Here is a 57,671-nt window from a genome sequence, read left to right on the forward strand (position 1 = left end):
GTCACATCGCGTCCGAAATCGACCATCAGCCGCTCGATCTCAGCTTCGCTTGTGTTGACCATCGGAACGGCGACATGGCACCCCAGTGTAACGCGCGAGAGGTCCGCGGAATGCTCGGACCAGCTGGTCTTGCAGCTGGCGTCAGAGATCGGCGGGTTCGGGATCTTTTCGGCACCGTAGCCGTCCCGCTCGCGTTCGGCCGAACCGATCCCGCCGTAGCGCGCCCCACTCTCACTCAGCCAGTAGTGACGGGTCAGGAAGGTAACGCTGCTCAGAAGCTCGCCAAACCGGCGGCATTGCAGCTTGACGGTGCGGGACGGGATGTATTCGTCGACGAACCTGTCGCGCTGTCTGGTCGTGTCGCATTCTTTCCGGATCGAACCCATGTAGGACATCTCGTCGATCTCGCGGTCGAAATATTCCGGCGTGAAGCGCCGCAGCGCGAAGTCGTAGGCCGCGACCCGCTTGGCGAGCTCGTCCGGCAGGTATCCGTCGACGGGCTCGGCAGCGCGGAACAAGGCTTTGAACCGGTCGTAGGCGGTAATCAACTTTTTGTCGTCATTGTTCTCCGTCGCGATGATCCCGGTCAGAAGCGTGCCGTAGGTCAGTTCGCAGACGGCAGCGACCTTCTCGACCACCTCGGGGCTCATGTTCTTACGAAATTGGATCAGGGTTTCTCTCGAGTTTCGGGTCAGCGCGTCTCGCAGCACCGCGTGGTCAACGAACGCGGCCGGAGCGTAGCCGTAGAAGAAGTTGTCCAGAATCTGGAGCGTGGCGAAGAGGTTGAGTCGGTCGCTTTCCCGAAAGACATACTTGAGAAGCTCCGCGCTCCGGGCATCGGCGCGCGCGCCGGCGAGCGTGTCGAGGTCATGGCAGACGCGAGCCGTCAGCATCAGCGTGGCCAGCTCGGAGTCCCCGTCCAGAAGCCCGGCAACCGTGTCGAAGGGCGCCTGCGAGTCCGCCGCTTCGAGCGCGGTGCAGAAGGCGCGTTGCTGCTGCGCCGCCGCCCCCGTCGGAAGCGCCACCAAGGCCAGCGTGATGAGGGCGTGTTTCAGAACCATAACACATCTCTAACCAGACACGGTCCGAGTGTCACGCTGATCGCCCCGCCACGCAAGCAGAGACGGTCCCGGTCCGGTGAGTCAACACGACCGCCATCAGTTGAGCGATAGGTTCTGGCACAGGGAAGGGCGGTGAACTTGTCTGGATATTTATTCGAGTGCGCTCCTCCGACCTCCCAGTCCAAGGCCTCACACACCTAAAGCGTCAAAACGGTCGTTTTTGCCCTTGACAGAAACGTATGGGTTTTGGCCGGTGCCTGGGATGCCTAGTATATTTTGTCTTCGCCCATTTCCCGTAGAACGTTTGCGAGCTCGCGAGCAAGATTATCGAACATTTCTGGTATTTGTCGGAACACAGGGGCGTGGCGGAGGTACACTTCGCGCTGATTAGGGGCATCCTTTAGAAGTTTATAGGCGGCTTCAGCTTCTTGAGCGAGGTTTGCGATCTGGGTACCAAGCTTAGGGGCAACGCTCAGTATTTTTTCAGACCGTGCTGTGCTTTGCACGATGGACAGCGTCTCGATTGTGTCTTCAAGTAAGCGACCACACAAGGACGCTGCAAAATCAACATCTCGCCTCTGGTCTTCTTCTTGAAGCAATCTATCAAGATTATAGCTGAGGTCTCCCCTCATACCAGAGGTATAGTTTACCTTTCGAAGCAAGGATTGGACTTCACGATAGTGTGCCCGATGGTCTTGTTTATCGCGGAATTCCTGAAGCTCAGATATTGAGTCAAGAGCAGCGCCGAAGATGGAAAAAATTTGCTTTCCTATGAGCAGAAATGGGTTGTCTCCCACAAAAAACCTCCTTCGCAAAGAACATCAAAAAAACTAAGTATAGGGTTACACGCAGGCATGTTCTAAACAAGAGGTCGCAACTGCCAAAAACCCCTCGCCAAAAACTAGTGGCCAAAAACGGTCGTTTTTGTCCAAGCCCCATGCACCACCCAGGATCAATCGCTTAGCTATGACAAAAACCCCCGGGCAAAAATTTTGCAGTTTTGGCAGGTTTTTGTCTGGGTTGAGGAGGGGCGTCCGCCACCATCTGTCAATGTCTGCTCACGGGAACGCTGCGATGCAGCATTGACCCGCACACTCAGCATCCGGTTGGGGCCGTCCTCATCGTCGTGATCTAGGCCTTCCAATGAGATGCTGCGGTTGTTCCGATGACGGCAACGAGCCCACTTTGACCGATGCTGCGCGATGCCCCAATTACAGCAAAGCGCAGTAAACAGACACTGCAAATCTGCAAAGTCTACCCGCAATCCACAGAGGGCGCGGCCTAGACCCGACCTTTATCATCGCACTTGAAACTGAAGCGCAATTTCAATTGATCAGACACTCGCGCTGCGCACCAAAGATTTACTCTGGCAATGACCTCTCTTAGTGTCGCGAGAAAAGTTGCCGCATACGGTATATGCGGATTTTTGACAGAAATTCTTGTGAGCATGAGCAGCTGCAATGACTAAAAACATTGATATTGAACGTCGATTTGCCCCGACAGAAGAAAATCAACTTAGTGATCCAGACTACCTTTCGTATTTAGGAGATCAGCCTCACGGCGTCAAAACGTGGCTAGACTTGCTACAGGCGAGCCCCATCGTAGTGCTTGGCGAGGGACGGATCGGAAAGACCTTCGAGTTTGTGTCACAAGTTGAGAGTTTAAAGTCTCAAACTGAATTTGCGTTCTTTGTTCCTCTGGAACGGTTGCACGATGAGAATTTGGACGAGGCGCTAGATCCAAAAGAAGTCCAACTTTTCCATGCGTGGAAAAACTCGGCAAATTCAGTTGGTTACTTTTTCCTGGATGCATTGGACGAGTTGAAACTCCGTGAAGGCACTCTGCGCAAGGCGCTCAAGAAGCTACAAGATGCAGTTGAACCTCATTTTGGGCGCGTCAATGTCATCCTATCTTGTCGCCCCGCCGATTGGAAAACCACCATAGATCAACAGTCGTTGAAAGCCTTCTGCGTTTCAGGGAATGAAAGCCGCCCAGAAGTCATTGCGGACCCAGAAGCAGCTTTTCTTGCCGTTGTTTCAAGAGAGGAAGCAAATGCTGAAGAAAAAGACCCGGCGGAAACGGAATTCGGTGGTGTTGATCGAAGTCAAGTCAATATCGTTTCCATATTACCGCTGAGTAAGAACGAAGTACGTGATTTTGCAAAGCTCTACTCCACAGAATGTGCGGAGGAATTTTGCAATCACCTTGAATCCAATGATATTTGGCATCTTCATCGTCTGCCCGCAGAGATTATGGACACTCTTGATCAGTTACAGGCGGGCCAGCCGCTGGGACAGCTAGAAGAGCAAGTTCGGTTCGGCATTCAAGAAAAGCTAGGGGAGACCGAAGAAAATAAGCGTCGGTCCTTAAGCTTAGACAAAGCCGTAGCTGGGGCCGAGCGGATCGCACTTGCATTGTTCCTCCTCAAACGTCGCAGCCTAAAGACTGAGAAAAACAATGATCCTGAGACCTTGGACGTAAACGACGTTCTCACTGATTGGCAACCCCACGAGCAGGAGGAACTGATTGGGAAGGCATTGTTTGACCCAAGCGGAGTTGGGGCAGTTCGCTTTCACCATAGGTCGTCTCAAGAGTACTTAGCCGCCAGAAGGTTGCTCCATCTACGTGAGCAAGGCATGCCAATCCGTGAGTTTTTCGAGCTACTATTCAGCAACATCGGCGGGGAGCAGGTTGTTAAGCCTAGTATGGCGCCGATAACGGCTTGGTTATCACTGTGGCTTCCCGATGTTCGTCAACAGGTGTTGGATCTCGAGCCAACTCTTCTTTTTCGACAAGGTTTACCCAGTGCTTTGCCACTTGATTTGAAGGCTGAGATTTTAAGAGCATACGTCAAACAGTATTCGAATAAGGACTGGTGCCGCACAGGAGTTGATGCAGAAAACCTGCGGCGAATTGCAGATAGCAACCTAGCTCCGGTGGTGCGGGAGCTTTGGGTGGAGGGCTACACCGGGCACGACAGCCGAGAGATTTTGCTGGATTTCATTTATGCGGCTCCAATTTCGGAGTGTGCTGATCTCGCACTTGATGCCGCCTTGGATTCAGAAATCGGGCCCGTTCACCAAACCTACGGAGCTTGGGGCGTTCTGGATGGCGGTACGGACGAACAAAAGCAGGTGCTAGCTAACGCGTTGCTGCAAGGCCATATGTCAGAGCGGATTACAAGGAACATACTGCCGCGATTGGTCCCGCAGCACATCAGCATAGATGAAGCATTTGCTCATATTGAGAGCATGGAGGAGATACCAAATTCAGTTCATGGATTGAATTATACGCTTTATCAAATTTCGAAGAACGCAGAGGTTTCACGTTCGGATCAGATTTCATTGCGTAGTCACTTAGCCGATGCCATTTGGCAAACACGCCGCGCCGATTGCAGAATGTATCAGGCCCATTCGGAGAAAGATCACTATCAAGATGGTCTCATTGCTGCGTGCGCTGCATCAATACCTACAACAGGTGAGAATTCCCAAGTCTGGGCGCGTGCGGTTGCAATAGCGATGCACTTCGGTGAACGACGTGAGAGCATCATCGCAAAAGAGGAGACAAAGGCAGTTTGGGTTGCTCTTGGTGAGAACCCCGTACTTCGCGCGAGCTTGTTTTGGGCATGCCTTGAAATGGCGGACGAACTTGAAGGGCATGAGGATGACTGGCCGAGGTTCATTCGATCAATTTCAGAAAGCAGAAGATCAACTCGACTGGACGACAGCGACTTAGAATGGCTTCTTCCAACTCTCGAAAACGATGCACCCGAAAACCAGCGAGGCGTCGCATTTGAGGCCGTTAAGTACTTCTTTGATCTGAGAAATAATGCGGATTTGGCGCGATCAGTATCGCAGAGGATTCAAGATAAGCCAGCATGGTGTGAAACCTTGCATCAGATTTTGAACCCGCAGCCGCGCGAACCCGATGAATTCGAGCTGGAGATGCAGGCTCGGGAAGCAGAACATGAGCAGGAAGAAACAAAGCGAGTAAAGGACTGGGTTGAATGGCGCTCCGAAGTGCTTGCTGATCCAGACTTCCTGATGGACGGTGACAGGCGGATCGGAGTTCTTTTTGATGCTCACAAGGTGATCGAACAAGGCATGGAACGTGACAGCCACTGGGGGCTCTGGGATAGTCATCTCATTGCCAGCACCTTTAGCGAACAATTCCTTGAACGATACCGAGCGGAATTGTCCAAATACTGGCGCGAAACAGAGGTTTTATTACCAAGTGAACGCGAGGCTAGCGAGCGCAATGCCATTTATGACAAGTACCTCCTAGCCCTGGCAGCAGTTAAGGCAGAGACAGAAGTTTCAGGTTGGGAATACCGGCTTACACACGAGGAGGCTATTCAGGCTTCGCGAATTGCTTGCTTGGAACTCAACGGATTTGGCAGCTACTATTTTGAACTCGACAGAGCACATCCGGATGCGATGGCACAAGTCATCGCCCAAGAGAGTCTGGCGCAACTGAATCAGCTGAATGAAACAGGTCGCGCGGACATGTTTCATGACATTTTTTATCACGGAACGGACAACATGAAATCTGCCTTTGCAGCTCATGTTGCTCCGCAACTGGGTGCTAGGCCGCTTGGCGACATTCAGGGCTTGCGCGATGCCATAGACTACGCCGTCCGAATTATTTCTACGCATGGCTCAGAGGAAGAAAGGCAGATCGTAACAAATACGTTGCAGTCCGGATTGCCTGGTGAGGAAGACTGGCCAAGTGGCTTCAAAATTTCCCTACTTGCAACCCTGAATCCTGAAATTGGATGCCAGGCACTTTTGGATGAGACATGCAATCTAGACGACAACTCTCAGCGTTCTGAAGCTGTGGCAATTTTTGCATCCGTATTTGGTGACAGGCATGACCGGCGAATGCCAAATCTGAACTCTATACCCGTTGAACGCCGGGTGCCGGTGCTTCGTGACCTCATATTGCGAGCATACCAAGCTGTTCGCCGCGACGAAGACGTTAGACACGATGGTGTCTATTCACCAGGCGTACGAGACAACGCTCAAGATGCGCGATCTTTTTTGTTTGATACCTTGTTAGAAGTAAAACACCCGGCTGTTCTATCGGTGCTTCATGAACTCGCGGAAAGGCCAGAGTTCTCCCATATGCCTGACCGGCTTCGCCAGATGTCCTATGAAATCGCTACGCAAATCAGCGACGATACACCTTATCCGCTGGTTTCGTTTCAAGCACTAGACCGTGAGAGCGCGTTTATTCCCTACGACAACAGGTCATTGTTTACAGCAATGATGGGGCGGCTCGATGCATTTGAACACGACATACTGCATGCAGAGGATCGGCCGATTGAAGCGCTACGCTTGCTGGATCAAGAAACAGGTTTGCGCTCATTCATTTCAAATTGGCTTCGGGGACGAGACCGGGGTGTGTTTGACTTTACACAAGAAGCAGTGGTCGCTGATGAAAATCGCACGGACTTAAGACTCCATCCAAAATCCCTGCAAGGATATGCAACGGTGGAGCTAAAGCGCGAGACTTGGAGTATTTCTGAGTTTGAAACCGCCCTTCACGATCAGCTTGTCGGTCAATATCTTCAACATGAAAGATGTCAGGTCGGATGCCTCCTTATTTGTCAGCGAGCCCAAAAGCAGTGGCGGAACCCTGAAGGTGGACAGATGTGGGGACTAGAAGAAGTTGTCATTCATCTTCAAACACAGGCTAATGAATTGATGTCGCAATACCCGGAATTACACCTTTCGGTAAAAGGCATCGATTACTCCTAGTTCTCCGTAACAAACCGACAAGCTCGAAGGTCCGTTTTACATGTTGGGTTCCAGACCGTGCGTCGGCGCATCCAATGGCCACTTCCCGCCCGCTCTTCGGGACAAGCCAGTTTAACCACCCGCAAAATCTATGTCCGCTTTGGGCTGAGACCGGTCCTCAACAACCATTGAGCCTATGGCAACTTTGTCCGCGCTTCAGACCTCGACCATGACCCAATTGGAGCAGGTGCAGCGAACGGCGGCTATGCGGGTTGTGACCGCAGCATCAAGAGTGTCTGCTGGATGTCGGCTAAGGGCCGTCTTTGAAGCCAGGTAGCATCGCACGCGATAAACCATTCTTGGGTTTGGCTGTTCCCATGCGCAAGGTTTTGAGTTGTTCTGTTAGCTGCCAACAAGCACCTCGCCGACCAAGTGAAGCATGGCTTCAGTATAGGTCTTCTGATCACCGCCATAGGCGATCTCAAGTGCCGCGCGATCAAATGCCGCTGAAAGTAGGTTGGTAAGCGCATCGATGTGCTGCGGCGACTGTCCGGGAAGGGCGCGCGTAAGTCCGTCGCGAAGTTCTTCGCTGCCATTTGCGCGTGTCAAGGCAACGGCATCGCTATGCCCCAGTACGGCAGGGGCTTCTTCCAGCAAGAGACGGACCCGACCGGGCACTAGCATTGCTTCGAAGAAGGCGTTCGATCCAATAATCATGGCCTGCTCCGGTTCGGCCACATCACGGGTTTCCTGGTCGATATGAACGGAAATTGCTTTTGCTTCTTCTTTGGCCAGCGCACGAAACAGGTCAGCCTTATCTGCAAAGTGATGATAGAGCGCGCCGCGCGTGACCCCAGCCCTGCGCACGATTTCCGGCGTTGGCGTTTCAGCAAAGCCCATTTCGATAAACAGATCCCGCGCGGCCTCAAGAAGCTTTGCTCGCGTATCCGCGCGTCTGTCCGCTTGGCTCCGTCGCGCGGGCTTAGTTGTGGTCATGTCAGCGCTTTCCGGCTTTTAGCAAAGTTATCTTACATACATCTTGCATGTTATTGCAAATGCATGTTACATACATATTGCATGTAAATGAAAGGAACTCAAAATGCGTGTCAAACAGTACTATCCTGTCATCCAGTCCGAAGCAGTTGCAGAGACAGCCGATTTCTACAAACGCCACTTCGGATTCCGTGCGGCCTTTGAGGCCGATTGGTATGTGCACCTGCAAAGCGAGGCGGACCCGTCGGTGAATCTGGCGGTCGTCCAGTCTGAACACGAAACCATCCCCGAGGAATCGCGGGGCGCATCAAAGGGCATGATCCTCAACTTCGAAGTCGAGGACGTCGATGCAGTAGACGAAAGGCTGCGCAGCGATGGCGTGCCGTTGGCGAAGGCACTTGTCAGTGAACCCTTTGGGCAGCGCCACGCAATCTATCGTGATCCAAATGGGGTGCTGATTGATGTCATCACGCCCATTCCACCGTCTGAAGAGTTTCTGGCCCAGTACGCGGCTGACGCAGTTCCGGCCTGATTGAGAATGGCAAAGAAGCTAAAGGACTGGTTCGATAGTGATTGCGCGACCTTGCTGGGTCGCGCAATTAAGGCCAACCACAAAACGTTCGATGTCGACAGTTATGCGGCCGAAGTAGACAGGGGCGTCCGGGCCCTTGAACTGAAAGATCGCATTGGCTTGATGTCAGACGCTTTGCGTGCGCGACTGCCAGAAGACTACAAAGAAGCAGCTGCGATCCTCGCCGCCTCTCTAGGGCAGCCACTTGAGGGTGAGACAGGCATGTTTACCACCGGCTACTGGCTCATGCCGGTTGCGCGCCTGATCGAAGATCATGGAGCCGACGAACTCAAAACATCTCTGGACCTGTGCGAAGCAATCACGCAACGCCACACCGCCGAATATGCCATTCGACCCTATCTTGAACGGTATCCATGCGAGACTTTGACACGCATCCATCAATGGGTGCGCCATTCAAACTGTCATGTCAGGCGGCTTGCCTCAGAAGGTGTTCGACCCAGGTTGCCCTGGGCCCGCCGTCTCAATGCCTTCATCGAGAATCCCGAATCCGCAATTGCCGTTGCACATACTCTTCGTTCGGACCCATCCCCCTATGTGCGCAAGTCCGTCGCCAACCTGATCAACGACATCTCTAAAGATCATACGGCATTGGTGATTCAGCTGGTTGAGCGTTGGCAGGAAGATGCATCGCAAAACACAAAATGGATCATCCTCCATGGGACCCGCACCCTCCGCAAGCGGGGGGTGATGGGTTGATCTGCAGCGACTATCTAACTGCATAAATGGCGGCTCTGGGGAGGCGCTGTCGCCGACCCAACTAAGTTGGGATTACTCACGAAGTATATGGCGCAACGCCCCGACGGAATACCAGGTCTGGCGCACACAAATCGGCCCGGCGCAGCCGCGCACCGCGAGCGCGCCTGGGCTGGCTTCCTCCAGCGTTCCTCTGAATCGCCAACCGTTTTCGGGACTTAGCATAGCGCCAGTCCAGGCGGTGCCATCAAAGGTCAATTCTTCCGCCAGGACATCCCCCACTCGCGCGCCTTTCATATCTTCGGGTTCCCAAGCCCAAGCAAGCCTCGCACAAATGATATTGGGATCGTTCGCGCATGTATCGAACGCGATGATTGCGCCTAATCCGGGCGTTGCGTACCGCCCGTTCAACTCAAATGCGTCAGCGCGACCTGCGAGTAGACCTGCCATCACTATGAAACTCAGTGCTGCAATCCGAAACTTGGCAGTTGAAACGCGAGGCGCGACTGCCGCAAACCGTTCGTGATAGTCGGGATGCTCCGTCCCCATCCATCTGTCCCACCACGTGAAGTACAACCCCATGTTCCATCGCCCTTGGGAGTGATGCAGGTCATGATGCGTCACACTTGTGAGCCATCCGATCAGAGGCTTTCCATTCGATCGCACCGGAAAGACTTCGATACCGCAGTGACCAAGGGCATTTCGCAAAATCATATGGGTGACGAAAACGAACAAGGCGACGGGATGAGCGGGCAAAAGCAATAGCGCTAAAGGCAGGAAAACTGCGTTCACAACAGCTTCACCGACGTCGAAACTGTAAGACGTAAATGGCGTCGGGTTGTGGGAGCGGTGATGGAGCTTATGCAGCCTGCGAAACAGTGCGCGGTGGTGCAGCAGGCGATGTGACCAGTAAAACCATGCATCATGTGCGACGATGAGGACAATGATGCTGGCGGCGAAATATGCGAATCCATAGTCCGCGATCTCATCGTAAATCTCGATGACGCCAGCGCGGCTGCCAAGTCCGATCAGTGTGCCGACGGCTGCAAAGATGGCCACGGTGCGCAAACTGGCCATTAACTCGCGGAAAATCTGACCTGATACGGGGCCAGAAGCGCGAATCTTCTGGCGGGCAAGGCGCGCCGCGAGGCCAAGATTGACAACGACATAAACACCGCCTGCACCAACCACGTAGCGCAATAGATCAGCTCCGAAGACTTCTGCATAAAGGCAGAGCAGAGATGTGATGTTGAGGAATTCCATTGGATGCTCCTTGAATGATGTTGAAGGTGCATCCGCATTGCATCGGATAAAGCTATGATGCTGGCTGATCCCGGAAATCAGACTGTTATCTTCGAAATCGGAGTTGATTTTTCGAAATCGATAAGCCTTGTTCGTTGACCGGATGGCCAACACGCGATTGCATGAACGCCATTATGACCGAGCTTGCGAAACTGGAGATTTTCTTACGCGGCGGGGCGATCGCAACGCTGCTGTTTTGCGCCGCCGTCTTTGCGTTGCACGGTCCGCCGAACCGGAAGGATGGCTCCGTCGTCGCGCTGTGCTTGGGTCTATGTGCCTATATGATGGTGTCTTCGCCCAGCATCGGCATTGAGGCCGGGCCTGTGTTCACGGTGCTCGTTGCGATCTCGGCAATCGTTCCTGTTCTCGTCTACTGGGCCGCACTGGAACTGTTTCAGGACAATCCAAATTTCGCACGCTGGCAGTTTGTCATATGCGGGCTCATCATTGCCGCAGCGTGGCTCTCGTTTACGTCGATCTCACTTGGGGTTGTGCGAGGCGCAGGTGCCCTTGTCATCTTTGCCCATCTGGTGGCCGTTATCATCCAGGGGCACGAGGATGATCTGATTGAGACGCGCAGACGCTTCAGGCGATGGTTTCTGCTCGTGGTCGCCGGTGTTGCGATCTTCATCACCGTTTTGGAAGTGACCGGGGCCGATCGCGGGTTATCGGTCGGTTTCTACCTTATGCATGCGTTGGTGTTCTGGGGGCTGGCGGCGGCATTTCTCTTATGGGTCGTGCGGGTTGATCCCACCATCTGGTTGGTCAGCCGGAAGAGCACCTTGCAGAGCGACAACACATCCCCGGCACAACGCGCATTGATCGGACGCATCAATACCGCAATGTCGGAGAAGCTATGGGAGCGCGAAGGACTAACCCTCAGCCAGATGGCTCAAGCGCTCGGCACCCAAGAGCATCGTTTGCGCAGCGCCATCAACCAAGGGATGGGATATCGGAACTTCTCAAGTTTCATCAACGGGTATCGCATCGCGCGTGCGAAGGAGCTCTTGAGCGACCCCAATCTGGCCGAGCGCACCGTGCTGAGCATCGCATACGATATTGGCTTCGCCTCCCTTGGCCCCTTCAACCGCGCGTTTCGTGAAGCGACGGGTCAGACGCCGACAGAGTATCGACAGGCAGCGTTGCGCTCTACCTGACTCATTTGGGTTCGAATGTCGGCACTGCTCCGCGGCCCAAACGTCCGCCGAATTTGATATTCTGCTGTTGCAGCGAATGTCCGGTAAGCGGGCTGCGATCGCAGCATCCATGCCGATGGTCGAGTGACCGGTATGGGCCGAAATTGCCCCGTGTCTTGAACAAGCCGCAGATTCCAAAGCACTCACATGCCCGGCATCCCTTTCACTGCCCTACACCCAACCGGTGTACGTCCAATGCACGCTTGATGCACGGATATCACCCCTCAGAAATTGTGGACATTTCCCTCCTCTGGACGCCCTGAAACAGCTTTCCTATCTAATCACTCAGGCACCCAATTGACCGAGGCGCACATGACCGAGATGACCGACCCCATGGAAGGTGCATCGCAGAATGCGCCGTCATCCGTTGATCAAACTGGTAGCTCCCTGATAGTTAAAGAAAAAAATGCTCCCGACCAGCTCGCCCGTTGAAAAAGAAACCCGAGAAATCAGTGCAAGATCATTGTCGAGCACCTGTGCGCTGTCGGGGTCGATCCAGAGACCGCCAAAGGTGAAGGGTATACCACAGCCGGCTTGATAGGACCCGAACGGGCCTTCGTCGATAGGAATGGCCGAATCGGATTTCGGCACATCCAACAGTTGTGCCGTGGGGCCGTCCCTGACGGTCAGGCAAACGGCATGTTGGTATCGAAGGCGGCGTCGCGGCTGCGGTTCTCGTCCAGCAAGGCTTGCGAATCGACGCCCTTCAATTTTGGCTCCAGGCCCACCAGTGAGAGGCCATCACCTTGGTGACACGTTTAATGCGAAATTCGTAATGTAGAAGAGGCGTGACCTTTGTGTCGACAATTTGCCAGGTGAACTGATCAGTGGTGGAGGTTCTGAAATCGGTGACGGCAATCTGTTCTGCGGGCGAATCCGGGCTGAACGTTCCGATATCTTCGACCCTTGATACGCAATCCTCATCGCCCCTGTTGTCCCGTGCAGCATTACCCGCGCCTGTGATGATCACATCTCAGGTTTCCATCCGGTCACTCCTTATGTGAGGTCTTGAACAGGTCCTTGCGCAGTGTCATCAGCGCGCCCGGGTCTATTCTGGCTTGAATAACGGTTGTTTCGTTAGAGGTGATAGCCTGTTGCAAGGCAGGGCCCATGCCACCGGGACCATCGACCCATATGCCTTTGCCACCACATAGCTCGGCAAACCTGTCATAGCGTGGTGATTGAATTTCCGCGCCCATCAGACGCCCACCGTAAAACTCCTGCTGATAGGCTTTTTCGGCGCCCCAGGCCTGATTATCCAGCACAATAATGGTGATCGGGAGGCCATGCTGAATGGCCGTCTGGATCTCGATCATCGTGTAGCCCACGGCGCCATCACCCATGATCGCTACGACAGGCCGATCGGGCGCAGCGGCCTTGGCGCCGATGGCCGCGGCCAGGCCAAAGCCGACAAGGCCAAAGTCAAGCGGCGTAATCAGGCTCATCGGTGCGTAATGGGCCAGCCGGTCGGCAGCCTGCAAGCAGGTGTTGCCGGTGTCCAGCGTCACGATGGCGTCCTCTGGCAATGTGGCACGTATTTCAGCCAGGGCGCGGCGGGGGTGCATTGGCAGCGTGTCCAGGGCCCCCTCTTCGGCCCGCTCGGCAGCAAGGCTTGCCATGTCAGCGTGGAAGGTGTCGCGCCAAACCTCGCAAGGCGGACGGGTACCAGCCCCGATCAGCGCCTCGGCCGTCAGGCGGGCATCGGCCTGCACAGCAATTTCAGCGGGGAAGTAGCGGCCCACGGCAGAACCGTCGATATCCACATGTGCAATGCGCGTATCGAGGCCGACATAATCATTGCTGTGGAAGGTGGAGTTGAAGCCAAGTCGCGCGCCCAGCACCACCATCACATCGGCCTCTTTGGTGAGGCGGCTGGCCACACGATTGCCGCGTGGACCCGCCTGTCCGGCAAACCACGGGTGCCCATGGCGCATCACGTCTGCATGCCCGGTTGAGGCCACCACCGGCACCTCAAATGTTTCGGCCAGAGCGGCAAGCGCATCACGCCCCTTGCCCCATTTGAAGCCACCGCCCGCAAAGATCACCGGGCGCTCTGCGTTTGAGAGCAAGCTTGCGATGGCACTGATGTCTTCGGGAGCCGCAGGTCCCGGGCGGGCGATGTTCACGGGCTTAGGATCGATGGCCGCGACTTCGGCTGCAAACAGGTCGCGCGGCACATGCAGAACCACCGGACCTCGACGGCCCGAATTGGCCAGCCGGATCGCGTCTTCCAGCATGGGCACCAGACGTGATGGGTCAGTCACCATAAGCGATCGTTTGCTAATCGGTGCGAACAATGCCACCTGATCAACTTCCTGAAACGTATCTTTCGCCTGATCTGCGCGGGTAATGGCACCAGCGATCACCACCAATGGTGAATAGGCCAGATGCGCCTCTGCGACGGCTGTCACGATATTCACGACGCCAGGACCTGCCTGCGCACCCAGCACCACACCGGGCTTGCCGGACATCCGCGCCCAGGCATCGGCCATGTGTCCGGCAGCCCGCTCGTCTCGGGCGCCGACATAGGCGATTTCGCCCCCCTTATACATCGCGTCGAAAAGTTCCAGCATCGAGCCACCCAACAAGCCGAAAACAGTGTCGATGTCGTTGGCCTTTAAAACGCGGTAAACGGCTTCGCCGCCATTTATGGTCGTCATTGGGTCATTCCTCGGATCTTGGGCGCAGGTTTTGTGGGTCAAACAGGGCGTCTGCGTGCACGGTGACGGGAATGGCACGGTTCAGGATCTGCACACTGAGGCCATCGCGTGGCGTGCCCTTGCGCACGAACAGCCAGCCAAGGCTCTTTCCGACCGTGTAGCCGTAGCCGCCCGAAGTGGTCAGGCCCACCGGCTTGCCGTCCAGCAGCACCGGCTCGCCGCCGTGAATGTCGATGTCATCGGCATGCAGTTCTGCATAATACAGCTCCCACCCCGGATCGCGGCTGAGAAGCGCATCGCGCCCCAGAAACTCCCGCCCTTCACTAACAACAAAACGCTCCAGCCCGACATCGAGCGGGCCAACATCGGCGGTCAACTCGCCGCTGGCGCGATAGGCTTTCTCCATGCGCATTCCATTGAAGGCGTAGGAACCGATGTCGATCAGGCCATGGGGGGTGCCTGCCTTAAACAAGGCGTCGTAGAGCGGGCCGATTTGCGCCAACGGTGCGTGCAGCTCCCAGCCCAGCTCGCCGACAAATGACACCCGCAATGCGTAACAAGGAATGCCCCCAACGGTAATCTCCTGACCGGACAGCCAGGGAAAGGCCGTGTTTGACAGATCAACGTCGGTGAGCTCTGCCAGGATGCGCCGCGACGCCGGGCCGGACATGGCCAGCATGCCCCAATCGGCGGACCGGTTGATCATCTTCACGTCTTCACCAGGGCGAATGTGCGCTTTGATCCAGTCGAAATCGGGTGTGGCCCGAGCGATGGGAGAGCCGGTGAAATAGCGGTTTTCGGCAATCCGCCAGACGGTGATTTCAGTCTCGAACCGGCCCTTCGGCGTCAGCAAATGGTTCAGGCTCATCCTGCCGTCTTTCGATGGAACCCGGTTGGCGGATAGCCGATCCAGCAACGCATGTGCATCCTTGCCGGAAATATCGAACTGGGCAAAGGCGCAAAGGTCAATCACACCAGCGGCACGGCGCGCTGCCTTTGCCTCGGCCATGGCGTTATTGTGCCAATTCTGATGCCCCCAGCCGATCTGTTCCACCTCGCCTACCTTGCCAAAATACCGAGGCCGTTCCCATCCGGCGATCTCGCCAAACACGGCGCCTTTGGCAGCCAGCCGATCATAGAGCGGGTGGCGGTTCAGGGGGCGCAGGCTGTCGAATTGCTTGCCCGGGCACGGCGTGTCATGGCGGCGCATGAACTCGTCCTTGGTGCGTTCGACAATGAAGGTATCGCTGGCGAAGTCACCATAGCGGCGCGGGTCAAAGCCACGCGTGTTGATCTCGGCCTCGCCGTGCACCATCCAATCGGCCAGAACCTTGCCCGCACCGCCTCCCCAGGCCAACCCGATGGACGATCCGCAGGACAGCCAGACATTCGGTGCCCCCGACGGCCCAACCAGCATGCCGCCATCTGGCGTGTGCGTGATCGCCCCGCGCACCGTTCGTTTGATGCCAAGCTTAGCCAGGATCGGCATCTTGCCCATGGCCACCATCAGGAAGTCGCTGATTGACTCGTAATCCGGCTGGAACAGCTCGTTCTCGGCAGCCCAGGGCGCGCCCTCGGGCATTGCCCATACGGTGGGGCAGACATGGCCCTCGTAAATGCCGATCAGTCCTGATTTCTGTTCCTGCCGGATATAGCCGCCATAGGCATTGTCCCGCATGACGGGCAGTTCCGGACGATCTTGGAATTCGGGTACGGTATCGGTGACAAGATAATGGTGCAGGCAGGACACGCTGGGAATTTTCAACCCGAACCATTCGCCGACCTGATTGGCATAGGACCCGGCGGCGATGATCACATGTTCTGCCATAACATCGCCGGTTTCCGTGCGCAGCAACCACATGCCGCCTTTGCGCGAGGCCCCCGTGACACGGGTGTTGCGTTCGATCACTGCACCGCGCGCGCGACTTGCTGCGGCCAACGCCATGGTCACACCTGACGGGTCGATATGCCCGTCCTCATAAGTGCGTATGGCTGCCTTTACATCGTCGACCTTGTAAAACGGGTTGAGAGCTGCGACCTCGTCCGGCCCGATCAGATCCATAGGCAGATCTAGCAGCTTGCCCACGCCCATGATCGACTTCATCCAGTCGACCTCGTCGTCGGTGGTGGCAATACGGATACCACCAACCTCGTGCCAGCCAATGCTTTGACCGGTCTCTTGTTCAACACGCTTGTAAACCTCGATCGACGTTTTGTTGATCCAGCCCATCAGGCGGCTGCCCACGGCATGGGCAATCTGTCCCGCCGCATGCCATGTCGAGCCGCTGGTGAGTTCCGCCTTTTCGAACAGGATGCTATCGGTCCAGCCATTTTCGGCCAACTGAAACTGAGCTGCGACACCCATTATTCCACCACCTATTATGGCTACTCGGGTGGTACGGATCGTATCGCTCATGCGAAACACTCCTTGGCGGGTTTGAGAGAGGCTTTGGCCGCATAGCGCGTGCACGCGATTTCAACTTCAAAGCCGTCCACAACAGTTTGCGCCTCAAGCCTGTCCAAAGCTGCGCTGACTATGCCAAGCGCCACAGAGCGTTCAAACCGATAGCTCCACGCTGCCGAGGCGATCTGCCCGACGACACGCCCGTTGAAATAGATTGGTTCATCATGGATCGGGATTGCGTCTGGTGAATCAAACAGGATCGAAACGATCCGTCGTTGGGGTTGGTGGCCTTTCAGCACGTCTTCACCGACAAACCCGGTACCGAACGCACAAAATGCGTCCAAACCGGCTTCGAACGGTGTCGTGCCGGGCGTCAGTTCGTGACCAAAGGCGCGAAAACCGCTCTCGATCCGCAGGCTGCTGCTGGCATAGAGCCCGGCATGGGTCGCCCCAGCCGCGATCAGCGCCTCATACGCGGTCATCGCCATGTCGGCGGGAATATATAGTTCAAAGCCGTCTTCCCCGGTAAAGGAAAGTCGTCCGGCCCAGCCCCGTGCAAGACCGATTTCCACCGGGGCAAAGCAGAACCGCTTCAGATCGGGGACCCTGCTGTTTGTGGTGGCTTGCAGAACAGTGCGCGCCTGCGCCCCGGCCAGCCCGAGGATGGCATAGCCGCTTGTCACGTCGGTAAACTCTACGCGGTGGTTCTTACGGGTGTCGCGCATCCGCTGCATCACACGTACGACCTCACCCGATCCAACGATCAACAGATAGGCGCCCGGCCCGTGGCGTTGAACCGTCAGGTCGCTTTCCACGCCGCCGCGTTCATTGAGGATTTGACTGTAAGCGATACGTCCCACGGGCACACCCATTTGGGCTGCGCAGAGGCGATTGAGAAATCCGCTGGCATCTGGTCCCTGCACCATGATCTTGCCAAAAGCGCTTTGGTCCAAAATGGCAGCCCCCGTGCGGCAAGCGTCAACCTCATGCCCGACCTGTTCGCGCCAAGCAGGCACCCCAAAACTCAATGGCAAATGCGCCGCTTCGCTGCCAAAATGCACCGCGCGCTCCCATCCGCCGCGCGCCTCGAACTGAGCGCCTGCGGCGACCAGTCCGGCATGGATGGGCGAGCGGCGCTGTCCTCGGGCGGTGTCCATCGAACGCCCTGGATAGGGGTTGTCGTAGTGCCGACCCAATACCTCGGGTATCCGGGCCTCGAGCGCTCCCAGCACGTTCATTTCCGGGCTGAAACGTCGGATGTCTGCCTCGTTCAGCTCCATTGTCGGCTCACCGGCGATGATCCATTCGGCCATGGCCTTGCCAGCGCCACCCGCCAGCGCGATGCCAGTCGAATTCATCCCACCCATCAAGAACAGCCCCGGCACCTCTGGGCTTTCGCCCAGCATGAACTGACTGTCGAGCGTAAAGCTTTCCGGGCCGTTCAAAAGCATCCGCACCTCGGCGCGCTCCAATGCCGGAATGCGGCGCAGGGCATTTTCCATCATTGGCATGAAATGATCCCAATCCTCATCCAGCAGGTCGAACGAGAAATCGGCAGGAAGGCGATCCAGCGGCAGCCCCTTGGCGTGGGGCTCGAACGACCCGACCAACAGCCCCTCGACATCATCGCGGGCATAAAGGAAGGCATCCTGATCGTTCAGCGTTGGCAGATGCGTCCCCATGCCAAGGGCCTGAACTTCGGGAAGTGGCTTGGTCAGCATGTAGAAATGCTCGCAGGCATAAAGCGGCATGTGCGCGCCCGCCATTGCCGCCACTTCGCGCGACCACAGCCCGCAGGCGATCACCACCTCGTCGGCCTCGATCACATGATCGCCGATCTCGACACCAGAGATGCGCCCGGCTTTCTTTTGCAGGCCCGTGACGGCGGTTTCCTCAAAGATTTGCACCCCACGCGCGCGGGCACCCTTTGACAGGGCCAGGGCCACGTCGGACGGATTGACCCGGCCATCCGACGGTGACCAGACCGCGCCGATTACGTCATCCACTTCGATCAGCGGCCAGAGTTCTTTAGCCCGGGCCGCGTCGACCACCTCGGCATCGAGCCCGAAGGCGCGGCCCAGCGAGACCTGGCGCTTGATGTTGGTCAGGCGATCCGGGTTGGTTGCTAATGTCAGCGATCCGGTCTGGGTCCAGCCGGTGGCTTGTCCGGTTTCGCGCTCCAGCTCGCCATAGAGGTCGATGGAATAGTTGATCAGCCTGGTCAGCGTGGCTGAAGGCCGCAGGCGACGCACCAAACCCGCCGCATGCCAGGTGGTGCCGCTGGTCAGCTTAGAACGTTCCAGCACGACGATATCCCGCCGCCCCTCGCGGGCAAGGTGATAGGCGATGGAACAGCCGATGACACCACCGCCGATGATAACTGTCCGGGCGTGGGCTGGCAGGGTCATGGCAGCATTCCATCGCGAATCATGTCGGAAAGCGTGGCGCGGAAAGCGTCAATCGCTTCATCGATCAGGCCGGGCGTATGGGCAGCCGAGGTAAGGCCCGATGTATAGGCCATCATGTCCACCCCGCGCGCCAGCATCCCATCGCGGTAGGCTTTGACTTGAGCTTTGGGCAGGCCGCGGATTTCTGCCGGAGACAGACCGGCCAGACTGTCGCGTCCAAAGTGCACATGAAAGATCGAGCTGTCGCCATAAGCCAGCCCGCTCACCCCAAGATCCGTCATCGTCCCCTTCATGCCGTCACGCATCCGCGCCGCCATTTCGTTTGCTTGGGCTTGTGCCTTGCCGGTTGCCAACAGGGGCATTGCCGCGCAAGCGGCGGCGGCGACCAGAGGCGCACCGTTGAAGGTGCCCTTGTGGCTGACCGCCGGGGCCAGCCCGTCGCGCAAAATCGCGTTGTTCATCAATTCCATGATGTCGGCCCGGCCACAAACCGCCCCGCCGGGCAGCCCGCCGGTAACGATTTTCGCCAAAGTGGTCAGATCCGGTACGATGCCATCTCGCGCCTGTCGCCCACCGGGGGACCAGCGGAAGCCGGTTATAATCTCGTCAAAGATCAACACGACACCGGCGTCACGGGCTATGTCATGCAGGGCATGCAATGTCTCGGTTTCCAGCGGCACGCAGCCGTAATTGGCCCCGGACGCCTCGATGATCACCGTGCCGATACGCTCATCCTGAAGAGCAGTCTGCATGGCCTGCGGCTCGGCCGCGCAAACATGAATCAGGTCGTTCACCACGTCAGGAATGCCAAGCGAAGGCGCCCTGACACTGCCAGGTTTTGCACCTTTCAGTGCGTGATCGTGCCAGCCGTGAAAATGCCCATCGATGCGCAGCACGTGTTCTTTGCCCGACCAAGCGCGACCCAAACGCAACGCCAGCATGGTCGCCTCTGTCCCCGAGGCGGTGAAGCGCGTACGATTTGCCGACGGATAAAGCCGGTTGATCCATTCTGCCCAGAAGATCTCGGCCTCATGACAATCCGCCGAGAAAATCGACCGTTCGGCCTGTTTCCGGATCGCTTCGGTAATCACCGGATGACAATGGCCCAGCATCTGACTGGCCGAGCCCATTTTGAAATCAATATACCGCCGTCCGTCCACATCCCACTTTTCCGCCCCTACGGCGCGATCAAAATAGGCCGGATAGGGATCGCGGTATCGCAATTCATGACTTACCCCGCCAGGCAGGGCGGCCCGGGCGCGGGTGCTGAGCTCGCTGCTGTTCATGTCGGCCTGCCGATCTGTTCGCGGGTCAGACGGATGTCGAAACGCGCGCGCAATGCACGGTCAAGATCGTCCGGAATGTGGCGCGGGTAGTGGGTGGCCAAAATGTCCTGAGCACTTTGCCGGGCCAGATCGCCAACCGGATGCGCGCCGTCCTGCTGCCATTCCCGGGGGGTGCGGCGGTCGCCGACGCCGGGGTAGAAATAGTCCGACTTCATTCGGTCGAACGTATGTGTCTCACCCAAATAGTGACCTTCGCCATGACACACCCCGGCGATCACCTCTGCCGCGATGTTTTCAGGCGTGGCTTCTATGCCGCGCAGAGTGCGCAGGATGTTTCCCAAAAGGTCATTGTCGCTGACATAGGCTGCGTGGCTGACGCCCAGAAGGCTCGACATCATCCCGGCCGCCTGAGTAACGATGTTGGATCCAGCATGGGCCGCCATGGCCACGGCCAGCGATTTCTCGGCGCCATATTGCGCATCGAGGCACTTCGCGTCGGTAATGCCCGCGATGGATGAGGTTGGCAGGTCGAAATGCCGCCCCATCTGCGCCGCACCGGCCATCAGGATCGCCTGTTCACCGCCGCCACCGCTCATCGAGCCTGTGCGCAGATCGGCCACCAGCGGCTTCGGGGCAAAGATTGCTTTGACTTCCGGGTCGACAAGCCGGGCAAACACCAGCCCGGCCAGCGTTTCGGCCACGGCCTGCACCAGTGATCCAGCGATGGTCGCGGGGCTGGTCGCCCCGGCTTGGCCCGCGCTGATCAGCTGAACCGGGAAACCCGCATTGATCGCCGCCTCGAGCACCGCGCAGGCCTCTTCGGCAAACCGCATGGGAGGCACCACGTGGCAGACCATTACGGTCAGGAAAGGACGGGCGCGAAACGTGGCTTCGCCACCGGCAATGCGATAACAGAGCTCGGCAATGGCGGGCACATTTTCCGGTTCACTGATCGAAATCGACACATGCTTGGACGTACCCATCAGGCAGGCATAGGCGGTGTTGATATCCATTTCAGCGTTGTCGTCGATATCTCGCGCGACAACCGAGCGGCTGAAATGATGGATGTTGTCCATCTGGTCGACGATCCGCGCCGCATCATAAAGGTCAGCAAGGGTCGAATCCCGATAAGCCCCGGTATCTAGATCAAAAACACCCGGTGCCGCGCCACCGGTCGACATATGCACCCGGGCGCCTTCTATGCATAGGTCATGCATTGGGCTCTGCCCGCACAGCGTGAACCCTCGCTGCGCTTTGCTGATCGCCTCCTGCACAAGGCCGCGGGGAAACAACAATCTGCCGTCATCGGTCAATCGGCCACCTGCTTTGGAGACCCTTTCGATCATCGAAGGGATGGCCTGGCTCAAGCCCAGCGTCTCCAGCAGCGTGAGTGCGGCGTCCTCAACCAATGCAACTTCTTTTGGGGAGAGCGGTTTGAAACGCGCGCCCTCGAGCCCGGGCCAAACCGGCGGGTTGGGATCGGGTTCATCCGTTTGTTTCAGGCGCTCTTTCCGACCACGCCTTCGGGATTCCACGGTCATTTTTGCATGAGTCCAACTTAATATTGTCCTACATTGCTCTTACCTACAGACCTATACAAATGGTCATTTCTCAGCGAGAAATGAGTTTTACTCACCTATGGAGCAAACATGCTACCTTCTCTCTCTGCCCTTCGTGCGTTTGATGCAGCCGCAAGGCGGGGGAGCTTTCGCGCCGCCGCCGAGCATCTGTCGATTACCCCAACCGCGATCAGCCACCATATCCGGGGCCTCGAAGACACTCTTGGGGTCAAGCTGTTCGAGCGTACCGGACGTCAGGTCAGGCTGACCGAAGACGGCATACGACTGGCCGAAACGACCGGGCAGGCATTCGGCATGCTAAACGATACGGTTCGTGCCCTGCGACGGACCTCGCGCAAGGTGGTGCGCCTTGCCGCAGGTCCGATTTTCACTGCCCGTTGGCTGATGCCCCGGATCAGCGACCTCTGGGAGCAGTATCCCCGGATCGAGCTGGAGGTTGTGCCGCATTATCGGCCCCGCATGGGCAATCACACCCAAGCGGATATTGTAATCAGCTGGGAGCGCCTTGCAGATATGCCGAGCAGTGCCATAAAGCTTCTCGAGTTGCGCCCCGTCGCAATTGCCAGCAAGGGGTATATTGACCAACATGGGGCAATCCAAGCGCCCGAGGATTTGTTGACCTTGCCTATTCTACACCAAAGGAACCATTGGGGTTGGCTTGACTGGTTTGCCGCCATGGGCGTGCAACCGGAAACCCCTTTGCGGGGGGCTGTGTTCGAAGATGCCAATGTTCTTTTTCGGGGCGCAGCCGAAGGTCAGGGGGCTATTGTTGGCTGGCTACCTTTGATTGAACAGGACCTGAGGGAAAGACGGGTTGTTCGCTTGTTCGAAGAAGACATTACACCAACTCACGGGTATTTCGTTGAAGCCTGGGAAGGCAACCGAACCCGGAGAGAGACGCAGGACGTTCTGGATTGGCTGAGTTCTCAGAACTGTGCGCTGGACGCCCCTGGAGCCTGAAGGCGAGACTGGTGCCATGTCCAAACCGGCCATTGGGGTTTGTCGCTGTGGTAGCCCAGTTCGAAAAACGCCTGTACGATTTGACAGGTTCAATGGCAGGATTGTCCCTCGATCTGTGAAGCGGAAAAGGTCGGGTATTCGCTCTGGCAGCGAAAGTCCGCAGAGCGAGTTGTGATCAATGCAACTGAGTTGGCTGCTGGATGTCCGTTCAGGGCCGTCCAAGACGGCTACCTTTTGTTGGGTCATATGAAATGCTGCGTTCGATCTTATGGCCGCGAAGAGCCCGTATTTAGTAATGCTGCGCGTCTTCTAGGCGGCAGAAAAGCGTAAAAAACTGCCGTTCTCACTGGCCCGTTGCGGATCAGGTGTGTGGTGAAAACCTAAGGCTTCAATCGGCCCCCTGTTTTCGCCTGAAGCGGTCAAGTTGAGCCTGATAGGCGATTAGCTCATCTTCAATCCTTGAATTTGTCCAGCCCAGATGTGGCGCTGCAGTCTCGGCAATTTTGCGGGCTTGTCCCAGGCCTTGATCCGGTTCCCACCCCAGACCAAGCCTCCGCATGAGCAAATCAGCCAGATTGGCGGGCATTTCGTTGCGCGCGCAACGCGCAATCTCGGAGCTGTAATCCTTTGGCATCTGGTTGCCGTCACATGCAGCGTCGTAGTCGAATATTGTCTGAGCGCTACAGTATTGCAGATCGCGCCGATCTCCGGAGGGCACTAGTCGCTTTTGAATCTCCCGGGTGATTTTTCTTGCGACGCGCCTATGGGTCATGATCGGGCCACCAGTCAGCGCCAGCATGTTGGGCAATCCATCAACCGCCAAATCATGTATCTTGATCTCGCGACTACCCATTGGATCCAGCGGATCACGCGTCAGCGGGTTGACGCCAGCCCAGGTAAACAGCACATCGCTGGGTTCCAAAGACAGCTTTGGAAGACACCGGTTGGTTTCCGAAACCATCCATTCAATTTCCTGGTCCGTCGCCGAGACGCTAGCGGCATCTCCTTGGAATGGTGTTCGCGTCAAACCGACATAATGGATACCGCGAAAGGGTAGGCAATAAAGTGGCTCGCCTATGCTGTTATAGGTGAATACCCCCCAATCAGCGAATTCCTCTGGCAGTTGAACCGCAATATGTATGCCCTTCATCCCCGCACATCTGGGAGCCGTATTTGAACCAGTCCTGGCAGTCACATCATCGACCCAAGCCCCTGCCAGATTGAGGACAAAGTCCGCGGTGACAGTGGCCGATTCAGGGGTGTGCAATGCGCCCTGCTCAGTCGATTGCAGCGTAATGTGCCACCGCGCATCCTTTTGCGCTTGCCTGATCTCCACCACCCGTGTGTAGTTACGAACGCACGCTCCCATCCGACGCGCATCAAACAGGGCATCCAGCGCGATACGCTCTGGCCAATCAAATAGATACTCCTGAAAAACCGCGATGCTGCGCAGCTTTTCAGGATCGCGCAACCATGGACTGATCGGAACCTGGTCGGTTTGGCCGGGGCGACAGCGACGATACTTAAGCGGCTCGCCGGTCGGACTAGTCATCCGTAGTGCTGCAAAGGCCGCATCCAGTTGCCAGGGGGTGTATTGATCATCTGAATAGATCGGCAAACAGAAGTTGATTGGCTTTACCCGGATGGGGATCGTGCGCACGATTTCGTCTCTGGCAAGCATGTCATCACGAACGGTTTTCATGGACATAGCCAGATGCCGTGGGCGCAACAACGTCCGCCAAATATTGGAGCCTGATGCCAAATGCCTGAGACCACAATGGAGCAAGCGACTGGACCGGCTGGTTGCCCCATTGGCAAAATCACCCTGATCGACCACAAGCACCTTGTACCCGGCCGCGCAGAGATGTTGGGCGGCGCTGGCGCCATTAATTCCGGCACCGACAACGGCAATATCAAAGTGGGTTTGCTCTAACTGGGACAGTCCGTGAGGTGACGTCGATGCGTTCGGCGGCAATGGTGTCTCCTTTTGTATCGTTATTGGTTTCAGCATGAAAAGGTACGAATTCCACCAGTTTCCGACCAAATCCCAATGTCATGGGAATTTCTATCTGCCATCAGACGGTATATACTCTGAGCCACATTCTAGCGATGGCAGCCGCGAAACTTAACTATAGCGCTTTGCATTGTACGCAAAACACAGAAAGCGCCAGTTTCGGTCATTTGTTCGACGGCGGCGAAAGTTCACTTGGTTTTGTTGCAAAGATTTGAGCCCGTTGAGTTGTTTCGGCAATCGCTTGTGAGTCAGGTGGCGAGCTCAGCAAACTGCTGAAATGGGCAGAGTCCGGGCGTGATTTGACCCTTGCGGATCATGTGCGCCACTTCTATTCCGTCAAGCGTTGCCGCCGCTGAAGCAAAGGCCTTGAACCCCAGCATTGGCCGAGTGCGTCTCTTGATGAAACGGTGGTCCTGTTCCACGATATTGTTCAAGTATTTCCGCCTCACCATCTCAATTGGGATCGGGCAGCCAAAGCTTTTGAGCATTTTGTTGATGGCCTTGATGCCGGCGGTGTTGGCACCGCTCTTGTCGATCACAATCTTCTTCGGCAACCCATTGATCTCCAACATCCTGGCGAAGAACTTGGTGGCGGCTGGTTTGTTGCGACGTCGCGAAAGCATGAAATCAAGGGTCTTGCCGTGCTTGTCGACAGCTCGATAGAGGTAAACCCACGCGCCTTTAACTTTGATGTAAGTTTCGTCCATTCTCCACGAACGATTACAAGGCCCTTTGCGGCGACGTGCTGCCTCAGCGATTGCACCAGAATACCGTGTTACCCACCGGTTCAGCGTGGTGTGGTCCACTGAAACACCGCGCTCGGCCATGATTTCTTCCAGATCCCGGTAAGACACACCGTATCGGACATAGAAAAACACCGCGAACAGGATCACATCCTTCGGATATTGCGCGCCTTTGAAGGAAACCATGAACTGACTTTCGACTGATTTTACCGAAAGTCATTCACCCGCAGCATCTGACCTCGTCAACAGCCAAAAGTTTGCAACAGATCCTGGCGCAGATCATGGCCTGCGACCGTGATTTCACCGTCCGGCGCCACAAGCAATCGCGTGAGCAGCGACACCAGTGTCGATTTACCGGCCCCATTCGGACCGAGCAGACCGCAGAACATCCCCGCCGACACGTCAAAAGAGACAGCATCCAAAGCCGTCTTGGCGCCATAATGAAAGCTCAGGTCGCGTACGGCGAGACCAGGATCGGTTTCCGCCGAGGGGCGCGCGTCTGACATTCTTCCTCCGTCCCGAACCATGGTTCTTGACAGCAGCTTGCATCGTCGGGGCGCGTTTCTCAACCTTCCAGTCCGAGGCCGGACCACGACTTAAGTATGTGAAGCTTCACGGATTTGATGGTATTTCCCGAAGGATCCGTCGCCAAAACTGGCCAGCCGAGACTGTCAGGGGAAGGCTGGCCTGATCGGCGCGAACACCCCGTTTTGCGGGTACCGCTTTTCAGTTTGCGTTCAGCAAAAACGATCTGAACTCTTTGAAGGCGGGGGATCTGCTGAAAGAGGGTGTGAATTTGGCCACCATTGCGCGGGGAAGCTTCAACGAGGCCGAAAACGGGCGAACCAGATCGCCATTGTCCAGCAATTTCTGAACCAGAACTTCGTGCGCCATCAACACGCCACCGCCATGACGCGCCTCTTCCAGCGCGACGGAATACAACGAGTGCACGGTTCCCGTCTTCGGTACACGTGCGCCATCTGGTTGGCTGTTCAGCCAATTGTCCCAATCATTTGCCCATGCCCCGTCATGGAGAAGGGTTTCCTGCGAAAGATCTGAAACAGATTTCAATCTGTCCGCGACCGAGGGCGCGCAAACCGGGAAAATCACATCTTCGGCTATTTTGATTTCGTTGATTCCGATCGTTTCACCGGAAAAGAACAAAGTCATGTCAAATGGTTCACGCGCAAGGTTTGGCGGCGTTTCAAGGGCCACAACAGACACGGACAAATCCGGGGCAATTTGCCTGAGCGTTCCAAGTCTGGGCGCCAGCCACAATTGCGCGATCGACGGCAGCGCGGCGACCTTGACCTTGCGCGGCAGGGCCTTGGTTCGAAGTTCCTGCACGGCCATTCCCAATTGATCAAACGCCTGGGTGAACCCGGGCAAAAGCTCTTCGGCGAGCGCCGTCATCTCGACCCCGCGGGCATTTCGGACAAAAAGTTGGGTGCCGGCCCAGGCTTCAAGGGCCTTGACGTGCTGAGTTATCGCGCCTGGTGTAACGGATAGCTCGTCTGCCGCAGCGGCAAAACTTCCAAGCCGAGCCGCCGCTTCAAATGCTCGTAAAGCATTGAGATGTGGGCCTTTCGGGCGACGAGGGGAAAGTGACATCCATTTAAGCCTTAGTTTTTCTGCGGCAAATAAATAGCAATACTGATTTGCTTCGGCCAGTGGAACTCTGGAATTTTGGAGAAAACGCAATCGCATCGGAGGAGCCCGGATGTCGCGGCACTTTGAAAACCCAGTCGGGATGACCGACCCCGTCGTCGCAGAAGCTCTTGCAAACGAGAAAAAGCGCCAGCAGGATCAAATTGAGCTGATCGCGTCCGAAAATATCGTCAGCCGTGCGGTGCTGGATGCTCTCGGGCATGAGATGACCAACAAGACGCTTGAAGGGTATCCGGGAAACCGGTTCCACGGCGGCGGTCAGTTTGTCGACGTCGTCGAGCAGGCGGCAATCGACCGCGCCAAGGAACTGTTCGGGTGCGACTATGCCAATGTTCAGCCCCATTCCGGCAGCCAGGCGAACCTTGCTGTTTTCTTTCTGCTGCTCAAGCCTGGTGACAGGGTCTTGTCGCTGGATCTGGCCGCCGGCGGTCATCTGAGTCACGGCCTGAAGGCCAACCTGTCGGGTCGCTGGTTCGAACCGCATCATTATGGTGTCGACGCCGAATCCGAGGTCATTGACTGCGATGCGCTGGAAAAACTGGCCGAGGAAATCCGGCCAAAGCTGCTGATCGCGGGTGGGTCTGCCTATCCACGGGAAATCGACTTCGAGCGTATGGGGCAAATCGCCAGGAAGGTCGGTGCGCATTTTCATGTGGACATGGCCCATATTGCCGGGCTGGTCGCTGCGGGCGTGCATCCTTCGCCTTTTCCGCATGCGGACATTGTGACGTGCACCACGACAAAAACACTGCGTGGTCCTCGTGGCGGGGTGATCCTCACCAACAACGAGGACTGGTTCAAGAGGCTGCAATCTGCGGTTTTCCCCGGCGTTCAGGGTTCGATCCACAGCCAGGTTCTGGCGGCCAAAGCAGTTTGCCTTGCCGAAGCGCTTACGGATGAATTCAAGGACTACGGAGCGCAGGTCAAAGCCAACGCCGCCAAACTCGCGGAAACCTTGCAGTCCCGGGGGTTGCGTATCGTGTCCGGTGGTACTGACACGCATCTGGTGCTCGTGGATCTCAGCCCCAAGGGTATCACAGGCAAACGTGCCGAGGTCGTTCTGGAGAAGGCCAACATCACGACCAACAAAAACGCGATCCCCAATGACAGCACGCGACCGCCAGAATGGGTTGGATTGCGCCTGGGCGTGAGCGCGGCCACGACCCGCGGAATGAAACAGGCCGCGTTCGACCAGTTGGCAAACGTGATTGCGGATCTGATCGAAGCTGAGGCCGCGGGTGATACCGGTGCGACAATTCTGCGCTGCAAAACCTCGGTCGCTGCGTTGTGCAAATCGTACCCCATCTATCCAGCGTAGTCACTGCTTGCCCGGTGGCAGGGCCCATCGACCGCTCTGGACCATTGGTGTGAGGGCGTCACCGCTGCGTCATGGCAACGCGTGCCTGATTGGGTGTTTGGGCTGTACCATGTTTGCAAATTTTGGCATATTCGTGCAGTCCAAACCAAAGGGCCGGCCAATGCTCGCACCCGAACGCCACGCCATCATACTGGAAGAAGTCTCGCGCCAGCCAGCGGTCTCGATCCGTTCGCTGACGGAACGGCTTGGTGTGTCACGGGAAACCGTGCGCAAGGATATTGAACAGCTGGCACTGGAGAACAAGCTTTATCAGGTGCGGGGCGGCGCGACCAGTATCCGCAGGCGGGAACCTCCGATGGCCGACCGGGCTCAAACCAACCCGAAAGGCAAGGAACGGATTGGAGCCTATGTGGCAAGCGTGATCCCGGACGGGGCCAGCGTGATAATCGACAGCGGGTCAACGACAGTGGCGGCGGCGCAGGCTCTGGCTACTGTGCGACAAAATCTTACCATATATACCAATGATTTGACGATTGCATCCGTGTTGGCTTCGGCGGTCGCCGAAGTCACGCTGCTGGGCGGGCGGCTGGATTTTTCAGAGAATGCCACATTGGGTTTGGACACGCTCGACCACCTGTCGCGATACAATGCGGACTATGCGTTGATCGGGGTCGGCGGTGTGAGCTCTCGGGCATTGTTTACGGATTTCTCGCTGGAAGGCGCCAACCTGCGTCATATGATGATGCAGCGGTCGCAGCGGCCGCTGATCCTGGCTGATAGCAGCAAGTTCGACATGGTTGGTCCGATCGTAATGAAACCTTTGCCGGTGAAAGCGACACTGGTGGTGGATGAGGAGTTGCCAAATAGCATTGCTGGCGCGCTGCAAAGCCAGCCCGTGGATATTGTGATCGCATGACGCAATAACAGGAAAAAAATTGCCAAAATTTGCAAAGTACAAATAGGGTGAAGGGAAATCCGAATCCCTGAGTACGGAGCGACCCGATGGCTGACACCAAACTTCCGCACTGCGCAGCATGTCATTGTCGGAGGCATCATCATTGGCTGCACGGTTGCGTATCATCTGACCGGAAAGTTGCATCGTGATGTGGTGCTTATTGCGCAGGGGTAACCAAGCCGTGGCACCACATGGCATACGGTTGGTCTGGATCGTCAGTTGTGCAACCAACCCGCGATGACCAACCTGATCCGCCCCTCGCCGGGGTTGCATTGCCCAGCGGGTTTGAGCCCAATAAAGCGTTGCCGTCGCGATACAGGTCAAGCTTTGGTCGAGCCGCTGTGTGTGCGCGCAAACAAGCGCTCTGAAAGCCGAATTGTGACGCAAGACAAATATTCAGCTCATATCGTCGGGCCACAATGACATTACAGGCAGTTCTCATCGTCTTGACCGCAGCCGTGTTGCACGCGCTCTGGAATGCGGTTGTCAAAGGCGCGCCCGACAAAGCGGTTGTTTTGGGGTTGGTGGCGCTTGGCCACGCCGTGCCTGCGCTGATTGCGTTGCCTTTTATCGGCTTGCCGGTTTGGGCGGCGTTCCCCTTCATCATCGGCTCGACCCTGATCCACTGGGGGTACTATTGGTTTCTCAACACCGCGTACAAACATGGAGATCTGTCGGTGGTGTACCCGATCTCACGCGGGATGACGCCAATCCTGGTCGCGGTGGGTGCCATTCTTTTCGCGGGTGAGTTTCTGCCGCCGATCGCGTGGGTCGGCATTGTCTGCATCTCGGCTGGGATTGGGTGCCTGTCCCTGATCGGGTTGGGCCGAAACACAAGCTGGGTCGCCGTGGCGGCGGCGTTTGGCACGGGTCTGATGATAGCGTCCTATTCGATTGTGGACGGCATTGGTATCCGGCTGTCCGGGAACATACTGGGATACATTGCGGCACTGTTCGTTGCCGAAATTTTTGTTGCCGGGTTTATCTTCGCGACCAGATGGCAGCGTTTCGTAGCGCTGCCCAGGCGTTATGCCTGGGCGGGTCTGACAGGCGGCGTCATCTCTGGCCTGGCGTATGGGCTGGTGCTGTATGCCAAGACGGTCGCGCCCTTGGGCGTGGTGTCCGCCCTCAGGGAAAGTTCGGTTATCTTTGCGTCGCTTATTGGTGTGATGTGGTTCGGCGAAGGGCCGAAATCCAACAGGCTTCTTGCAGCGACCATTGTCGCGATCGGGATCGGACTGCTTGCGATGACACGTTGAGCGTTTTTTGCGCCACCGCAGGGAAAGTCTGAAGAATTCAGCGCCTTTGACATGCTCTGATGATCTGTTGATCGTCATGGTCCCGTTCCGCGCGGATCATCTGGGGCGGGCGGATTTCATCTATAGGAAATGCTTATGACATCGAAGATATAATCGATTTTTATTGGCGTTTTTATCTGTCAAACTGCTGTCAAACAATCGGTGCACAATAATCGAGTTCGAACGCCGCGCAAGAATGGCGAAAATAACATTACTACCAACAGAGGATCACAATGAAACAGACGACATCATTTCTCGCAGCCCTGACCATAGGTGCGCTGACGGCAACGGCTGCGGCATCGGAAACGGAATTGACAGTTTATACCGCAGTCGAAGCGGAAGACTTGGCCCGGTATGCCGAGACGTTCAATCAAAGCCATCCTGACATCAAGATCAATTGGGTTCGCGACTCGACCGGGATCATTACGGCGAAATTGCTGGCAGAACGTGATAATCCGCAGGCCGACGTTGTTTGGGGCCTGGCCGCCACGTCGCTGCTGCTGTTGAAATCAGAAGGTATGCTGGAGCCATATGCGCCGGCCGGTGTGGAAAACCTGGACAAGAAATTTGTTGATGGCGACACCCCCCCTGCCTGGGTCGGCATGGACGCCTGGGTTGCTGCCGTCTGCTACAATACAGTCGAGGCAGAGAAAGCCGGGCTGACCCCGCCGACATCCTGGAAGGATCTCACCGACCCGATGTACAAAGATCAGGTGATCATGCCCAATCCGAATTCATCGGGCACCGGGTTCCTTGACGTGTCCAGCTGGTTGCAGATGTTCGGTGAAGAAGGTGGTTGGGAATACATGGATGCGCTGCACGAGAACATCGCGCGGTACACCCATTCAGGTTCAAAACCCTGCAAACTGGCCGCGGCAGGCGAAATCCCGATTGGCATCTCTTTCGCGTTCCGCGGAGCAAAATCCAAAGCCGACGGCGCGCCGCTTGAGATCATCGTGCCTTCTGAGGGCGTGGGATGGGACATGGAAGCCACCGCAATTGTCGCCGGTACCGCAAATCTGGAGGCTGCGCAGAAGCTGGTGGACTTCACCGTCACCAAAGAGGCCAACGAGATGTACAACACCGGCTATGCCGTCGTGGCCTATCCGGGCGTTGCGAAACCGGTTGAGCACTTCCCAGACGGTCTTCTGGATGCAATGATCGAAAATGATTTTGAGTTTGCCGCCAACAATCGCGCGGCAATCCTGAAGGAATGGCAGTCTCGCTATGACGGAAAGTCGGAAGCGAAGTAACCCCTTTGGCAGGAGAGGCTTTCGTGCCTCTCCTGCGCACCAGTCTCTTGTTCCCCGACAAACAACTTACTCACCCGGATTCAACCGGCCAGGATCGGCCGCGCCCGAGGTGCAGATGTGAGGACCTCTCCCGTGCTTCAGAAAACACCACCCGGTGAACTGTATCTCAGCATCCAGAATTTGTGGAAAGCGTTCGGAAGCTTTCTGGCGCTCAAGGACATCTCTTTGGAAATCAACGAGGGCGAGTTTGTTTGTTTCCTCGGCCCGTCCGGGTGCGGCAAGACCACTCTTTTGCGGGCAATCGCCGGATTGGATTTGCAGACCAAGGGTACGGTCATGCAGGATGGCAAGGACGTGTCCAATCTGCCCCCGTCCGAGCGTGATTTCGGGATCGTGTTTCAGTCCTACGCGTTGTTCCCAAATCTGACGATTGAAAAGAACATCGCTTTTGGCCTTGAAAACACCGGCCGCAGCAAATCGGATATCGCTGTTCGCGTAAACGAACTCTTGTCCCTGGTTGGTCTGCCGGATCAGGGCAAGAAATATCCGGCGCAATTGTCGGGTGGTCAGCAGCAACGGATTGCGCTGGCGCGTGCCATTGCGACCAACCCCGGACTTTTGCTGTTGGACGAACCCCTGTCGGCGCTGGACGCCAAAGTGCGTGTTCATCTGCGGCACGAGATCAAGGAGTTGCAGCGCAAGCTGGGTGTGACCACCGTGATGGTGACCCACGATCAGGAAGAAGCGCTGGCCATGGCAGACCGGATCGTGGTCATGAACCATGGTGTGATCGAACAGGTGGGGCCTCCTACCGAAATCTACCGGGAACCGGCCAATCTGTTCGTTGCCGACTTTATCGGTGAAATGAACCAGATCCGGTCACAGGTCACCAAAGGCGGACGTTTGAGCGTCGGGGAAAAGACCTTTGCCTGCCTCAGCCACAAGTTCAACGATGGAACCCCGATCATCGCGGCCATTCGACCCGAAGACATCATCCCTCATGAAGCTGGTTATCTCGACACGGGCGGCAATCGGAACTGCATAGAGGTGACGCTGGATGAGATGGAATTCTTGGGTTCGTTCTGGCGCTGCCGCTTGAACAACGAGAAGTTCGGATCATCGGAACTGATCGCGGATTTCTCGATCAACGCCGTGCGTCGTCTGGAACTGGAAGAGGGGCGCAGCGTGGTGATTGAGCTCCCCGAGAACCGCCTTATGGCGTTTGAAGTGCCGGAGGCCAAGGCATGAGCTCGGTTTCTACCAATCAGGACAGCATGCCTGTCGGGCCGGACATCAAGCCCAAGCTCAGCCGTGATGATATCCTGATGCGCGGCAGCATGATGGTGATCGCGCTGTATCTGGTCGTGACATTGGCGTTGCCGCTTTACACGATGCTGTCCAAGTCGTTTTCGACCTATCGGGTCGAGCTGTCCCAGTACGAGTTTCAGGTAAGTGACGACGCAGGCGTCTTCGACGGAACGATCCTGTCGGCAGACGAGTTGAACAGGAAATTGGGGGTCTATTCCGACTCTGATCTGGTGACGGGTTCGGACGGGCGCTTGCCGGTGACCGGATTCTTTCCTGATTTCAGCTTTCGCAGCCCGGTGATGTACAAGATCCGCAACACGACGGATACCGGGCGCTTTCTGGTCGGATCGACATTGAATGAAGGCACCGATTGGGTCGAGCTTGATTCCAACACGTTCCGCCGGGTGCAAATGCGGCCGGTCCAGTCGCGAGGGCTGGACAATTTCATCAACTACTTCTCGACACCGGCATTGTTCAATTCGATCAAGAACTCGCTTTGGATCTCGGTAGTCAGCACCATTGTGACGGTGACACTGGCGTTTTGGTTCGCCTATGCGCTGAACCGAAGCTGCATGCGGTTCAAGAGTGTTTTTCGCCTCATTGCGATGGCACCGATCCTGGTTCCGTCGCTTTTGCCGGGCATCGCGTTGGTCTACCTGTTCGGCAATCAGGGCATGATCAAGGAGTTGCTGTTCGGTGCCAGCATCTACGGCCCCATAGGCATCGTGATCGGATCAGTTTTCTTTACCTTTCCGCACGCGTTCCTGATCATATCGACCGCGCTCGCGATATCTGACGCGCGCCTGTATGAAGCTGCGGCCAGCTTGCGGTCGACGCCATGGCGAACCTTCTGGACCGTAACCATCCCCGGGGCCCGCTATGGCCTGATCTCGGCGGCCTTTGTCGTGTTCAACCTGGTGATCACCGATTTCGGATTGCCGAAGGTCATCGGTGGTCAATTCAACGTGCTTGCCGTGGATATCTACAAACAGGTGATCGGCCAGCAGAATTTTGAAATGGGCGCTGTGGTATCTGTGGTTCTGGTCATCCCGGCCATTCTGGCTTTTGCCATCGACCGGATGGTTCAGTCCAAGCAGGTTGCGCTGCTTTCGGCGCGTTCCGTGCCATATCAGGCGACGCCAAACCCGAAAGCTGACCGCATATTCCTGATCTATTGCAGCCTGATCGGCCTGTTCATCGTTGGTCTTCTGGCTGTGTGTCAGTTTGCAGCGCTGATCAAGTTCTGGCCCTACGACCTGAGTCTGAGCCTCAAGAACTATCAGTTCAACAGAATGGACGGCGGCGGCTGGGGGTCGTATTTCAACTCGATCAAACTGGCATTGCTGACGGCAGTCATCGGCACGACGGTTGTATTCTTCGGGGCCTATCTGGTGGAAAAATCAAACGGGTTCAGAACCGGTAGGTCGATTTTCCAGATGTTCGCGATGCTGCCCATGGCGATCCCAGGCATGGTATTGGGGCTGTCATATATTTTCTTCTTCAACAACCCGTCCAATCCGCTGAACGGGATTTACGGCACGATGGCGATTTTGGTGATTTGCACTGTGACGCATTTCTACACCGTATCGCACCTGACGGCCGTCACCGCGCTCAAGCAAATGGACAGAGAATTTGAGTCAGTGTCTGCCTCGCTCAAACAGCCGACAATGAAGCTGTTTGCACGGGTAACGGTTCCGGTTTGTCTGCCGGCGGTGTTGGACATCTCGATCTATCTGTTCGTCAACGCGATGACGACCGTGTCGGCAGTAGTGTTTCTTTATTCTCCCAAAACGACGCTTGCGTCCATCGCGGTGCTGAACATGGATGATGCCGGGGATATCGCGCCTGCGGCGGCGATGGGCATGATGATCTTTTACACCAACGCTGCTGCCCGGATCGTTCACCTGATTGCTTCAAAAGGCATTCTCAAGCGCACTCAGGCTTGGCGAAGCCGGTAGCCAAAGGAACCCTGCCCCTGCCGGTCAGGTATCGGCGGGGGGGCTTTTTTCTTCCAGCGCGCGCTGGGCGAAGTCCATGAAGGCACGGATGATCTTTACGTTGCGCCGTTGCGAAAGCGAAATCATGCTTTCACCCATTTGCAACTTCACGCCTTTCAGCTTGATTTGTCGCAATCGATCATCATGCCCATACTCTGCCTGAGAGACAAACCCGATGCCTGCGCCCGAGGCCACAAGCTCGCGCACGGCCTCGCGCCCTTCCGCAACGATTGCAGGATTCAACGTGATACCGCGCCTTTCGGCTTCTTCTTCCAGTTTCTGACGTGTTTTTGACCCGTGCTCTCTGAAAACCAACGGCAGATCGGCCAGCTCCTCCAAAGAAAGCGAAGGTTTGGATGCCAAAAGCACGCCTTGGGCGGCAAAGGCCACGATTTCAGTGGACCCCAGGTTCAACACGTCCATGTCCTTGCCGGGGGACAGGCTGCCGACGACACCGATCTCGGCGTTGTACGACCGAAGTTCTTCCAGGATTTCTTCGGTGTTTCCGGACCGCACGGTGATGGTGATTTTGGGGTACTTCTTTTGAAACGACCCCAGGAAAGACGTCATGTGATGCGCTGAATCGGCGATGATCCGCAATTCCCCGTCGATTGCGGCCTTGGTTTCCGAAAGATAGTCCTCGATCTGGTCTTCGATCTCAAAATACTGCTTTGTGAACCGGTAAAGCTGTTCGCCTTCAGGGGTGAGGTTCACGCGTTTTCGTTCGCGCTGAAACAACAACAGATCGTGATCCTGTTCCAGTTTTCGAACCTGTTCGGAAATCGCCGGCTGCGTCAGAAAAAGCGCCTCGGCCGCGCGGGAAAACCCGCCATGTTTGGCCACGTAATGAAAGGCTTTGAGCTGGCTGTGCCGCATCACAGGACCCCAATGATTCGTACATAGGCTGCACTTATAATTAGATTGATATTTGCAATTTCACATATAGCAACCGTTGCTGCAATGGTGTTTGTGAAAACGCTGTTCTGGAGCCTGGTAATGACGCCATCCCATCCAAAAATCGAGCAACCGCGCCTCGGCGAACCATACCTTTTGACACCCGGTCCTTTGACAACGTCCTATGCCGTGAAAGAGGCCATGCTGAAGGACTGGGGCAGCTGGGACGACGACTTTCGCGCCATGACAAGAGAGCTGCGGTCAAGCCTGCTGGACCTGCTTGGTGACGGCGCCGACGCGTTCGATTGCGTGCCAATGCAAGGCAGCGGCTCCTTCTCGGTCGAAGCAATGCTGGCGTCTTTTATTCCGCCGGAAGGAAAGGCGCTGGTACTGGCCAATGGCGCCTATGGGCAACGTTCTGCGCAGACGCTACAGTATCTGGGCCGGGACCATATCGTGCTGGACAAGGGCGATTACCTGCCGCCACGGGGCGACGAGGTTGCGCGCATTCTCGCGGATGACCCGGCCATCACGCATGTTGTTGCCATTCACTGCGAAACCAGTTCGGGTATCTTGAACCCCGTCGAGGAAATATCCGAGGCCACATATGCAGCCGGTCGCAAGCTGTTGATCGACTCGATGTCTGCCTTTGGCGCGATCGAGCTCAGGCCCTCGGATATTCGATACGAAGCCATGGTGTCTTCGGCGAACAAGTGCATCGAGGGCGTTCCTGGCTTTGGCTTCATTGTGGCGCGCAAGAGCGAACTGGAAGCCGCAAAGGGTAACAGTCATTCCCTGTCTCTGGATGTGCACGCCCAATGGGCGCACATGAACAAGACCGGTCAGTGGCGCTTTACCCCGCCGACGCACGTGGTCGCCGCCTTCATCGAAGCGCTTCGGGCGCATGCCGCTGAAGGCGGTGTTGCCGGCCGCGGCGCACGTTACACCCGCAACCGGGACGTCATGGTTGCGGGCATGCGTGAACTGGGTTTCGAAACGCTGTTGGACAATCGTTGGCTCAGCCCGATCATCATCACGTTCTTCTGCCCCGCCGATGAGAAATTCGTATTCGATCAGTTCTACAACCTGATGAAGGACAAAGGGTTCATTATTTACCCGGGCAAGCTGACCGTCGTCGACAGTTTCCGCGTCGGATGCATCGGTCAGATGGACGAAGACGTCATGCGCAATGTCGTGCGCGCAGCAAAGGAATCCCTGGAAGAAATGGGCGTGACAAACGCCGCTCCTCCTCTTCGGGCACTGGAAGAACGCGCCAAGCTGGCCGCTTAAACATCAAGGAAAATACAGATGACCATTCAAACCCCTGTCGAAGCAAATGAGCGCGTCTATCCGACGCCGAAGGTGCCTGCCATTGCCATCTGCCTTGATGGATGCGAGCCCGAATACCTTGATGTCGCGATTGCGAAAGGGCTGATGCCCAATCTCAAGCGGATACGGGAAGAGGGTACGGACCGACTGGCCCATTCCGTTATCCCGTCCTTCACCAACCCCAACAATCTTTCGATTGCCACCGGGCGCCCTCCGATCGTGCATGGCATCTGCGGCAACTACCTCATCGACCCTGACAGCGGCGAGGAAGTGATGATGAATGATGTCCGCTTCCTGCGTGCGCCGACCATTTTTTCCCAATTCTACGACGCGGGTTTCCGCGTGGCGATGGTAACCGCCAAGGACAAGCTGCGCGCGCTGTTGGGGGCAGGGCTGAAATTTGACGAGGGCAGGGCGGTTGCGTTTTCTTCCGAACGGTCGGGTGAAACGACGCTGGCGGAACATGGCATCGACAACGCCAGCAAATGGCTGGGCATGGACGTCCCCGAGGTCTATTCGGCAGAACTTTCCGAATTTGTCTTTGCCGCTGGCGTCAAGCTGCTGAAAGAGTTCAAGCCCGACGTGATGTATTTGTCGACCACAGACTATATCCAGCACAAGTTTGCACCCGATCAAAAAGGCGCACTCGATTTCTATGCCATGTTTGACCGGTATCTGGGCGAACTGGATGAATTGGGTGCGGCCATCGTGGTGACCGCGGACCACGGTATGAAGCCAAAGCATTTGGCGGATGGATCCCCTTCGGTTGTGTACGTGCAGGACCTGATGGACGAATGGCTGGGCAAGGATGCGGCGCGGGTCATTCTTCCGATTACCGACCCATACGTCGTGCATCATGGCGCGTTGGGGTCTTTTGCAACCGCCTATTTGCCTGACGGAGCAGACCAGGGCGACATCATCCGCAAGCTCAAGGCGACCAGCGGCATCACTCATGTGCTGACCAAGGCCGAGGCGATCGAGCAATTCGAATTGCCGGGCGACCGCATTGGCGACATCGTGATGGTTTCCGGTGAAAACATCTGCATCGGCACGTCCGAGCATCGCCACGATCTGGCAGCACTCAAAGAACCTTTGCGCAGCCATGGTGGTTTGACCGAGCAGGAAGTTCCCTTCATCGTGAACCGTGTCATCGACCTGCCAAACCAACCCGTGCTGCGCAATTTCGATGCCTTCTTCTACGCAACAACAGCGGCGGCACAGTAAGCTATGAAAGATCAGACCATGTCGAAAATCGAAGTACGCAACGAGGGAATGCGGATCGGTGGCGAGATTGTCTTTACAGACGACACCGTTCCCGTTCTCTACCCGTACACAAACGAGGTTGTGGGTCACGTACCAGCCGGTACAGCCGAACATGCGCGCCGGGCGTTCGAGATTGCGGCGAATTACAAACCCAAGCTGACCCGATACGAGCGCAGCCAGATCCTGCAACGGGCGGGCGAGTTGATCGGCGAAAAGCGCGATTATCTTGCGAAATGGCTGACGCTGGAGTTGGGGATCTGTCACCAGCATGCGATCTACGAAACCAAGCGCGCGCAGGACGTGTATCAATTCGCGGCGGCCGAGGCATTGAAGGATGATGGTGAAATCTTCTCCTGCGACCTGACCCACAATGGCAAGGCCCGCAAGATTTTCACCACCCGAGAGCCGGTGAAAGCAATCAGCGCAATCACGCCGTTCAATCACCCGCTGAACATGGTCTGCCACAAGATCGCGCCGTCGATTGCCACCAACAATTGCATGGTTTGCAAACCGACCGAGCTGACGCCGCTGACCGCATTGACACTGGCTGACATTCTCTATGAGGCCGGCTTGCCGCCCGAGATGTTCCAGGTCGTGACAGGTTGGCCCGGTGACATTGGCGACGAAATGATCACCAATGAGCACATCGATATCATCACCTTCACCGGCGGTGTGCCCGTGGGCAAAGTGATCGCCGAAAAAGGTGTCTACAAGCGTCAGGCGCTGGAACTTGGCGGCAACGACCCTCTGATCGTTCTGAATGACCTGAGTGAGGCCGATCTGGACAAGGCGGCAGCCATTGCGGTGGCGGGGGCTACCGGAAATTCCGGCCAGCGTTGCACAGCGGTCAAGCGCATTCTCGTGCAGGATAGCGTGGCCGATACATTCGTGCCGCTGGTTCTTGAGAAGGCCAGGAAAATCAAGTTCGGCGATCCTCAAGACCCGGAAACCGAATTGGGATGCGTGATCCATGACAAGGCCGCCGAGGTTTTTGAAAACCGCGTTTTTCAGGCGGAAAAAGAAGGTGCTGAAATTCTGTACCACCCCGGTCGCCAGGGTGCGCTGCTGCCGCCTATCGTGGTCGACAAGGTGCCCCATGACAGCGAGCTGGTGATGGAGGAAACCTTTGGACCCATCGTGCCGATCGTTCGCGTGCCGGACAACGACGAAGAGGTGATGGCAATTTCAAACGGAACCGAGTTCGGCCTGTCTTCGGGTGTCTGCACAAACGATCTGAACCGGGCGATTGCCTTCATCAACGGGTTGAACGTCGGCACCTGCAACATCTGGGAACAGCCGGGTTACCGCATTGAAATGTCGCCCTTTGGCGGCATCAAGGACAGTGGAAACGGGGTGAAGGAAGGCGTCATCGAAGCGATGAAGTTTTTCACCAACGTCAAAACCTATTCGCTGCCGTGGCCTAACTGAGTCTGTTGCCCTTACCCCTTATGCGGAAAGGGCAACACAGTTCCTCCCTGGTACTGGCGGGCTTGCGGGGTCCGCATCTTTTGATGATGGCAAAGAGGAGCGGCGATGCCACAAATTGTCCACACTGAAGGGGAATCAAACACGTCCGAGGCGCGCAAGGCGTGGCTGCAAAAATCCATGGGGCCCAAGTCATCGCCATTGCTCAAACGCGATGCAAACGTGTTCCTGCATCAATCTTTGTCCTCACCCTGCGTCAGCACCATTGCTAAGGCCGAAGGGCTCTGGATCGAAGACATCGAGGGCCGCCGGTACATGGATTTCCACGGCAACTCGGTGCACCACATCGGGTATGGCCATCCCCGCTTGGTCGCCGCCATAAAGGCACAGCTTGACGATCTGCCCTTTGCGCCCCGCCGCTTCACCAACGATCCGGCGGTGGAGCTGGCTGAAAAACTGGCAGAGATCGTGCCTGGTGATCTGGGCAAAATGCTCTTTACCACCGGCGGATCCGACGCCAACGAGGTTGCCCTCAGGATCGCGCGCGCCGCTACGGGTCGGTTCAAAACGATCAGCTTCTGGGATGCTTTCCATGGCGCGGGGTTCGGCGCTGCAAGTGTCGGCGGAGAGGCGACCTTTCGCAGTCACATTGCGGGGCCACTTTTGTCTGGCACCGAACATGTCGCCCCCTTTGCCTGCTATCGATGCCCTTACAATCATGCGGGCCCCGAAACCTGCGGGCTGGCCTGTGCGAAAATGGTGGAATATGTCCTCGAGCGCGAAGGAGATGTGGCGGCGGTCATTGCGGAGCCGATGCGCGCCGTGCCCTATGTCCCGCCGCCGGGGTTCTGGAAGACGGTGCGCGAGGCATGCAACCGTCACGGGGCGCTGTTGATCATGGATGAAATCCCGACGGGTCTTGGCAAGACGGGCAGGATGTTCGCCTTTGAACATGACGAGATCATCCCGGACATCGTGACACTTGGGAAGGCGCTTGGCGGCGGCATCCTGCCAATTGCCGCCTGTGTCGCCCGCAAACAGCTGGATGTCTGCGGAGATTTTGCCATCGGGCATTACACGCACGAAAAGAACCCGGTCACCGCCCGGGCCGCTTTGACCACGATCCAGATCATCGAAGACGAAGGCCTGGTTCGCCGGTCAGCCGAACTGGGTGAACATGCCATTGGTCGCTTGATGGATGAACTTCAGAACGTTCCGATTGTCGGAGACATCCGGGGACGGGGCCTGATGTTCGGGATCGAAATCGTCGATGATCGCGCCGACAAAACACCGGGAAACGCGTGCGCCGAACGGATCTACTATGCCTGCCTCGAGGCCGGTCTGAGCTATAAGATCTGTCAGGGGTGCGTTCTGACGTTGTCTCCGCCGCTGACGATCTCGCGTTTGGAGTTGGACCGCGCAATCGACATCGTAATTGCTGCAATCAAGGCCGAGAGTTGACGCCCCTTACCGATCTCGTGTCACAATAGAGGATCAGGGGCCGCGCCCTTCCGGGCGCCCTTGGCCAAGTTCATAGGTGACGGATGTTCCGTCAAAGCGCGGTCAAGTGCTTGCGGTGAAGCTCACAGGAGTTTACGCCTTGTAGGCCAAAAATGGGATGTATCCCTTCCCAATCGCGGCCGGTAACATGAATAATACAATGCGCCGCGACAAGCTGGGCCAAAAAGAATAACGGGGTAGAGTATGGCAATTGTCAGCTTCCTTATCAGCCTTGCTGGGGCGACGATGCTGCTGCTTTACGCGGTTCGTATGGTGCGAACCGGGATCGAGCGCAGCTATGGGGCGTCGTTCCAGCGGGTAATGACCCAACAACGCAGCTACCTTCAGGCCTCGGTGGTTGGGTTGACGATGGCGGTCGTGCTGCAAAGCTCGGCGGCCGTTGCTCTGTTGACCTCGGGGTTTGCGGCCAGTGGAATGCTCAGTTTTCCTGCCGGCCTTGCGATTGTACTTGGCGGCGATCTGGGGTCGGCGCTGATCATCCAGATTCTTTCGTTCCGGCTGGACTGGCTTGTTCCGATGCTGTTGGCGGTTGGGGGGTATCTGTTCGTAAAGACCGACGCCAAAAAAACCCGGCAAATGGGGCGCATCCTGATGGGCGTGGCCTTTATCCTGATCTCGCTTCGGTTCCTTCGCGAGGCGATGGATCCCATTCGGGACAGCGCGTTTCTGCCCGCGGTGGCGGATTATCTGGCGCGCGACTATATCACCGCGTTTCTGGTCGGGGGCGCCTTGGCTTTCATCATGCATTCTTCGGTGGCGGCCATCCTCATGTGTGTCACCCTTGTGCAGATCGGAGCGATCCCGTTCGCCGCCGGGATGTCTTTGGTGTTTGGCGCGAATTTCGGCTCTGCCTTCATTCCGGTCTGGCTCACCCGTGCCATGCCAGTCCAGGCCCGGCGCATTCCATATGCCAACCTGGCATTGCGTGGCAGTTGGGCTTTGGTGAGTTTGTTTGCCGCCAACATGGCTTTGCGGACCGGGTTGTTAGGAGACCCGCAAGGCGGGCAGATGCTGGTCAATGTGCATGTTTTGTTCAACCTGTCGCTGCTGCTTCTGGCCTTGCCATTTTGCGGGAGATTGAAAGTTCTGTTCGAAAGGTTTTTGCCGGATCAGAAGAAGGAACTGGTTCCGCAACCGGCACGACCGGCCAGCGCATTGGACATAGGAAACGTGGCAAATCCCAGTCAGGCCCTGCCAAGCCTCAAGCGTGAGCTGCTGCGGATGAGCGACCTTGTCGAAACCATGTTCCGGCCTTGCCTGGAATTGTATCGCAGTGGCGACAAACAACAGATTCGAGCGGTACAGGCCATCGACGAAGACGTGAACAATTGCCTGTCCGGGATCAGGGCATTCGTTTCCGCGATTCCACCGGATGTATTTGAAAAAAAGGATGAAAAATCCGCACGCGACCTGATGGAATTCGCAATCCGGCTGGAGACGGCCGGTGATGTCGTGGCCAAGCGCTTGACCGTGTTGGCGGGTGAAATGCGAGCCAAAGGCTCGAGCTTCTCGCAGGAAGGCTGGTCGGAACTTGTTCAAATGCACGAGGGTATTCTGGCCAACATGAAGCTGGCATCAAACGTGCTTATTTCAGACGATCTGGAAAGCGCGCGCCTGCTGAGCCTTGAGAAGACCGAAATCAAACGGGTGGAACGTGAAAGCCGAAAACGACATCTGCGCCGATTGCAGCACGGGTCACGGGAAAGCTTCGAAACCAGTGATATTCATCTTGAGACGTTGCGGGCGTTCCGGGAGTTCAACAGCCATATCGCATCTATTGCTTACCCGGTGCTGTACCAGAATGGCCAGCTTCTCGAGACGCGGCTGATCGACGAAATTGCGAAATAGCCGGAAGGTTCTGTGATAAAAATCTGAAAAAGCAAAGGAATGATGCTACACTTCTGATGACGGCAGCGAACAGGAGCCGGACTCGATGCAAGCACGGGTAAAGAAAACAGGAAGATCGAAACGCGAAGCAACAAAATGGCTTCAGTTTCGAAATTCGGTTTTGCGGCTGTTCGGCGTCGATGGAAGCTTCCGCCCAGAGCGCGGCGCAGAAGGCGGAATCCAAAAGGTCGCGGTCGAAAAGGCAACCACGTTTTACCTGCCTTGAAGCTGAATTGCGCGACGGTTTTTGGGGGCGTTCCCAGACCTGATCCTTGAAAAATTCTATGAACATCAATTCCGTGGAGTTTGGCGGGCCAAATCGTAGCTTGGGAACATGTTCGAGTGGAACTTTTGCTTGGTGCGTTCAAAGCTTAGCAACAAAGCCGATACCGGACGGCAAGTCCCACCCAGGAACCGATCTCAACAGGAAGGAATGGGCAGGGCGTTACTGCGTTTGATTTCGCGCAGAACGACATTTGTTTGCGCGCTTTCCACCGCCGGCAGGCGAAACAGGAATTCTTCAAGAAAAACGTTGTAAGCCCCGATATCCTTGCAGATCACCCGCATGTGGTAATCTGCCTGCCCGGTCGTTGCGTAGCATTCCATAACTTCCGGGCGCTTCTCGATCGCTGCAATGAAGCGTTCAAGATGTTCCGGATTGTGCCGGGTCAGATGAACATGCACCAGGGCCTGAAACGAAAGCCCGGCGTGTTCAGGCGACAATTCGGCACGGTACTGCGAAATCAGGCCGGCCTCTTCAAACACGCGGATTCGACGCCAACAGGCAGAGGATGACATGCCCACCCGTTCTGCAAGGTCAGCATTTGAGATGCGGCAATCCTTTTGAAGCAGCGCGAGAAGTTGGCAGTCACGTGAGTCGAGAAGCATTCGAGAAAAATACCCCAAAATGCGACAAAAGAAGAGAGGATTTTTCAAAAATATCCGGAAATAGCGGGAAGCTAGAACAGATTCCTCAAAGGATTCCGGTAAAATACCCAGAAAAGGCGAGGCATCCATGACTGACCAGTCCCTGAAATTCGATACTTACGCCCTGTCGGACCGATACAAAGCCTCAGAGGGTCGTGTTTTCCTGACGGGAACGCAAGCTCTGGTGCGCATCATGTTGGACCAGGCCCGCAGGGACGCAGCAGCGGGAAACAACACGGCCGGGTTCATCTCCGGATATCGGGGGTCTCCTCTTGGTGGTTTGGATCTGGAGCTATGGCGAGCGAAAGAGGAAACCGAGGCGGCCAGGATCACATTCATGCCGGCTGTAAACGAAGACCTCGGCGCCACAGCGGTTCTTGGTGCCCAGCAGGCCTCGCTTGATCCCGATTGTGAGGTCGAGGGCGTGTTTTCGATGTGGTACGGGAAGGGCCCCGGAGTTGACCGTTCAGGGGACGCGTTGCGCCATGGCAATGCCTATGGCTCGTCGCCGAAGGGCGGGGTTCTGGTTGTCGCGGGTGACGATCATGGCTGCGTGTCTTCTTCAATGCCGCATCAGTCCGACGTCGCCTTCATGACCTGGTTCATGCCAACGCTGAACCCGGCCAACGTGGCTGAATACCTGGAGTTCGGTGAATACGGGATCGCGCTGAGCCGATACTCGGGCACCTGGGTCGGGTTCAAGGCGATTTCGGAAACCGTGGAAAGCGGGCAATCCGTGCGGTTGAAGCCGGACCGTAAATTTACCTTGCCGGAAATAGATCTGCCGCCGGGCGGCTTGCACGTGCGCAGCGCCGATTTGCCAAGCCCGGCCATCGAGACGCGGATCGAACACAAGTTGCGGGCAGTCGAGGCTTTTGTCGAGGCGAACCCGATCGACCGGCGCATCTATGACATCAAGGATGCCCCATTCGGGATTGTCACAACGGGCAAAAGCCATCTGGACCTGATGGAAGTGCTGCGTCTTCTGGGGCTCGACGAAAGCGGATGCCGCCGTTTGGGCATCGACATCTACAAGGTGGGGATGGTTTGGCCTTTGGCGCGGCGCGATGCGTTGTCTTTCGTCCGTGGCAAAAAAGAGGTGCTGGTCGTCGAGGAAAAACGCGGGATCATTGAAAGCCAGTTCAAGGAATATTTCTATGACTGGCCGGGGGACAAGCCCGAAAAGATGGTCGGAAAACACCGCGCAGCGGGTGATCCGTTGATTCCCTGGACCGGAGAGTTGAGCCCGTTGAACCTGGTTCCGGTCGTTGCAGAGCGACTCGACCGTTTTTTTCCGGAAGAGGGATTTCTGGAAAAGGCGAAGGCGCTGACGGACGAACCGCCATCCGTTCTGAATGTTCCGGGTGCGGTCAGGGCTCCGTATTTTTGCTCGGGTTGTCCCCACAACACATCCACCAAAGTCCCCGATGGAAGCATGGCTGCGTCAGGCATCGGCTGTCACGTGATGGCAAGTTGGATGAACCGCAACACGGTCGGTTATGCGCAGATGGGGGGCGAAGGTGTGCCGCATGTTGTTGCCTCGAAATTCAATGGCAACAAACATATCTTTCAAAACCTTGGCGAGGGCACTTGGTATCATTCCGGGTCGCTTGCCATTCGCCAGGCCGTGGCAGCGGGTACGAACATCACTTACAAGATCCTGTACAATGACGCAGTGGCAATGACGGGGGGGCAGCCTGTTGATGGCCCTATCAGCGTTTCCGGGATCGCCCAGACCTGCCGCGCGGAAGGTGTCGACCGGATCGCCTTGGTTTCAGACGATATAACGAAGTTCGATTCCAGCGATTTTCCGGCACGAACGAGCTTTCACCCCCGGGAAGAGATGGATGCCGTGCAGCGTGAGCTGCGTGAAATCCAAGGTGTGACGGTTTTGATTTACGAGCAGACCTGCGCCACCGAGAAACGTCGTCGCCGCAAGCGTGGCAAAACAGAAGACCCCAAGCGGTTTGCTTTCATCAACCCCGCGGTGTGCGAAGGCTGCGGCGATTGCTCGGTCGAAAGCAACTGTCTGAGTATCGAACCCCTGGAAACCCCACTGGGCCGCAAGCGAAAGGTCAACCTGAACTCGTGCAACAAGGACTTTTCCTGCCTGAACGGGTTTTGCCCCAGTTTCATTACCGTGGAAGGGGCGGTGCGGCGAAAGGAACCCAGGCAGAAACTGGATATCCCGTCGCTTCTTGCCAAGGTTCCCGACCCGCAGCTTCCTGACCTGCACGCGCCGTACGATCTTTTGGTCGGTGGGGTCGGCGGCACCGGTGTCGTAACGGTGGGCGCCGTTCTGACGATGGCGGCGCATTTGGAAGGCAAAGGCGCCAGCGTGCTGGATTTCACCGGGTTCGCCCAGAAATTCGGTACGGTTGTCGGCTATGTTCGCATTGCCCGCACGCCCGAAGAAATCAATCAGGTCCGAATTGAGGCCAAAAGCGCCGACGCCGTCATCGGGTGTGACGTGGTCGTGTCTTCGGCGCCCAAAGCCTCGGTTCACTATCGCAAGGGCACAAAAGTTGTACTGAACCGTGCGGAAATGCCAACAGGCGACCTTGTTCTGCACCGCGATGCCCAGCTCAAGGTCGACGAACGAGAAGCGCTGATACGCCGGACCGTCGGCGAAGAAAATGTCTTCGCGTTGGATGCAAACCAGTTGGCCGTGGATTTGCTGGGGGATTCGGTCTTTGCCAATACCTTGCTGTTTGGTGTCGCGTGGCAGCTGGGGAACATTCCGATCAGTGAGGTTGCAATCAAACAGGCGATCAAGCTCAATGGAGCCGCGATCGAGGCCAACATAATGGCCTTTGATCTGGGGCGGGTGATCGCTGCAAACCCGCAGAGGCTGAATGCGAAGGAGAAGAGCTTTTCGCAAGAAACATCGCAGCAGATAATCGATTACCGGTCCGATGAATTGGCGACCTATCACGATGACGCTTATGCGCAACAGTACCGGGATCGCCTGATCCGTCTGTCAGCATCACTGCCTGACCAGATACGCGAGGAAGCGCTTTCGCTTGCGGCAAAATCCCTGTTTCGCCTCATGGCAATCAAGGACGAATACGAGGTTGCTCGGTTGCTGACATCGCAACAATTCGAGAAACAATTGCGGTCCGAGTTCGAAGGGGATTTTCGGATCAAATATCACCTCGCGCCACCGGTTCTGAGCGGTCGCAAGGATGCTCGCGGGCGACCGCGCAAGCGAAGCTATGGTGGTTGGATGACCCCCGTTTTGCGGCTCCTTTCGCGTGCACGCAGGCTTCGCGGCGGCTGGCTTGATCCATTCCGGTTTTCAAAGGACCGCAAGCTTGAAAACGAAACTCTGGCCTGGTTTCTGGCTGTCTTGGATCGCATTGAAAAAGCCAGCCCCGAGCTGGAGGCGGAAATCTGCCTGAAAATCCTGTCAGCGCCGCTGGATATCCGCGGTTTTGGCCCGGTGCGCGAAGCGGCAACGCAAACCGTACGTGCAGATGTAGATGCCATGCTGAACGTGATCGGAGAACAGCGAAGGGATGCGCAGGGCGCCGCTTCTCACAAGGTTTGATTGTTCTTTCCGGAACCTGTCTGGAAACGCGGATTGTATGCGGGGCTGAACGGATCTGAAGCCCCGCACACTCCGGAGTATTGGACTGCTGTCTGAAACGGTCCGGTTTTCGTTCGGGCGTCACCGGCAGCGGCGCGGCGCCGCCACCGGACAGACAGATGTGGGTAACCTTTCGTCACGGGCATTGCGTTGGCAAAGGCCGTCTTGCTCTGGGTTGACGAGCAAAGGACTTGTAAGTGCTTTTCGCCCAGTCGGCGTTCATTGTCCCCGCTTGCTGCGATCAGACCCTTGCTTTTTCAAAGGCAGCCCAAGCGGTTTCAAATGCTTCGAAATCAAACGCGGGCTTGCGGGCTGCGTCCAGAACAATACGTTCTGTCGCCAAAAGCTTTTGGACTGCACCTTCCAATTGATCAACGACATCATTCGGTATGACCAATGCGCCATGACGATCGGCGTGAACCAGATCACCGGGCTCAACTGTCAGACCAAAAATCGAAACTTGAGTGTCAATCTCGCGGACGTGGACGAAACCATGACTCGGTCCGATGGAACCAGCGACAACCGGGAACCCTTGGGGCAAATCCCCGAGATCCCGCATGACACCGTTGGTCAGAGCGCCGGACATGCCGAAACCCTTGTGAACCGTCGTATTGATCTCACCCCAATAAGCGCCGATGCAATCTGGGTAATCCAGATCCTCGATCACGGCGATTGAAGGGCCGGGTGCTTCGGCCATGTACTTGTAATAGGCCATACGTCGGGCTTTGATGATGTCGGGCGGCTCGGTCGGGGGATTGACCGCAGCAATTTTGGCGGTGCGCGCATAGCCGACTATGGCAGGCCCTTCGGGGGCCGAGCTTAGCATGGTGCCGCGCGTGAACCTGTCGAACCCGCGCCTGCCCTGTGCCACCTCGATGGCATTGCAGACAGTTGGCGTATCGACTTTACGAAGCAAAGACAAAAGGGACGGTGTCATGTGTCCTCCAGCCAGCGGGACAGCGCCGCTGTTGTTTTTTCAGGTTGTTCCAATGTCGGGAGATGGCCCGCGTCGCCGATGATCTCAAGCGCGCTTCGTGGCAGCAGGTCATGCATAAGTCGGTGGCGTTCAACTGGGCAAAGCCGGTCTTCATGCCCGCACAAGACCAGAGCCTTTCCGGTATAAGCTGTCAGTGTCTCGCTTTGGTCCGGTCGGTTCATAAGTGCCTTGGACTGACGTATGAAAACGTCAGGGCCCAGGTCGGTGGCCATTGCCATGCACAGATCCAGAATCGCCCCCCGGTTCGGTCCGTCAGCTAGATAACCGGGCTTCATCTCGTCACGCATCACGGTCCTCAGCTGACCGTTGCGCACGACGGACATCTGCGGCGTACGACGCGCTTTTACCTCTGGCTTTTCCGCCAGTGGATTGGTGTCAAGCAAGGCCAGACGCGAAACACGTTCGGGGGCTTGGCGCGTTACCTCCATCGCCACGATACCCCCCATGGACAGCCCGGCCAGCGCGAAGACCGGCGGCGCATTCCCGAGAATATCCCGGGCCATGGCCTCTATGCTGTCGTGATGAGACAACGGAAAGGTCATCACGGGCATTCTGCCCGACAGAGCATTGATCTGAGGGCCAAAAAGCCGGGCATCACACATCATGCCCGGCAACAAGATCAGAGGTTTCATGCCGAAGCCAGCTTTGCCCCTTCGGACAACGCCGCCAGCTTGGCATAGGCGATCTGGGGATCGACGGCGCCGAAACCCGCAAAAGTGCCAAAGCCGCAATCGCTGCCCGCGATCACCCGGTCCGGTCCCACGATTTCCGTGAACCGGTCAATCCGTTGGGCCACAAGTTCGGGATGTTCGACGAAATTGGTCGTGGTGTCGACCACGCCGGGCACCAGAACCTTGTCTTCGGGAATCTCGGCCTTGCGGTCCCGGAAAACAGTCCATTCATGGGCATGCCGCGGATTGGACGTTTCGAACAGGACATAGCGCGACTTGGTCGCCATCAGGGTGCTGAAGACCTTGTCCATGGCGATGTCGCAGCAATGCGGGCCTTCGTAGTTGCCCCAGCAGATATGTACCCGTACCCGATCCTGCGGGACGTTCTGAAGCGCATGGTTCAGGGCCTCGACATGCATGTCGGCAATTTTGATGAACGCCTCATCCGACAGGTCGGTGAACAGCATGTGGCGCGACAGGGCAAGATCGGGGCAATCCAGTTGCAGGTCCAACCCGGCGGCGACGATGGTTTCGTATTCGTCCTTCATCGCGTCGGCCAACGCTGCCAGATAAGCCTCTCGCGTAGGGTAGAAATCATTCTGCAAAAACAACGAGATCACTCCGGGAGACGCGGCATTCACGAAGCCGCGCTCGGCCCCGTGTCGAGACATGGCCGCCTTTAGGTTGGCGATGTCCTTTTGTAACTCGCCTTGCCCTTTTGATCGCACCTCACCCGTGCACATCGGCCTTGCGTATTGTGGGGTACCGCCGTCATCGGCCAGTCTTTGCAGAAAGCCGGGAAACATCTTCAAGTCTGCCGGCGCGTTACGAGGGCTGTCGCCCGAAAACCCGGTGTAGCGATCTTTGACATAGGTCGCATAGGAGATTTTCGAAGTTTCGCCGTCGCTGACGATATCAACACCGGCTTCGACCTGTTTGCGCACCGTTTCGGCCACGGCGTTGGCCATGCAGGTATCAAAGGCGCCTGTGTCGTAAGGTTCGCCGTTTTCGCGGGCAAAAATAAAATCCACGACGTCCTGCGTTCGGGGCAGAGAGCCAACATGTGTTGTTTTTACGGTCATGGGGACCTCCTTAAATTTTTCGTGCCATCAGGATCGTGTGGCTTTGGGCTTCTGGATCTTCGGCCAGGTATCCGGTCATTTGCAGCCCGTTTTTCTCAAGACATCCGGCGTAACCGGCCGGGGACAGCGACGCGTGGTAGACAAGCTCTGATCCCACCGTGCCGCTGACCTCTCCGGCACGAGGTCCGACGGTCAGCATGAGCATTCCCTTGGGCCGCAAATGGCGCGCCATCCGGGCGATACAGTCTTTCTGCTCGTCCGCTGTAAGGTGGAAAAAGCTGTTCCAGGCAATGATGCCGTCGAACTGTTGATCCAGTTCAAAACTCCGCATATCCGCGTTGCGCCAGTCGCCATCGGGCCAACGTTCGCGGGCAATGGCAAGCATGGCGTCGGAAAAATCGATACCCGTGACGTCAAACCCTTCGGCCATGAACCAGCGTGCGATGGGGTCGCCCGAGCCACAGCCCAGGTCCAATACGCGGTCACCCGGCTTCAGGCTGGCCGTGAAGCGCGCCAACCAGCGCGCTTCGAACAGGGCCTTGGAACGGCGCCTGTCATATTCGGTCGCCTGCCGTTCATAAACGGCGTGGGTGTCATTCGGGTCCGCGTTCATCCTGTCCAGGTCGCTCCTGCCGGGTCATCGGTTGCGGTGATGCGGTACATGCCCGCCTGTCCGGTCATGGATGGCTGAACGCCATAGGTTTCGCCGGGAAGAACCAAGGCCGTGTCGCCCACCGAGATCGTAGTCTCGTACCCGTCAATCGAAACACGCCAGTGACCGCTGGCCGGCATCAGAACCACTGGTTTCTTGGCAGCGATCGGTTGGGTCACTGCGGACCCGCGCCCCAGAAAATCGACCTCGAATCCGGGTTTGTCCTTGATCAACGCGTTTTCGCCAATCACCTTTGCGGGCTTTTTGGCCGACAACGCCATCAGATCCCAATACCGCGCAACGTATTTGCCGACCACATCTTCGACAGGAACTTCGGGATAGCTTTTCAGCTGTTCTTCGGTCAGCAAAGGCATCGGGCGGACATTGTGCGGCAGTTCCTGGCCCAGTTTGGAGTCGTACAGAACGCCATTGTCGCCCAGCATCAGACCATGTGCCTGTGCATCTTCGATCACCTGAGGCGCCCAGGTGACGCCGCCACCCGCATCGTCTCCGCCCAGGATCGACATGATCATTCCGTAATCCTGGCCGACATTCTCAAAGCCCCGGAAAATACCCGTTGGAATGTTGAAGATGTCTCCTTCCTCGGCGATGAATTCCCCGGCCGTACCATAGCGGCCCCAGAAAAACCGCCAACGACCCTTGGCAACGAAAAAGACCTCGGCCGTGGTGTGGCTGTGCAGTGAGTTGCGGCATTTCGGCGGCTGCCCGGCCGCTCCGATGTTGAAACCGATCTTGTCCGTGATGTGGACATGCTGGTCCGGAGATTCCGAGACGCCGCCGCCGATTATCGTGAAGTTCTCTTTCTGGTCGCTGCCGGGAGTATGGGCATCGATAAAAGCGGTTTTACAGGGTTGAAGCTCGCCATAGCGGACTATGCGGGAAGGGATGGATGATTTTGTCATGACGTACGATCCGATTTAGCGTTTTTGGAAAGAAAGCTCGTGTGCCCAAATAGGACAGGCCCTTACTTTCCAGGCGGGCGCAGGTTCAGTCGCCGCGCCCTCAGGCTTTGACGGTACATATGGAAAAGCCGAACGGTCCGGGGCTCGGACAGACCGCCCGACAGGATGCGATATGAGACCGGGCGGCCCACTCAGACCTCGCCGTTCTGCAACAGGATCTGCTTCCAGACCGAGGTTTCATCGAACAGGGTGTATTCACGGCGCAACTGCGGCTGCCCTGTAATAAGCGCGCCGAATTCAGCGTGGCTGATCCCGAGGACATAAACCTGCGCACCACTCGGCGCGCCAAACACGCCCCAGCCGTCATGCTTGCCCCAAAGGCTCCAGCGAATTGCCGCACGCGGAGGCATATCGGGGTCATCTCGCCCGATCTGATGCTCGATCTTGAATTCCGCATTCGGAAAACTCGCCCGCAGACCCATCCAGAAGCGGTCGATGGCCTGCCAGCCATGCCCTGTTACGCCACCCACATATTCTGACTGAACAGCGCGGTCATATTCTGAACCGATCACGCCCATATCTGCGTTCATGATCCGCGTCAGAATGTCGGCGTAGCGCTGCCCCCATTCATTGTCATTCCCATGGCCTTTGTATGGTCCAGGCTGATCGATTTCGGGCGTCAGAGGTTTGACGCAGTTCTCTTTGCCGCCTTCCCGGGCAATCAGATCAGCGGCGTATTCTTTGGGATCCCAGCCCATCTGGCGCACAATCGCGCCCTGATCGCGGATCAGCCATTCATCGTTGATCTGATTGTCGATGGCGTGACAATCCGCAAGAATCCGGTAACTCAGCTTGGTGCCGGTGGGCTTGCCATAGACACCCTCGGCCAAATGCGTGGCCGTTGAAATGATCCGATGAGAGCTCAACATGCCCTCTTCCGGTGTGCCGGACCAAATCACGTCTTCGCCCAGCAGCTGCCGATCCGGAAACTCGGCAAGCGTTGCCATTGTGGCCCCAATGACATTCTGATTGCCCAAAACAACCGAACCAGGCGAACGGACGACGATGTCATCGCTGTAATACTCATGCAGCGTGGCGATCCCCCGATCTTCCCAGATCTCTTTGGTGATGCCGATGATATAGTCCGGAAAATCCCGGAATTTCGGATCGAAGCCTTTCATGTCTCTGTCCTTTGTGGGGCCCACCCCTTTGGCAATCGGGCCGAGGTCCGCACAACCAGTGGTCCATCAATGGCCACTTTGCGCGGTTCGGCTTTCGCCGGGGTGTCGATATGTTCGAAAAGTGCGGCAACGGTTTCGGCTACCATAAGGTTGGCCCGCTGCCGGATCGTTGTCAAATTGTAAGCCGGCCAACCGGCCGGCGGCACGTCATCATAACCCACGACCGAGACATCCTCGGGGACGCGCAGGCCAAGTTCAAAACGGATCACATCCATCGCCGCCAATGCCATGTGATCATTGGCCACAAATACGGCATCCGGCCGTCGTTCAGGGGCGACATCGAACATCCGACGGGCTGCTGTACGGGCGTTTTCCGTGTGAAACTCCCCTACTTCATGAGCAAACAGTTCCTGCCCGGCCTCGGCCAGTGCGGCGCGATACCCGGCTTCGCGGTCCCGCTGCGTCGAGGCCCCTTGCCAACCTGCGATATAGGCAATCCGTTGGTGCCCACCGGCTAGCAGAAATTCCGCGACTTTGCGGCCCCCGGCATAGTTGTCGGACGTGACCGTGGTGATGCCCTCGATGTCCTGGCTGCGGTTGAACAGCACCACTGGCACCCCGGCCTGTTGGCAGCGCATGGCGATATCCGACGACATGGGCACCGAGGCCAGGATGACGCCATCCACCTGATAATCAAGAATCTCTTCCATCACATCGTCGATGTTCCCGGCCGATCGTGAGGCCATGAAGATCAGCACGTGATAGCCTTGCTCCTGAAGGGCGTTGGACAGCTTCTCGAGCGCTTCCGGATAAAAATAGTTATCCAGGTAGCCTACCACCAAACCGATAATCCGGCTTTTCCCGGACACCATGGCGCGGGCCAGAACGTTTGGACGATAGCCCAGTTCAGCAGCGGCTTTGCGCACCTTCTCTTCGGTCTTTTTGCTGACGGACGCGCCGGGCGTGAATACGCGGCTGACGGCGGACTGGCTGACACCAGCCAGTTGGGCGACCTGAAGGGATGTTACTTTTTCGGCCATCAATCTGCTGTCCAACCCCCGTCGATAAGCATTGACGTGCCGGTAACCAGTGCAGAGGCGTCTGACGCGAGATAACGCACCGCGCCCATGATGTCTTCGACCTCTCCGACCCGGTCCAACTTGATCTTTTCCATGATCCACGCGGCGCGTTCAGGATTGTCGAAAGTGGATTGGGTCAGGGGCGTTTTGATGAAAGTCGGGCAGACAGTGTTGATCCGAATGCCCTGTTTGCCCCATTCGATGGCCATGGATTTGACCATGCCCTCAAGCCCATGTTTGGTCGCACAATAAAGCGCCCGGTCGACACCGCCGACATGCCCCATCTGGCTGGAGATGTGGATGATCGATCCCGGCTTTCCTGCCAAGATCAAAGCGCGGGCGGCGTAGGCCGATAAGAAGTAGGCCGAACGCAAATTGACGTTGGTGACAACATCAAAGTCATCGGGCGTGGTTTCGATGGCCGCGCTGTGGCGCGCCACGCCCGCTGAATTCACCACGATATCGAAAGTGCGGTGATCGAAAAGCTGTTTCAGGGCATCCAGATCACCCTGATCCATCACAAGCGCTTCGGCCGACCAGCCGTGATCTCGCAAGGCGGAGACGGTGTCGTTCAACCGGTCCGCCCCTCTGGCCGCACAAACAACATGCGCGCCTGCCTCGGCCAAAGCCACCGCACAACCCTGACCGATACCCGACGAGGCTCCGGTAACGAGGGCTGATTTTCCGTTCAGAGAAAACGAAGGGGTGCGTGGCAATTCCGTCATCAGCGCATTCCATCCGGTATTTCAATACGGCCCAAATTGCGGGCCTTGTTGAATTCCCGCAGGCGGGCAAAGACGTCAACGCCAAGCTGCCGGTAGGCATCCAGCAAATCAACCAGCACCCAGTTTTCCCGGATCCTGCCGTTTTCCAAACGCCAGAAATCGAGGCTGCGCATGGTGATCTTCTTGCCTGACGGAGCGATGCCCATCCAACCATCGTCTGTGACGGTCTGGATCATGTTGGGCCAGCCCGTCACAGCTGCATATTCCCCGTCACCGAAGAAGTGATAGGTGATGTCGTCCACGAACTGCCCGCGATCCGGCATACCGTTCAGAAATGGGATCTGATGCCAATTTCGGAACCCCGCGTACCCGCGCCCGGTGCCGATGCCCGAAGGGCCGTACCAGTTCATGCGCGGGTGCCAGAACCGTTCCATCTCCATCACTTCGGGGCCGCCTTGGGACGGGTGTTTCTTGAGATGCTCCAGCATGTCGATGATATGCTGGCAGGTCTGTTTGCCCTTGGCTTCATCATAAGGGCCGGGGACAAACCCGTCCTGGGTGGCAGGGCCGGGGACATGCCATTCACGGCCCAGACTTGGCGCCATCGGCCAGGCACTCGCCTGCATCATGACTTCGGGGATGTCCCAAAGGGCCTGCATCTCGACGATCTTGCCGTTTTCGAAGCGGTAAAATTCATGAAACCGCATCGTGACTTGATGACCCGTCGGCGGGATGTCCAGCCAGGGGCCGGTGAAAACACCGGTGTAATACCCACCACATCCGACCCAATCTGCGCCGAACTCATCCGGGCCGGCCATGACGATGTAATCCCGTCGTTCAAGATCGGGCCAGGCCGCCAGTAAGTCTTTGTAGCCAGTGTCATAGAACGCATCACTGCCGACGCTGTCCCCAAAGGGATGACACAGACGGAACACGGCATCCGGTGACGTGACCTCCGCCAAAGCCCGGCGTACGCTGGCCTCATCGAAATCGTACATCGCAGCCCTGAGCGGTTCGATCAGGGCCTTGTGATGTGTGTGTTTGTCACTCATTCAGCAGCGTCCCGGTAAGGCGCCGGCGCACCGTAGGGCACATTGATTCCGCCATATCGGCGCACACGAACGTTGCATTGTTCCGCGTGGCCAACGAACCCTTCAAGCATGCACAGGCGCGAGCCATACTCGCCGATCAGCGTCGCGGCCTCATTGGTCAGAACTTTTTGATAGCTGTGCGTCTTCAGGTATTTACCAACCCAAAGACCACCCGTGTAACGCCCGGCTTTTTTGGTGGGCAGCGTGTGGTTTGTGCCAATCACCTTGTCCCCGTTCGAAACATTGGTGCGCGGCCCAAGGAACAACGCCCCATAGCAGGTCATGTTTTCAAGGAACCAGTCGTCTCGGTCGGTCATCACCTGTACATGTTCCGAGGCGATGTCATCGGCAACCTGCAACATCTCATCATAAGTGTCGCAAACGATCACCTCACCATATTCGTCCCACGACACCCTTGCGGTATCTGCGGTTGGCAGGATGCCCAGCAGCCGGTCTACCTCGGCCAGGGTGTCATTGGCCAGATTGCGTGAGTTGGTCAGCAGAACGCAGGGGCTGTTGTATCCATGCTCGGCCTGCCCCAGCAGATCGGTTGCGCACAGCTCCGCATCTGCGGCGGTCTCGTCGGCAATGACCATCGTTTCGGTCGGCCCTGCAAAAAGATCGATCCCGACACGACCGAACAACTGACGTTTGGCTTCCGCGACAAAGGCGTTGCCGGGGCCAACAAGCATGTGAACCGGATCGATTGTTTCGGTGCCCAATGCCATGGCCCCGATGGCCTGAATGCCGCCCATGACATAGATCTCATGCGCGCCACCCAAGTGCATGGCGGCAATTACCGCTGCATTGGGTTTGCCCTGAAACGGGGGCGTGCAGGCGATGATGCGCGGAACACCGGCGACCGAAGCGGTCGCCACCGACATATGCGCCGAGGCGACCATCGGGAATTTGCCGCCCGGAACATAGCAACCCACGGATTGCACCGGGATGTTCTTATGCCCCAGAATGACACCGGGCAGGGTTTCGACCTCGATGTCCAGCATTGAA

Annotated in this window: 44 protein-coding genes and 1 pseudogene (2 of these 45 only partly in view); 18 read left to right on the forward strand and 27 right to left on the reverse strand. The window is 56.9% G+C overall.

Annotated elements, in window-relative coordinates; translation table 11 throughout:
• Both FIU92_RS17810 and FIU92_RS17815 read right to left on the reverse strand, forming a co-directional pair.
• Nucleotides 1-1,061 carry the 5' portion of a hypothetical protein gene (locus FIU92_RS17810; protein ID WP_152460065.1) on the reverse strand. It extends 334 nt beyond the left edge of the window, so 1,061 of the gene's 1,395 nt are visible here — the first part of the coding sequence; it begins with the start codon at nucleotides 1,059-1,061; its stop codon lies off the left edge, out of view.
• Between the two features lie 266 nt (nucleotides 1,062-1,327).
• Nucleotides 1,328-1,858: a hypothetical protein gene (locus tag FIU92_RS17815; RefSeq protein ID WP_152460066.1), complete on the reverse strand. Its 531-nt coding sequence runs from the start codon at nucleotides 1,856-1,858 to the stop codon at nucleotides 1,328-1,330.
• A gap of 663 nt (nucleotides 1,859-2,521) precedes the next feature.
• On the opposite strand from FIU92_RS17815, the gene FIU92_RS17820 reads away from it, so the two are divergent.
• A complete protein-coding gene (locus FIU92_RS17820) occupies nucleotides 2,522-6,820 on the forward strand; it encodes a hypothetical protein (protein ID WP_152460067.1) in 4,299 nt (1,432 codons plus the stop codon).
• Between the two features lie 381 nt (nucleotides 6,821-7,201).
• On the opposite strand, the gene FIU92_RS17825 is transcribed toward FIU92_RS17820, so the two are convergent.
• Nucleotides 7,202-7,795, reverse strand: a complete 594-nt coding sequence (locus FIU92_RS17825; RefSeq protein WP_152460068.1) for a TetR/AcrR family transcriptional regulator — start codon at nucleotides 7,793-7,795, stop codon at nucleotides 7,202-7,204.
• 103 nt (nucleotides 7,796-7,898) lie between these two features.
• Between FIU92_RS17825 and FIU92_RS17830 the strand changes: the two genes are divergently transcribed.
• Together FIU92_RS17830 and FIU92_RS17835 are read left to right on the forward strand one after the other, a co-directional pair.
• Nucleotides 7,899-8,324 (forward strand): VOC family protein, encoded by a 426-nt coding sequence (locus FIU92_RS17830; protein ID WP_152460069.1) that lies wholly within the window; start codon nucleotides 7,899-7,901, stop codon nucleotides 8,322-8,324.
• Nucleotides 8,325-8,330: 6 nt separating this feature from the next.
• Complete coding sequence (locus FIU92_RS17835) at nucleotides 8,331-9,080, forward strand: DNA alkylation repair protein (RefSeq protein ID WP_152460070.1); 750 nt, start codon at nucleotides 8,331-8,333, stop codon at nucleotides 9,078-9,080.
• A gap of 72 nt (nucleotides 9,081-9,152) precedes the next feature.
• Here the strand turns inward: FIU92_RS17835 and FIU92_RS17840 are convergent, their stop codons facing one another.
• Nucleotides 9,153-10,493, reverse strand: a complete 1,341-nt coding sequence (locus FIU92_RS17840; RefSeq protein WP_172978532.1) for a sterol desaturase family protein — start codon at nucleotides 10,491-10,493, stop codon at nucleotides 9,153-9,155.
• 8 nt (nucleotides 10,494-10,501) lie between these two features.
• Between FIU92_RS17840 and FIU92_RS17845 the strand changes: the two genes are divergently transcribed.
• A complete protein-coding gene (locus FIU92_RS17845) occupies nucleotides 10,502-11,536 on the forward strand; it encodes an AraC family transcriptional regulator (protein WP_152460072.1) in 1,035 nt (344 codons plus the stop codon).
• A 399-nt stretch (nucleotides 11,537-11,935) separates the two neighbouring features.
• Here the strand turns inward: FIU92_RS17845 and FIU92_RS17850 are convergent, their stop codons facing one another.
• The 7 genes from FIU92_RS17850 to FIU92_RS17880 all read right to left on the reverse strand — a co-directional run bounded on the left by FIU92_RS17850 (nucleotide 11,936) and on the right by FIU92_RS17880 (nucleotide 21,874).
• Nucleotides 11,936-12,172: a hypothetical protein gene (locus FIU92_RS17850; RefSeq protein ID WP_152460073.1), complete on the reverse strand. Its 237-nt coding sequence runs from the start codon at nucleotides 12,170-12,172 to the stop codon at nucleotides 11,936-11,938.
• Between the two features lie 109 nt (nucleotides 12,173-12,281).
• Entirely contained in the window at nucleotides 12,282-12,545 is a 264-nt protein-coding gene (locus tag FIU92_RS17855) for a hypothetical protein (RefSeq protein ID WP_152460074.1), read from the reverse strand.
• Nucleotides 12,546-12,564: 19 nt separating this feature from the next.
• Nucleotides 12,565-14,235, reverse strand: coding sequence for a thiamine pyrophosphate-binding protein (locus FIU92_RS17860; protein ID WP_152460075.1), 1,671 nt, complete (start codon nucleotides 14,233-14,235; stop codon nucleotides 12,565-12,567).
• 4 nt (nucleotides 14,236-14,239) lie between these two features.
• Nucleotides 14,240-16,651, reverse strand: coding sequence for an FAD-dependent oxidoreductase (locus FIU92_RS17865; protein WP_152460076.1), 2,412 nt, complete (start codon nucleotides 16,649-16,651; stop codon nucleotides 14,240-14,242).
• Nucleotides 16,648-19,047 (reverse strand): FAD-dependent oxidoreductase, encoded by a 2,400-nt coding sequence (locus FIU92_RS17870; protein ID WP_152460077.1) that lies wholly within the window; start codon nucleotides 19,045-19,047, stop codon nucleotides 16,648-16,650. The genes FIU92_RS17865 and FIU92_RS17870 overlap by 4 nt, the downstream gene beginning before the upstream one ends.
• Complete coding sequence (locus tag FIU92_RS17875; protein ID WP_152460078.1) at nucleotides 19,044-20,333, reverse strand: aspartate aminotransferase family protein; 1,290 nt, start codon at nucleotides 20,331-20,333, stop codon at nucleotides 19,044-19,046. The genes FIU92_RS17870 and FIU92_RS17875 overlap by 4 nt, the downstream gene beginning before the upstream one ends.
• Nucleotides 20,330-21,874 (reverse strand): trimethylamine methyltransferase family protein, encoded by a 1,545-nt coding sequence (locus FIU92_RS17880; protein ID WP_152460079.1) that lies wholly within the window; start codon nucleotides 21,872-21,874, stop codon nucleotides 20,330-20,332. The genes FIU92_RS17875 and FIU92_RS17880 overlap by 4 nt, the downstream gene beginning before the upstream one ends.
• 108 nt (nucleotides 21,875-21,982) lie before the next feature.
• Here FIU92_RS17880 and FIU92_RS17885 point away from each other — a divergent pair, with 108 nt between their 5' ends.
• On the forward strand, nucleotides 21,983-22,873 hold the full coding sequence (locus tag FIU92_RS17885; RefSeq protein ID WP_152460080.1) for a LysR family transcriptional regulator: 891 nt from the start codon (nucleotides 21,983-21,985) through the stop codon (nucleotides 22,871-22,873).
• A gap of 388 nt (nucleotides 22,874-23,261) precedes the next feature.
• Here the strand turns inward: FIU92_RS17885 and FIU92_RS17890 are convergent, their stop codons facing one another.
• From FIU92_RS17890 to FIU92_RS17905, 4 genes and pseudogenes are all read right to left on the reverse strand, one after another.
• A complete protein-coding gene (locus FIU92_RS17890; protein ID WP_152460081.1) occupies nucleotides 23,262-24,884 on the reverse strand; it encodes an FAD-dependent oxidoreductase in 1,623 nt (540 codons plus the stop codon).
• 251 nt (nucleotides 24,885-25,135) lie between these two features.
• A complete protein-coding gene (locus FIU92_RS17895) occupies nucleotides 25,136-25,816 on the reverse strand; it encodes an IS6 family transposase (protein ID WP_152459955.1) in 681 nt (226 codons plus the stop codon).
• An 86-nt stretch (nucleotides 25,817-25,902) separates the two neighbouring features.
• A pseudogene (locus FIU92_RS17900) lies at nucleotides 25,903-26,136 on the reverse strand (ATP-binding cassette domain-containing protein); the annotation flags it as partial.
• A gap of 220 nt (nucleotides 26,137-26,356) precedes the next feature.
• Entirely contained in the window at nucleotides 26,357-27,241 is an 885-nt protein-coding gene (locus FIU92_RS17905) for a LysR family transcriptional regulator (protein WP_172978533.1), read from the reverse strand.
• 139 nt (nucleotides 27,242-27,380) lie between these two features.
• Between FIU92_RS17905 and glyA the strand changes: the two genes are divergently transcribed.
• From glyA to FIU92_RS17935, 6 genes are all read left to right on the forward strand, one after another.
• A complete protein-coding gene (glyA, locus tag FIU92_RS17910; RefSeq protein ID WP_254705407.1) occupies nucleotides 27,381-28,616 on the forward strand; it encodes a serine hydroxymethyltransferase in 1,236 nt (411 codons plus the stop codon).
• 160 nt (nucleotides 28,617-28,776) lie between these two features.
• On the forward strand, nucleotides 28,777-29,532 hold the full coding sequence (locus FIU92_RS17915) for a DeoR/GlpR family DNA-binding transcription regulator (RefSeq protein WP_172978534.1): 756 nt from the start codon (nucleotides 28,777-28,779) through the stop codon (nucleotides 29,530-29,532).
• A 458-nt stretch (nucleotides 29,533-29,990) separates the two neighbouring features.
• Nucleotides 29,991-30,830 (forward strand): EamA family transporter, encoded by an 840-nt coding sequence (locus FIU92_RS17920; protein ID WP_152460086.1) that lies wholly within the window; start codon nucleotides 29,991-29,993, stop codon nucleotides 30,828-30,830.
• A gap of 272 nt (nucleotides 30,831-31,102) precedes the next feature.
• Nucleotides 31,103-32,122, forward strand: coding sequence for a putative 2-aminoethylphosphonate ABC transporter substrate-binding protein (locus tag FIU92_RS17925; RefSeq protein WP_152460087.1), 1,020 nt, complete (start codon nucleotides 31,103-31,105; stop codon nucleotides 32,120-32,122).
• A gap of 132 nt (nucleotides 32,123-32,254) precedes the next feature.
• Complete coding sequence (locus tag FIU92_RS17930; protein WP_152460088.1) at nucleotides 32,255-33,370, forward strand: putative 2-aminoethylphosphonate ABC transporter ATP-binding protein; 1,116 nt, start codon at nucleotides 32,255-32,257, stop codon at nucleotides 33,368-33,370.
• Nucleotides 33,367-35,388 (forward strand): putative 2-aminoethylphosphonate ABC transporter permease subunit, encoded by a 2,022-nt coding sequence (locus tag FIU92_RS17935; RefSeq protein WP_152460089.1) that lies wholly within the window; start codon nucleotides 33,367-33,369, stop codon nucleotides 35,386-35,388. Before FIU92_RS17930 ends, FIU92_RS17935 begins: the two co-directional genes overlap by 4 nt.
• 24 nt (nucleotides 35,389-35,412) lie before the next feature.
• Here FIU92_RS17935 and FIU92_RS17940 read toward each other — a convergent pair whose 3' ends face one another.
• Nucleotides 35,413-36,303: a LysR substrate-binding domain-containing protein gene (locus FIU92_RS17940; protein ID WP_152460090.1), complete on the reverse strand. Its 891-nt coding sequence runs from the start codon at nucleotides 36,301-36,303 to the stop codon at nucleotides 35,413-35,415.
• 120 nt (nucleotides 36,304-36,423) lie between these two features.
• Between FIU92_RS17940 and FIU92_RS17945 the strand changes: the two genes are divergently transcribed.
• The 6 genes from FIU92_RS17945 to FIU92_RS22875 all read left to right on the forward strand — a co-directional run bounded on the left by FIU92_RS17945 (nucleotide 36,424) and on the right by FIU92_RS22875 (nucleotide 43,972).
• Entirely contained in the window at nucleotides 36,424-37,611 is a 1,188-nt protein-coding gene (locus tag FIU92_RS17945; RefSeq protein WP_152460091.1) for a 2-aminoethylphosphonate--pyruvate transaminase, read from the forward strand.
• A gap of 18 nt (nucleotides 37,612-37,629) precedes the next feature.
• Nucleotides 37,630-38,874, forward strand: coding sequence for a phosphonoacetate hydrolase (phnA, locus tag FIU92_RS17950; RefSeq protein ID WP_152460092.1), 1,245 nt, complete (start codon nucleotides 37,630-37,632; stop codon nucleotides 38,872-38,874).
• An 18-nt stretch (nucleotides 38,875-38,892) separates the two neighbouring features.
• Nucleotides 38,893-40,341 carry a phosphonoacetaldehyde dehydrogenase gene (phnY, locus tag FIU92_RS17955; RefSeq protein WP_152460622.1) on the forward strand — a complete coding sequence of 483 codons (1,449 nt, stop codon included), beginning with the start codon at nucleotides 38,893-38,895 and terminating at the stop codon, nucleotides 40,339-40,341.
• Between the two features lie 105 nt (nucleotides 40,342-40,446).
• Nucleotides 40,447-41,799 (forward strand): aspartate aminotransferase family protein, encoded by a 1,353-nt coding sequence (locus FIU92_RS17960; RefSeq protein ID WP_152460093.1) that lies wholly within the window; start codon nucleotides 40,447-40,449, stop codon nucleotides 41,797-41,799.
• Nucleotides 41,800-42,042: 243 nt separating this feature from the next.
• On the forward strand, nucleotides 42,043-43,707 hold the full coding sequence (locus tag FIU92_RS17965; protein WP_152460094.1) for a Na/Pi cotransporter family protein: 1,665 nt from the start codon (nucleotides 42,043-42,045) through the stop codon (nucleotides 43,705-43,707).
• A gap of 85 nt (nucleotides 43,708-43,792) precedes the next feature.
• Nucleotides 43,793-43,972, forward strand: a complete 180-nt coding sequence (locus FIU92_RS22875) for a hypothetical protein (RefSeq protein ID WP_172978535.1) — start codon at nucleotides 43,793-43,795, stop codon at nucleotides 43,970-43,972.
• 194 nt (nucleotides 43,973-44,166) lie between these two features.
• Here the strand turns inward: FIU92_RS22875 and FIU92_RS17970 are convergent, their stop codons facing one another.
• Nucleotides 44,167-44,634: an Lrp/AsnC family transcriptional regulator gene (locus tag FIU92_RS17970; protein ID WP_152460623.1), complete on the reverse strand. Its 468-nt coding sequence runs from the start codon at nucleotides 44,632-44,634 to the stop codon at nucleotides 44,167-44,169.
• Nucleotides 44,635-44,761: 127 nt separating this feature from the next.
• Between FIU92_RS17970 and FIU92_RS17975 the strand changes: the two genes are divergently transcribed.
• Nucleotides 44,762-48,223, forward strand: a complete 3,462-nt coding sequence (locus FIU92_RS17975) for an indolepyruvate ferredoxin oxidoreductase family protein (protein ID WP_152460095.1) — start codon at nucleotides 44,762-44,764, stop codon at nucleotides 48,221-48,223.
• A gap of 280 nt (nucleotides 48,224-48,503) precedes the next feature.
• Here the strand turns inward: FIU92_RS17975 and FIU92_RS17980 are convergent, their stop codons facing one another.
• From FIU92_RS17980 to hisD, 10 genes are all read right to left on the reverse strand, one after another.
• The gene (locus FIU92_RS17980) at nucleotides 48,504-49,199 is read right to left on the reverse strand and encodes an RraA family protein (RefSeq protein ID WP_152460096.1); all 696 of its coding nucleotides are present in this window, start codon (nucleotides 49,197-49,199) and stop codon (nucleotides 48,504-48,506) included.
• Entirely contained in the window at nucleotides 49,196-49,891 is a 696-nt protein-coding gene (locus tag FIU92_RS17985) for an alpha/beta fold hydrolase (protein WP_152460097.1), read from the reverse strand. Before FIU92_RS17985 ends, FIU92_RS17980 begins: the two co-directional genes overlap by 4 nt.
• Nucleotides 49,888-51,012 carry a cobalamin-independent methionine synthase II family protein gene (locus FIU92_RS17990; protein WP_152460098.1) on the reverse strand — a complete coding sequence of 375 codons (1,125 nt, stop codon included), beginning with the start codon at nucleotides 51,010-51,012 and terminating at the stop codon, nucleotides 49,888-49,890. The genes FIU92_RS17985 and FIU92_RS17990 overlap by 4 nt, the downstream gene beginning before the upstream one ends.
• Before the next feature lie 10 nt (nucleotides 51,013-51,022).
• Nucleotides 51,023-51,625 (reverse strand): trans-aconitate 2-methyltransferase, encoded by a 603-nt coding sequence (locus FIU92_RS17995; RefSeq protein ID WP_152460099.1) that lies wholly within the window; start codon nucleotides 51,623-51,625, stop codon nucleotides 51,023-51,025.
• The gene (locus tag FIU92_RS18000; RefSeq protein WP_152460100.1) at nucleotides 51,622-52,587 is read right to left on the reverse strand and encodes a cupin; all 966 of its coding nucleotides are present in this window, start codon (nucleotides 52,585-52,587) and stop codon (nucleotides 51,622-51,624) included. The genes FIU92_RS17995 and FIU92_RS18000 overlap by 4 nt, the downstream gene beginning before the upstream one ends.
• Before the next feature lie 191 nt (nucleotides 52,588-52,778).
• Nucleotides 52,779-53,768 carry an ester cyclase gene (locus tag FIU92_RS18005; protein WP_152460101.1) on the reverse strand — a complete coding sequence of 330 codons (990 nt, stop codon included), beginning with the start codon at nucleotides 53,766-53,768 and terminating at the stop codon, nucleotides 52,779-52,781.
• The gene (locus FIU92_RS18010) at nucleotides 53,765-54,811 is read right to left on the reverse strand and encodes a LacI family DNA-binding transcriptional regulator (protein ID WP_152460102.1); all 1,047 of its coding nucleotides are present in this window, start codon (nucleotides 54,809-54,811) and stop codon (nucleotides 53,765-53,767) included. Before FIU92_RS18010 ends, FIU92_RS18005 begins: the two co-directional genes overlap by 4 nt.
• Nucleotides 54,808-55,572: an SDR family NAD(P)-dependent oxidoreductase gene (locus FIU92_RS18015; protein WP_152460103.1), complete on the reverse strand. Its 765-nt coding sequence runs from the start codon at nucleotides 55,570-55,572 to the stop codon at nucleotides 54,808-54,810. The genes FIU92_RS18010 and FIU92_RS18015 overlap by 4 nt, the downstream gene beginning before the upstream one ends.
• Nucleotides 55,572-56,624, reverse strand: a complete 1,053-nt coding sequence (locus FIU92_RS18020; protein ID WP_152460104.1) for an ester cyclase — start codon at nucleotides 56,622-56,624, stop codon at nucleotides 55,572-55,574. The genes FIU92_RS18015 and FIU92_RS18020 overlap by 1 nt, the downstream gene beginning before the upstream one ends.
• On the reverse strand, nucleotides 56,621-57,671 hold the 3' portion of the coding sequence (hisD, locus tag FIU92_RS18025) for a histidinol dehydrogenase (protein ID WP_152460105.1). The gene runs 281 nt beyond the window's last position; only the last 1,051 of its 1,332 coding nucleotides appear in the window; its start codon lies beyond the right edge, outside the window; its stop codon occupies nucleotides 56,621-56,623. Before hisD ends, FIU92_RS18020 begins: the two co-directional genes overlap by 4 nt.

It is taken from the genome of Ruegeria sp. THAF33, from assembly GCF_009363615.1.
In the GTDB taxonomy this organism is placed as follows: domain Bacteria; phylum Pseudomonadota; class Alphaproteobacteria; order Rhodobacterales; family Rhodobacteraceae; genus Ruegeria.

What these genes read in the sequence shown, in the direction of transcription:
- FIU92_RS17820 (WP_152460067.1), top strand. Translation starts at nt 2,522, where the DNA reads ATGACTAAAAACATTGATATTGAACGTCGATTTGCCCCGACAGAAGAA.
- FIU92_RS17825 (WP_152460068.1), bottom strand. Translation starts at nt 7,795, where the DNA reads ATGACCACAACTAAGCCCGCGCGACGGAGCCAAGCGGACAGACGCGCG.
- FIU92_RS17830 (WP_152460069.1), top strand. Translation starts at nt 7,899, where the DNA reads ATGCGTGTCAAACAGTACTATCCTGTCATCCAGTCCGAAGCAGTTGCA.
- FIU92_RS17835 (WP_152460070.1), top strand. Translation starts at nt 8,331, where the DNA reads ATGGCAAAGAAGCTAAAGGACTGGTTCGATAGTGATTGCGCGACCTTG.
- FIU92_RS17845 (WP_152460072.1), top strand. Translation starts at nt 10,502, where the DNA reads ATGAACGCCATTATGACCGAGCTTGCGAAACTGGAGATTTTCTTACGC.
- FIU92_RS17860 (WP_152460075.1), bottom strand. Translation starts at nt 14,235, where the DNA reads ATGACGACCATAAATGGCGGCGAAGCCGTTTACCGCGTTTTAAAGGCC.
- FIU92_RS17865 (WP_152460076.1), bottom strand. Translation starts at nt 16,651, where the DNA reads ATGAGCGATACGATCCGTACCACCCGAGTAGCCATAATAGGTGGTGGA.
- FIU92_RS17870 (WP_152460077.1), bottom strand. Translation starts at nt 19,047, where the DNA reads ATGACCCTGCCAGCCCACGCCCGGACAGTTATCATCGGCGGTGGTGTC.
- FIU92_RS17875 (WP_152460078.1), bottom strand. Translation starts at nt 20,333, where the DNA reads ATGAACAGCAGCGAGCTCAGCACCCGCGCCCGGGCCGCCCTGCCTGGC.
- FIU92_RS17880 (WP_152460079.1), bottom strand. Translation starts at nt 21,874, where the DNA reads ATGACCGTGGAATCCCGAAGGCGTGGTCGGAAAGAGCGCCTGAAACAA.
- FIU92_RS17885 (WP_152460080.1), top strand. Translation starts at nt 21,983, where the DNA reads ATGCTACCTTCTCTCTCTGCCCTTCGTGCGTTTGATGCAGCCGCAAGG.
- FIU92_RS17890 (WP_152460081.1), bottom strand. Translation starts at nt 24,884, where the DNA reads ATGCTGAAACCAATAACGATACAAAAGGAGACACCATTGCCGCCGAAC.
- FIU92_RS17895 (WP_152459955.1), bottom strand. Translation starts at nt 25,816, where the DNA reads ATGGTTTCCTTCAAAGGCGCGCAATATCCGAAGGATGTGATCCTGTTC.
- FIU92_RS17905 (WP_172978533.1), bottom strand. Translation starts at nt 27,241, where the DNA reads ATGTCACTTTCCCCTCGTCGCCCGAAAGGCCCACATCTCAATGCTTTA.
- glyA (WP_254705407.1), top strand. Translation starts at nt 27,381, where the DNA reads ATGACCGACCCCGTCGTCGCAGAAGCTCTTGCAAACGAGAAAAAGCGC.
- FIU92_RS17915 (WP_172978534.1), top strand. Translation starts at nt 28,777, where the DNA reads ATGCTCGCACCCGAACGCCACGCCATCATACTGGAAGAAGTCTCGCGC.
- FIU92_RS17920 (WP_152460086.1), top strand. Translation starts at nt 29,991, where the DNA reads ATGACATTACAGGCAGTTCTCATCGTCTTGACCGCAGCCGTGTTGCAC.
- FIU92_RS17925 (WP_152460087.1), top strand. Translation starts at nt 31,103, where the DNA reads ATGAAACAGACGACATCATTTCTCGCAGCCCTGACCATAGGTGCGCTG.
- FIU92_RS17935 (WP_152460089.1), top strand. Translation starts at nt 33,367, where the DNA reads ATGAGCTCGGTTTCTACCAATCAGGACAGCATGCCTGTCGGGCCGGAC.
- FIU92_RS17940 (WP_152460090.1), bottom strand. Translation starts at nt 36,303, where the DNA reads ATGCGGCACAGCCAGCTCAAAGCCTTTCATTACGTGGCCAAACATGGC.
- FIU92_RS17945 (WP_152460091.1), top strand. Translation starts at nt 36,424, where the DNA reads ATGACGCCATCCCATCCAAAAATCGAGCAACCGCGCCTCGGCGAACCA.
- phnA (WP_152460092.1), top strand. Translation starts at nt 37,630, where the DNA reads ATGACCATTCAAACCCCTGTCGAAGCAAATGAGCGCGTCTATCCGACG.
- phnY (WP_152460622.1), top strand. Translation starts at nt 38,893, where the DNA reads ATGTCGAAAATCGAAGTACGCAACGAGGGAATGCGGATCGGTGGCGAG.
- FIU92_RS17960 (WP_152460093.1), top strand. Translation starts at nt 40,447, where the DNA reads ATGCCACAAATTGTCCACACTGAAGGGGAATCAAACACGTCCGAGGCG.
- FIU92_RS17965 (WP_152460094.1), top strand. Translation starts at nt 42,043, where the DNA reads ATGGCAATTGTCAGCTTCCTTATCAGCCTTGCTGGGGCGACGATGCTG.
- FIU92_RS22875 (WP_172978535.1), top strand. Translation starts at nt 43,793, where the DNA reads ATGCAAGCACGGGTAAAGAAAACAGGAAGATCGAAACGCGAAGCAACA.
- FIU92_RS17970 (WP_152460623.1), bottom strand. Translation starts at nt 44,634, where the DNA reads ATGCTTCTCGACTCACGTGACTGCCAACTTCTCGCGCTGCTTCAAAAG.
- FIU92_RS17975 (WP_152460095.1), top strand. Translation starts at nt 44,762, where the DNA reads ATGACTGACCAGTCCCTGAAATTCGATACTTACGCCCTGTCGGACCGA.
- FIU92_RS17980 (WP_152460096.1), bottom strand. Translation starts at nt 49,199, where the DNA reads ATGACACCGTCCCTTTTGTCTTTGCTTCGTAAAGTCGATACGCCAACT.
- FIU92_RS17985 (WP_152460097.1), bottom strand. Translation starts at nt 49,891, where the DNA reads ATGAAACCTCTGATCTTGTTGCCGGGCATGATGTGTGATGCCCGGCTT.
- FIU92_RS17990 (WP_152460098.1), bottom strand. Translation starts at nt 51,012, where the DNA reads ATGACCGTAAAAACAACACATGTTGGCTCTCTGCCCCGAACGCAGGAC.
- FIU92_RS17995 (WP_152460099.1), bottom strand. Translation starts at nt 51,625, where the DNA reads ATGAACGCGGACCCGAATGACACCCACGCCGTTTATGAACGGCAGGCG.
- FIU92_RS18000 (WP_152460100.1), bottom strand. Translation starts at nt 52,587, where the DNA reads ATGACAAAATCATCCATCCCTTCCCGCATAGTCCGCTATGGCGAGCTT.
- FIU92_RS18005 (WP_152460101.1), bottom strand. Translation starts at nt 53,768, where the DNA reads ATGAAAGGCTTCGATCCGAAATTCCGGGATTTTCCGGACTATATCATC.
- FIU92_RS18015 (WP_152460103.1), bottom strand. Translation starts at nt 55,572, where the DNA reads ATGACGGAATTGCCACGCACCCCTTCGTTTTCTCTGAACGGAAAATCA.
- FIU92_RS18020 (WP_152460104.1), bottom strand. Translation starts at nt 56,624, where the DNA reads ATGAGTGACAAACACACACATCACAAGGCCCTGATCGAACCGCTCAGG.